We start from the raw sequence: 57,671 nt of genomic DNA, 5'->3' as shown, positions 1-57,671 counted from the left end.
TAATGTCAAAGTCAGTCCTAACCATATAAATGCTAAAAAGAAAAAATTCATATAATAATAGTTTATCAGGGTCAAAATAACCCAAACTACTATTGTCCATATAAGTCCTTTTTTTGTCACTGTGTCGGTTTCTCTAAAATTGGCTATAACGTGTCGCAGCTACACGCAGGCAGGGATTTTTACAACTGAACTTCCTGCGAAGAGCTGAACTTCAAATTTAGCATTTTCCTGTCCTACGAAGCACGAAACCCCTGCTTGTGTGTAGGTGCTGTTATGCGGTCGGCTTTCTTTCAGGATATTTGTTAAGTTCATCTTTTAGTCCTTTTTTAATTGTGATTAATTCGTCTCTATCAGCCGAAATGTCTACAAAATATTCTTTATCATCTGTCGCAGATTTTGGTCTGCATTCTAAATCAAATTTTATTCTAATTAATTTGTTCTTGTCTGTCGGCTCGTTTAAAAGTTCAAAAGATAGATTTGGTTCTGTAAATGTCATTAATCTATATTCTGGTTCTTTGTCTGTTGAAAGTTGGTCAAACCAATCTATGATTTCTTGAACTTCCCAAGTAGTCAAAGAAGGGTCTATTGTTTGCCATTTACCAACCTTACTGTCAACTTTCAAATATATGTTCAGCCAATTACCGTCCCAATCACCTTCTTGGTTGTCGGGAAATTGGTAGTTGGTTATTTTTAATTCAACTGTTTGACTGTCAACCCCTGAAAAAATCATTTTCTTGCTTGATTTTTATAGCGTTCTACAAACTCTTTGGCATCTCGAATATTGTCAGGATAAGGAACCAAATTTTCATATTTAGTAAATCCGTTTATTGTCTTGGTAACGGTTTCATAAATGTGTTGATAATAAAAGCCATTGTCTATTAAAAACTTAACAGTCTCCCATTTTTTCTCTTCCGACTTTTTTGGCGGTCTGAACCTATGAGGTAAAAGAGTCATTTGTTTTCCACAATCAGGACAATTAGCTTCCTTTCTGTCATTAAAGTCAGTTCCTTGGCTAAATGATTTTTTACAGTCTAAACAAACTACTTTATGTCCCATTTTCTGTGTTATTGTGTTTTCTAAGCTGCCGCATAACGTTTTGGCGCTTGGCGCAGTGGCGGATTTCGGAGCACAAAACTGTCAATACACCACAAAAGTTGATGCGAGGTAGAATGTTCAATTAACCACTTCACCCGCCATTGAGCCAAACGCCTGTTAGGTGCTGCCTTTCCTGTATTTGTCAGTTTGTTTTCTGTTGTCATTTCTTTTTTTGTTTGTTCTTTTCGGTAAGCAGGGTTAAAGTGTCAAGTCTGCTATTCGTGCTTTCTAATTGTTTTGAAAGTCTCTCAATGTTACTCTTCAAATCGTCAATTTCTTTTGATTGTAACCCGTCTTTTAATTGGAGTTCGATAATCGTTTTTTCTTGATTTTTTAGTGTTTGTTCAGTTGCATTTTCTTTGTCGTTTCCTAAAAAAATACTTGTGCAAAATAGCACTATTCCTAACAAAGCAGTTCTTGTCTGATAGTTGAAATATTTATTATACTGACTTTCGGCATTTTCGCTACTTAGTCCGATACCACCACATATAATGCTTAGAACAAAAGAAAAGAATGAAAAGCCTGTAATAATGTAATATAGAATACCGACTTCTCTTTTGTCAATGATAAATACAGCAAAAACTGAAACAACTGTTATCATTGTCAGTGATGCAGTAATTAATTGTGTGCTTATTAGCGAGTTGTTTTTTCCGTTCATTATCCCCAAGTTTTTTGTCCGGTTGTTCTAAGTTTTGACCATAATGTATCAATAGATTTCATTATTTGGTGACCACTTATTTCTTCAAATTCGTTATTGTCTTTTACTTCATTTATAATCATTTCGATGTCGGACTTTATATTTTCTTCAAGTTCAAAAACAAATTTTTCGTTTTGAAGATTCTTTAATTCGTTTCTTTCAATTAAAGGTCTTACAATTAGTTGGTGAAAGTTTACAATCAAAAAATATTTTGCATCTGGTCGCAATATATTGTCAACGTCTTTTTTGTCTATGGATTTTCTAATACTCCGAATAAAATAATATTCATTGTATGGAAAAGGTCTTCTTCTTTTGTATTCTATTTCATAGACATACTCTGCATAAAGCAGTTCAAAAATTCTGTTGTATTCGCTGTCCATTTGTTTATTTTTTGAGTGTTATTTTTTTTTGAGTGTCTGTCCTTTAAGGTTGCACCTAACGTTTTGCTTTCCTTTATAGAGGAAAGCATTCTTATTTAGGACGCTTTCCTCAATATAGTGGAAATAACCTTTTAAATATATTCAAAAATTAAATATCTAGGTTATCTAGAGGACTGATTATTTGCTCAAACCCCTTAGTTGTCACATGAGTGTAAATTTGTGTGGTTTTTGGACTTTCATGACCCAATAAACTTTGAATATATCTCAAATCTGTCCCCCGCTCCAACAAATGTGTTGCAAACGAATGACGCAAAGTATGAACAGTGGCTTTTTTAGAAATTTTTGAATTCTTTAAAGCAGTTTTGAGTATGGCAGAAATACTTGTTGAAGAATATTTAACTGGCTGATCCTCTGAGCTTCCCTGCCCTTCAAATAAATAGAAATGTGGTCTCTCTTTCTTTATGTAAACACGCAAAATTTCAAGCGTTTTTTTTGATAATAGTGTATATCTATCCTTTTTACCCTTTGCTTGTTCTACCCTTATTTGCATCCGTTGAGAATCTATATCATTTATCTTTAAATTTATCAATTCACTAATTCGCAAACCTGCAGAATAAATTGTTATTAAAATTGCCTTATGCTTGATGTTTTTGATTGACTTCATGATGGCTGAAATTTCTTCTTCACTTAATACCACCGGTAATATTTTTTCTCTAATCGGTCTATCAACATGGTAATATTTTCTTTCCCCTCCTCTAACTTTTTCAAAGTAAAATTTTATAGCATTGATGGCTTGGTTTTGGTACGAACTTGAGACTTTTCTCTCATTGACCAAATACCTCGAGAAATCCATTACTTCCTTTTCACCTAATTCTTCCAAAGGGATTTGAACAAAATAGTTCAAAAACTCTTCAAATAATGGAACGTATGCTTTGATAGTACCTTCACTATACCTCCGCTCCTCCAACTTATGAATATATTCCTCTGGACACTTACGGTAATTAGGTATCTCAGCACTTGACTTGCGCTGAACCTTGTCTGGTGCTGCTTCTTCTCTGAAAATCAAGAAAAAACCCAACTCTACTATTTTCTTTTTCAATTCCTCCAAAAACTGTTCTGAATAAGGAATACTCCAAAACTTGTGCTTGCTATCCCATTGATAGTACGGAAAGCTCTTAACTACTTTCATCAGCTCAGCATGAAATCCAAAATATAAGCGGAGCTGCGCCTTCGCTGTCTTGATTATCAATACTTGATTTTTATCCAATAAGACTGTCTCGTCTTTCTGCGGAACTTCTATTACCGGACGCTCTGAAATACTTGTCAACCGCTCTCCAAAATATCCCTTAATCTTTTCCAAATTCCCTGGATAATGGGGAATTTCCCAAAAAAAACCTTCCTTATTCCATCTCGAATATTGAATACCACGGATAAATTTGATGTCATCATCATTCTTGGGAATCTTTAGAATTAGCTTCTTCCCAATGATTTCTAAAGAAATGGGTCTTTGTTCCATATCAGTATACTTAAACTAAAAAAAAATCATTCTTAAAATTACCTAAAATAAAAACCCTGGTAAAGAGACTTATACAAATTAAACGTTTAAATCTGGAAAACTCCTTCTCAAAATAAAATACCTCAGGTTGACCCGAGGCTTTTCATCTTATATAAATAATCGATTGTCCAATGGGTAGAGACCTTCGGGGTTTTTGGAAACCCCAAAGGTCTTGTGTAGCTGGTGCCATTACGAAAAAATAGCCTCTAATCTCTCAGAGGCTATTTTAGTCTACAATCTTTGTGTCTTCGTGTCTTTGTGGCAAATTCACCTACCTATGAAAAAGGATACTTACCTTTCTCAATCATGTAATCTGCTATTTGCCTTCTCAAGGTTTTGGTATCTACCAAATCCATCTTGGTAAAGCGCTTCAAGCCCATCAGCATCACTTTCTGCTCATCTCCTTTGGTAAATGAGCCTATAGCTTCTTTGGCTGCGGCATTGATCTTATCTACGGCACCTGCTAGATAGACTTGTGCCATAGCAATCTGATGCTTGGCAGCTTCTTCTCCTTTGCTTTTGGCAAGCTTTTCTGCTCTGAGGATGGCAGACTCTACGGCGTAGATCTCTATCATCACATCCGCCAGATTCATCATGATCTCTTGCTCGGATTCTATTTTGTCTTGCAGGGCCATAGCCGCTTTGCCACCGACCATCAAGAAGACTTTCTTAAGCCTCTTCAGTACATCTTTCTCCGCGGCAAAAAGCTCCGAAGTATCAATGGTCTCAAAACTCGGCACTGAGGTCAATTCTTGTGATACAGCCATGGCTGGTTCGAAAAGGTTGATGTCGCCTTTCATGGCTCGCTTCAAGACCATTCCCACCATCAGCATGCGGTTGATCTCATTGGTACCCTCATAGATCCTCACAATCCTAGCATCTCTATAAGCTCGCTCCATCGGTGCATCTGCTGAGTAACCCATGCCTCCATATACTTGTACTCCTTGATCTGCAGCATAATCTAGCACTTCTGATCCATGCACCTTGGATATGGCACATTCTATCGCAAATTCCTCCACACCTTTGAGTTTTGCTTCGTTTTCGTCCATTCCAGCTGCTACCAGTGCATTGATCTTATCCTCAATGTCCTGACCCACGCGATAGGTCAGAGATTCTGATACAAATGTACGGATAGCCATCTCTGCAAGCTTGGACTTGATCGCTCCAAAGGTATTGATGCTGACACCAAACTGCTTTCTCTCTGTGGAATACTTGATACAATTGCTGATGATATACCTGCCACCATTGAGGATACCGGATCCAAGCTTTACCCTGCCTACATTGAGGATGTTTACGGCGATTTTGAATCCATTACCTCTTGAAGAGAGCATGTTTTCTACAGGTACTTTACAGTCATTGAAGAACACCTGTCTGGTAGAGGATCCTTTGATACCCATCTTTTTCTCCTCCTCATTCATCGTGATCCCTCCGAAGGATTTCTCTACAATAAATGCCGTGAGGTTCTTGTCATCTTCGATCTTGGCAAAGACAATGAAAACATCTGCAAATCCTGCATTGGAAATCCACATCTTCTGTCCATTGATCAAGTAGTGCTTCCCATCAGCTGTAAGTGTGGCCTTGGTCTTGCCACTGTTGGCATCCGAGCCGGCGTCTGGTTCGGTAAGGCAATAGCATGCCGCCCATTCTCCTGTAGCTAGCTTTGGAAGGTACTTGGATTTCTGTGCATCATCACCGTAGAAAAGGATAGGCAATGTACCAATTCCTGTGTGAGCACCATAAGTGGTTGAGAATGATCCCGCCGAACCAATGATATCCGCTATCAGCAATGAGGTATTGAAACTCATACCCATGCCACCATAATTTTCAGGAACAGAAATACCAAGTAGTCCAAGCTCTCCTGCCTTCTTGAAAATAGAAGGTACCAGGTCTGGATTCTTCATGCTGTCGATCTCTTCGATATTCGGAGTGATCTCCGTATCGATAAAATCCTGGCAAGCCTGTGCCATCATTCGCTGTTCTTCACTAAACTCTTCAAAGATGAAGATATCGTCGGCCTCAGTTTCCTTTATCAGAAACTCGCCGCCATTGATTGATTTTTTGGTTATTGTTGACATAATTAGAGACTTTAGACTCAAGACGTAAGACAAGCAATAGCCCTACAGATAAGTCATTATTTTTTTTAGATGTGAGATATGAGATGTGAGATATGAGATGTGAGCTAGTTTGAAATTTTATTTATAAGAGAATAGGTCATTTTTTGTATTTCATTAATTTCTACATTGAATTTTTCAAAATCACTTAGACTCAAAAACTCTAATTCCATTGAGATAATTAATTGAGTTTCTAATTCACATAAAGATCCGTATGCAATTCCAAGAAATTGAAGAAACTCCTTATTTCCTCTCCTTCCTGCTCCCTCAGCAATATTTGAAGGTACTGAAACCGAACATCTTCTAATTTGAGAAGTCAAACCAAACTTTTCCTCTGAAGGAAAAAGTTTGGTTGCTTTATATACACTTATAGCTAGTTTGATGGATCTCTTCCAGATTTCCAATTCTTTATGATTATTCATAATTCTATAGGTTAAAGTTTGAAAATTAATTATCCCTAATCCATAATTGAACATTATTATTAAATCTTATAAAGACCAAAACGGCGTCACTTCTCATATCTCCAATCTCATATCTCATTTCAGCAATTCAAACACTCCCGCTACTCCTTGGCCACCACCGACACAGGCTGTGACCATGCCGTACTTTTTGTTTTGACGTCTTAGCTCGTTGAAGAGGGTAACCGAAAGCTTGGCTCCAGTACAGCCTAGTGGGTGACCGAGGGCAATGGCTCCCCCATTCACATTAACGATGTCAGGATTCATATCCAAGGACTTCATCACTGCGAGGCCTTGAGCTGCAAATGCCTCATTGAGCTCTATCAAGTCGATCTTGTCCAAAGTCAAGCCAGCCTGTTTAAGTGCCTTAGGCACGGCTTCTTTTGGTCCGATGCCCATGATACGAGGCTCTACGCCTGCTACAGCATAGGACATCATCCTAGCTATTGGCTCTAAGTTGAGCTCCTTGACCATTCGCTCGGACATCACTACTACGAATGCTGCTCCATCAGATGTCTGTGAGGAGTTACCAGCTGTCACAATCCCACCTTGCTTGAAAGCTGGTCTCAAATTGGACAAAGCTTCCATCGAGGTTCCCTTACGTGGGCCTTCGTCTGTATCTACTGTGTATTTTCTTGTTTTTCTTTTGCCATTGTCCAAATACGTCTCTTCCACTTCCACGGGCACAATTTCATCTTTGAACCTGCCTTCTGCGATAGCGGCAAGTGCCCTATCGTGTGACCTTACTGAGAACTCATCTGACTGCTCTCTGGTGATATCATAGTCTTTGGCAAGCTCCTCTGCGGTCAAACCCATACTGAGATAATAATCTGGAGTCTGTGAGGCAATTTTCCAGTTCAAGGCAGTCTTGTATCCCATCATTGGTAGAAGTGACATGGATTCAGTACCCCCAGCAATGATACAGTCAGCCATACCAGCTTTAATTTTCCCCACAGCCAAAGCAATAGCTTCCAGTCCTGATCCACAGTATCTATTGATGATAAATCCAGGGTTCTCTACACCCAATGCCAAAAGGGAGATCATTCTTCCCATTTGCATGCCTTGCTCCCCTTCGGGAATGGCGTTACCGACGATCAGGTCATCGACCATCTTGGACTCTAGTCCAGGAGTATTGGCTACCAATTGTTTGATCACATCTGCTGCCAAATCATCCGGGCGATAAAATCTAAAACCACCCTTTTTGGCCTTTCCTACAGCCGATCTATATCCATTTATGATGTATGCTTCCATTTTATAGGTATTTTTTTGAATGTTATTGTTTAATTAGAATCAAGAAATAAGATTCAAGAATCAAGATAAGGTTGCGACAGGTTACTAGTAAGGATTAGAGTCTATCGTTTGTATAAAACCGTTGATCATTCTTTGGACTTCAGATATTTCGTTTTCAAGCAATTGAAAAGCTGAATCGTTCATGATACCAACTCGACGAGCTATTATTGCTTGTGTTTCTAGCTCAAAGCTTTCTCCAAGACTTATATCTAATGAATTTAAAAAGGATTTTGAAGAATTTTTAGCGCTACCTTCTGCTATGTTGGATGGAATTGAAACACTTGATCTTCTCATCTGAGAAGTAATTCCATATTTCTCTTCTGATGGAAATTCTGCTGTCAATTCATATACTTTAACTGCTAAATCAACAGATTTCTCCCATACTTTAAGATTTTTAAAATTATGCTTCTTTCTCATCTCTTTTTTCAGTTTATTTAAACACTTTAGTTAATTTTTCAACCTTGTTTCTTGTTTCTTGTTTCTTGTTTCTTGTTTCTTGTTTCTTGTTTCTTGTTTCTTGTTTCTTGTTTCTAATCTCTCGTCTCTAACTAACCTCTCGATTCTCGATTCTAACCTCTCGATTCTCGTCTCTCAACTCTAAATTCTCGCATCTCGTCTCTCGCTTCTCCCCCTAATTCCTCAACGGCTTGCCTTTGAACAGGATACTGTGGATTCTTTCTAGGGTTTTTTTCTCACCGGTGAGACTTAGGAATGCTTCGCGCTCTAGGTCGAGAAGATATTGTTCACTGACTAGGGTCGGTGAGGAAAGGTCTCCTCCAGACATTACCCAGGCAAGCTTTCTAGCAATCTTGGCATCATGATCTGAGATATAGCTTCCATACTGCATGCCTGTGATACCAGCTTCGAAGAGTGCGAGTGATGTTTTTCCTAGTACTTTGATATCTGTGCGCTGAGCTGCTTGAGAGTATCCAGCTTCTGCCAGTAGAAGCACCTTTGCTTTGGCTTCAGCGAGTTGGCGCTTTCTATTCAGTGTGATGCCATCCTTAGCCTGTAAGTAACCCAGTCCTCTCGCTTCTTCTGCTGAGGTAGAGACTTTGGCAGTGGCTATATTCATGAAGTATTCTTGTAGCCTATTCAACTCCACATCTCCATCTTTGATATCATTCGAGAACCTTAAGGTCATCTCCTTAGTACCCCCACCTGCTGGAATCAATCCCACGCCAAATTCTACCAGTCCCATGTACAATTCTGCGTGCGCCTGAACCACATCTGCATGAAGAGAGAGCTCACATCCACCTCCCAAAGCCATGTTGTGTGGAGCTACTACTACTGGTACAGAGGAATAGCGTGCCCTCATCATGGTGTTTTGGAAACCTGCTATCATCAAATTGATCTCATCATATTCCTGATCTCCAGCATACATGAATAGCATGGCAAGATTTGCTCCTGCGGAGAAATTGGGACCTTCATTGCCTATTACCAGACCTTTGTAAGATTTCTCTGCCATAGAAATTGCGGTATTGATGCCTTCTATTACTTCTTGGCCGAGGGAATTCATTTTGGTGTGGAATTCTAATCCGATGACATCATCACCCAAGTCATAAATTGAAGAACCTGCATTGCCCCAGATTTTCTTATCTGCTGACTTGAGGGTATCAAGGATGATGAAATCCTCAATTCCTGGTATGGCTTTGTAGGATTTGGTACTGATATCATAGTATTTTTTCTGACCTCCTTCTACCTTATAGAAAGTACTGTGACCAGCTTCTAGCATTTCATGTACCCATGGAGCTGCTTTTTCACCAGCTGCTTCCATTTTCTCTACTGTATCTTTTACACCGAGGACATCCCAAGTCTCAAATGGCCCAAGCTCCCAACCAAATCCTGCACATACAGCTTGGTCTATGCGATAAGTCTCATCAGAAATCTCTGGAATTCTGTGTGAACAGTATTTGAATAAATCATAGAATGAAGCCCTGTAGAATTCACCTGCTTTATCATCAAAGTTGACGAGAAATTTGATTCTCTTCTTGAGGTCTTCTATTTCCTTTGAGGCTTCAAGTGCCTTGAACTTGGGTTTTTCGGCATCCTTGTACTCAAAGGTTTTTAGATCTAGTTCCTTGAGCTCTTTGCTTCCGTCTTTGTGACGAATCATTTTAAAGTAACCTTGACCTGTTTTGTCACCCCACCATTTGTTTTCATAGAGAACTTTGACAATGTTGGGAAGTTGGAATTTATCCTTTGATTCATCATGATCTAAAGCTTTGTAGAGATTATTGGCCACATTCACTGTGGTATCGAGCCCCACTACATCCATGGTACGAAAAGTTGCAGACTTGGCTCTACCTATCACTGTCCCGGTCAATTTATCTACTTCAGATACACCTAAGCCCATTTTCTCTATCGTGTGCATCCCTGATATGATAGCATATACACCGATTCTGTTGGCTATGAATGCTGGAGTATCTTTACACAATACAGTCTCTTTGCCTAAGAATCTATCTCCATAATCCATCAAAAAGTCGATCAATGCAGGATCAGTCTTCGGTCCAGGGATAATTTCAAGAAGTCTAAGGTATCTTGGTGGGTTAAAAAAGTGTGTCCCTGCGAAATGCTTCTGAAAATCCTCAGATCTGCCTTCACACATCATTTGCATGGGGATACCTGAAGTATTTGAAGTGATGAGCGTACCAGGCTTGCGGTGTTTCTCTACCTTTTCGAAAAGAGACTGCTTGATATCAAGTCGCTCTACGACTACTTCCATGATCCAATCGTAATCTTTGATCTTGGCAAGATCATCATCAAAATTTCCCGTAGTGATCAAATCCACATTTTTGGAATCATACAATGATGCTGGCTTCGTTTTTAGCGTTTGCTGCAGTGCATTGTTTACAATTCTATTTCTTACTTCCTTACTTTCGATGGAAAGTCCTTTTTTGGCTTCCTCTTCTGAGAGTTCTTTGGGGACGATGTCTAGGAGAAGGACTTTCACGCCAATATTTGCAAAATGGCATGCTATCCTAGATCCCATCACACCTGAACCCAAAATCGCTACTTTCTGAATGCTTCTTTTCATCATTTTATGTTTGATTATTTTAATGGTTTTATATTTCCACAAATCAATAGAATACTAACTTAAGCATGAGAATAATTGTTGATTCACCGATATTGGTAATTCATTAGCTTTGTTTTCAATTATTTTGATGATTATAGTTCGTAAATATTTTCTTGTTGTGGTTTGGGGTTGATTGACTCAGATTGATTATACTCTATTATTAGATTTAACTTTTCAAAGACTTTAAAAAATGTCTGCAATTCTTCATCGCTGACTTGCTCTCTTACTTGCTGGTTGAATGCTTTTATAGTGCCAACGGAAATTTCCTTTTTACGTTTACCTTCTTCGGTCAAATATATTCTGACAGACCTTTTGTCCACAGCATCTGGCTTCCTGTAGATGAGATTTTTTTCTTCCATGGTCTTGAGCATGCGGGTGAGGCTTCGAGCTTCTAAGCCCATCATTGGTGCTATCTTCGTTGCTGGTGTGCCTTCTTTGGAGTTGATATTGATCAATACATAGCCAATAGCAGCTGTAAAATCTTCCTGAGCTGCTTTTTGGTTGTACATTCTAGATATGGCATGCCAAGAACTTTTGATATGAAAATCTACCGTTTCTTCACGTTTCATAGGCAATCACTTTATTTTTCATGCCTAATTTACAAAAATTTGTTATGCATACATACTATTTTTGAAAAAAGTTATGCATGCAGCGTAAAAGGATGAAGGATGAAGGTATGAAGGATGAAGGATGAAGGTTGAAGGGATGAAGGATGAAGGATGAAGGATGAAGAATGAAGGTATGAAGGATGAAGGGATGAAAGGATGAAGGGTGTGGTGAAATAAGGTTGAAATTTGCGTGCTGGGAAACATGCTTTCTTGCTTGCTAATGCTGAACATGTAAGGCCTAAGTTATTTGAAACAATTCGATCTTTCATTCCCATGAAAGCTATTAAGATAACGACGGAATTATTTCTTAATGGATAGATGGATCATCAGACCCATCCTTTCATATTTTCTCAATGCATTATATATATAACCTTTCAATTTCTTTGGCAAATTTGCTGTGGATGACTTTTCGTTTTAGCTTCATGGTGGGTGTAAGTTCGCCAGATTCAACCCCCCAAGGTGTGTCTAGTAATTCAAATCGCTTGATCTGTTCCCATTTTCCAAAATACTTGTTCAAAGTTTCAATTTCCCTTTGAAATTTTTCAATTATCTCTGTTTTAGCTACCATTTCATGATCCGAAGTGTATGGTATGTCTTTGTGCTTACAGTATTCCCGTAATCCATCAAAACTTGGTACTATCAAAGCTGCTGGATAGTTTTTTCCTTCACCTACTATGATGAGTTGCTCGATAAGTGTAGATTCTTTGAACTTGTTTTCCATAGGTTGAGGAGCTATGTATTTGCCTCCAGAAGTTTTGAACATCTCCTTTTTCCTATCGGTGATCTTCAGGTAATTCCCTTCACTTAATTCGCCAATATCTCCTGTATGAAACCAGCCATCTATGATCACTTCCTGTGTCAGTTCCGGCTGCATATAGTAACCTAGCATGACATTTGGTCCTTTTACTAGGATTTCTCCATCTTCAGCGATCTTCACTTGTACTTCCTTGACAAGCTTACCTACATATCCAATTTTGATTTCATTCAAGGTACAAATAGAAGTAGCTACCACTGGAGAAGTTTCTGTCAAGCCATATCCTTCACAGACGGGAATTCTTGCACTCCAAAATACCCTGGCTAGTCTTGGCTGAAGTGCTGATGCTCCTGAATTGATTTGCAAGACATTTCCTCCTAAAGCATCCCTCCATTTGCTAAAAATCAACTTATTGGCTATGCTTAGCTGTAGATCATACCAGAAACCTTGTGATTTACTAGGTTCAAATTTTAATCCTAGGTTCAAAGCCCAAAAGAACAACGATTTTTTTAAACCTTGGAGCTCATAGCCTTTGGCTACAATCTTATCATATACTTTTTCCAATAATCTAGGTACCGTATTGAAAACTTGCGGCTGAATTTCTTTTAAGTTGTCTCCAAGCTTCTCCATACTTTCTGCATAGTAGATAGATACGCCCATGTACATAAAGCAAAAAGAACCTGTACGCTCATAAATATGGCAAAGAGGTAAGAAACTCAATGCCTTAGAAGTTCCTCTTGGTACCATCATTCTATCTTCCACTGCGAGAAGGTTGTGAATCACATTACGATGAGTAAGCATGACTCCTTTTGGCCTTCCTGTGGTTCCAGAGGTATAGATAATGGTGAACATATCATCGATTTTCACATTATCTTTTAAGATTTCCAGATCTGCTAGATTTCCAGATATTCCTTGTTTCGATATTTCTTCCCAATATCTACATCCTTCAAGTAGGTCAAAAGAAAGAAGTTCTATGGAAGTTCCTACAGCTGCTTCTTTAGCTTTTTCAAAAATCTCTTCACTTCCTACAAATGCCATTTTCACAGAAGCGTGATCAAAAATATAGCGATAATCTTCCGAAGATATTGTAGGATACATAGGTACTGATATGGCTCCAATCTGTTGCAATGCAAGATCAACAAAATTCCACTGTGGTCTATTCTCAGATATAATAGCAACTTTATCGCCAGGTAAAATCCCTTCTGCTATCAATCCCAAACTCAAATTATCAACAATTTCTTTGAAATTTTTTGATGAATAGGTTTTCCATTTTTCATTGACTTTTTCTGCTAAAGCAACTTCGCTATCATAAGTAGCTATCTGAAAAGGAATGATATCAAAGAGTCTGTTGATTTGCATGATTATTTTGGTTTTTGATCTAGGATATCAAATTATCAAAAATGTATGAGTAATCCAATTAAAGATTTTGAACTCAATAGAATGCTTTTGAAAAATAGAGGACAAAAGAAAAGGAAGTGAAGAGTTATCCACTTCCTATTTTAATTAACAGGTTAATTTTTTAAAAGATCAAGTTAAGGTTATTATAGTGTGGATTTGTGGACAAATAGATCGAGATATTTTACGCACAGTGCTATTTGATAATATTAACTGTTTATCCACTTTTTATGCACAGTTGATTTGATCTTAAGTTACTGATTATGTATCTATTTGTTTTTACTTTTCAATTTGTTGTGTATAAACTTCTATGAGATAATTGTCTGTAACTTTCTGTGCTTAGAATTGTGGATTACTGTTTATGATTGATGACTTATCCTCATATTTGCTTCAAAACAGGATAGCAGTTTTTAAATTGTTGGATAAGTGTATAGATATGCTCAAGTTATCTACACCTATCCACATGTATTTGGTTACTTATCTACATACTTGATTCCTCTTCTTCTACGGATATTTCTGACTCTATTTGTTCATCTGTTTTTATGTCTATTTCTGTAGGAGTCGGTTCAGCAATGATTGGAAGTATAGATCTAGGTACTACCGTGATTTCATTTGTCCATCCTGCTTTCAAAGGTATATCATAAGATTTTGGGTCTTCTGGGTTGGTATAGTACCATACTTTCTCAGCTTGCCTATTTACTTTCATGTTTGAAGGATCCCATCTTTTATTGTTGTTCTGATCTACTATTATCCTGAGTTGATAAGTAGCAGGTTCTAAATCCCTGAATGAATGTATGTTTGTGTCTGTCAGGTAGGCTGTTTTGTATATTTTACCTGATTTATCTAATAATTCTACTATTAGTGGTTTTATATCCGTATCTATTGTTACCAATAGCTCAGTTACCAGTGTTTCAGGGTTTAATTTCTTATAGTTTGCCTCTATTTTTTTTTCGTTGAACTTATCTTCTATATCGAAGAAAGTGGAGTCAGATGCATAGATTTGGAAAGTGCTATTACTGATGGTATCTGGAATAGGAATATCAATTTTGATTTTAGTGAATAAGCTACTATCTGGGAGATAAACCCATTTTGGATCTATGGGTATTATGGATGCTGAGTCAAATTTTACGAATAGAGAATCATATTTTATTTCTTTGATTGGTTTGTTAAAGTTAAATTCAGCTTGGATCTGTTTTAAAAAATTTGTGCCGGTATTTGTAGTGGTTTCTAAAGCTTCTTTTCTTCTATCGCTCTCTTCAAAAGTGAGATATATGAGTGTATCTACTTCAAATCCTACAGAATCTCTTAGATTTAGAGCTATTTGAATGCTGTCATTTCTCAGTGATGTATGATAGAATCTAAGGGTTTTTTCATTTTTTCTGTAAAATAGTTCATTTCCAAAATCCTTGTGATCTACTTGTATGGATACGGGATTTTTACTCAATACAACATCATAATTCTCGCCTGTTGTTGAGGCTCTATTTATTTTTAAGTCACTAAGGTCTGCTTTTGATAATAAAAACTGAACATTGTTTATATCATCGCTTATGTTTAGTGTATCTCCTAAAAACGCATAAGCTTCTGATTTATCTTCTGCTTTCAATGTATTATTTGAGTCATGCCAAGCATAAGCTCTGTATTGCCCAGCCTTGATATTGGTAATCTCAAATCGTCCTGCTGTATCTGCTGCTGCTATATAGTAAGGTGGTGCGGTGAGTACATCAGTGGTATCATTTTTTTCATAGAGACCTATCAATACATCTTTTATAAATTTATCTTTTTGAGGAAATATGTAGGATACTCTCCCACTGAATTTGAGACTATCTATTTCATTTCCAGTTGAAAATACCAACTTCAAGTTCTCTGCTGGATTTCCTTCTGTAATGTCTTGTATGGATTTTTGAAAATTGAATACGTATGTTGTACTATCCTCTAGTTCTTGGTTTAGTTTGATGATTACTTTATTTTTTATGGCCGTTGCTACCATCTCATCTTTATTGATTCTAGGCGTCACGATGATTTGCTTATTGGCATTATCAAGTTTTATGTATTCATTGAACTCAAGCTCTATAGTTGAAGGCTTAATATTGATAGACTCATTGGAAGGTTTCATGTTAGTAAGCAATGGAGGATCTTCATCCTTTTCACCTCCCATAGGTGTACTTACTTTTGCACATGATTTTATGCTTATTATTATGATTATTGCTATTATATATTTTATGAGTTTCATTTTTTCTTCAAAATAAACAAAATGCTTGAGTTATTATTATTGCTTTTGGCTTTTGCATTAGATTTCCAGCCATTTAATAATGCATTTATTGGAGCTAGTAGTTTATGTTTTGCTTTGTATGATGAGGACAATAGTGATACATAATAGCTGTCAAATAGCATTGGCTTGTGTCCAATAATTTCTAATTGATGTAAGGAAGCGAAGTGTTGCATGCTTTCCTGATCAAAGTGATACAAATGCCTAGGAACATCCCATGCGGCCCAATCGTCTTGATATATTTTTGCATCATATGATTGATGGTTTGGAACTGCTATGAAAATTACTCCATTCTGTTTTAATTTTTTGCAAATATTTTCAATTGTAGCATTAAGATCGTGAATATGTTCTAAGACATGAAAAAGTGTGATGACATCGAAATTTTGATTGTCCGCTAAATTTTCAAGTGATTCATATACATTAATATCAAATTTTTGAGCAATAGTCCGTGCATCTTGATTGGGTTCTATGCCTGTTACGTGCCAAGTATTTTCTTTTGCTTCTCTTAAGAAGTAACCTGTTCCGCAACCATAGTCTAATAGAGTTCCTTTGGTTGAGGCATACTCCTTGATCCATGCTATCTTAGTCTTAAGTGTAATTTTTCTAACTTGTTTGTATAAAAGATTTATCAGATTATTGCCCTTGTCTTGATGTGAAACGTAATTATCAAATTGATAGTACTTTCCTATATCATTTTGCGTAGGTCTCGGATTGGTAAAAATAAGCTTACAATTATTGCATCTGCATAAAGTGAAATTTTCCTTAGATACAGCGTGATCTTTGATAGATTTAAAAGCATGAAAATGCCCACTCAAGCAAAGTGGGCATTTGGTTAATTCCTGATACATTTTATCTTCCTAAATAAACTGTCAATATGGATAGATCAGCTGGAGAAACACCAGAAATCCTTGATGCTTGACCGAGTGTTTCTGGTCTTATTTTATGGAGTTTTTGTCTTCCTTCTGCGGATAGTGCTGACACATTCAAATAATCAAAACTTATTGGAATTTTATAGTTTTCCATATTATTCAATTTTTCGACCATTTGTTGTTCTTTGTCGATATAGCTTTCATACTTGATTTGTATCTCAGCTTGGTCTATCACGTCTTCCTCATATTTGGCTATATATGATTGTAACTCTTGGTCTAGTGGTGCAATATCTCTGATACCGAGTTGTGGTCTTTTGATTAGTTTATCTACAGTCACTTTTTCTTTAATCGTGGCAGTATCTAGATTTTCCAAACCATTATTGATCAAATCTGGAGTTAATCTTTTTTGTTTGAGATCATTGATGAGTTTTGCTGTGTTTTGCTTTTTTGCAAGGACTTTTTCGAGTCTGATATCATCTGCAAGTCCTATATCATGTCCGATTTGAGTCAATCTCAGGTCTGCGTTATCTTGTCTTAGTAGAAGTCTAAATTCTGCTCTAGAGGTAAACATTCTGTAAGGTTCTTCAGTCCCTTTGTTGATCAGATCATCTATAAGTACCCCAATGTAGGCATCTGATCTTTTAAGAAGAAATGGATCTTTTTCTTGAACTTTCAGTGATGCGTTGATACCAGCTACTAAGCCTTGTGACGCAGCTTCTTCATATCCTGTGGTACCGTTGATTTGACCGGCAAAGTATAAGTTTTCTATCAATTGAGTTTCTAAGGTTAGTTTCAATTGTGTAGGTGGAAAGAAATCATACTCTATGGCATAACCTGGCCTGAACATTCTTGCATTTTCAAATCCGGGTATTTTCCTCATGGCTTTGTATTGCACATCCTCAGGAAGTGAAGTCGAAAATCCATTGATATACATTTCGACGGTATTCCAGCCCTCTGGTTCTACAAAGATTTGATGTCTTTCTCTTTCAGCAAATCTGTTGATTTTATCTTCAATGGAAGGGCAATATCTAGGCCCCAAACCTTGTATTCTTCCGTTGAACATTGGAGACCTATCGAATCCGGTTTCTAGTGTTTGATGTACATCTTTGTTGGTATAGGTTATCCAGCAAGTATGTTGATTTTTCAATGGTTGTGTTTCATCAGAGTATGAAAATTTTTCTGGTTTTTCATCACCATATTGAATCTCCATTTTTGAATAATCCAGTGATCTACCATCCACTCTTGGAGGTGTACCAGTCTTCATTCTTCCCGCTTCGAAGCCTATTTGTACGAGCTGTTCGGTTATGCCCTTTGCTGCTCCTTCTCCAGTTCTTCCTCCTCCAAATTGCTTTTCTCCTATATGTATCAGTCCGTTCAAAAATGTACCATTTGTAAGTACTACGGATTTACCAGAGATTTCAAGACCTATACTTGTCCTTACTCCTACTACTCTTTTGTCTTTGACGATTAATCCGGTGATCATTTCTTGCCAAAAATCGACGTTCGGAGTTTGCTCCAGTGCTAGTCTCCATTCTTCTGCAAATCTCATCCTGTCATTTTGTGTTCTAGGCGACCACATTGCAGGTCCTTTTGATCTATTTAGCATCCTAAATTGTATCATAGATTTATCAGATATTATACCTGACATACCACCTAGTGCATCAATTTCCCTTACAATTTGTCCTTTAGCAACTCCTCCCATTGCAGGATTACATGACATTTGTGCTATGGTATTCATGTTCATAGTACACAGTAATACCCTTGAACCCATCTTTGCAGCGGCATGTGCAGCTTCGCAGCCTGCATGTCCTGCTCCTACTACTATGACATCGTATTCTGGAAACATATTATATTTATTGAGGTGTTCCACGTGGAACACTGTATTTTGTTTTAATTTATTTTTAATGTTCCACGTGGAACACCTTACATAACTTGATAACTAGATATTGATTGATCTTCTTTCAATCTCATTTCTCTCGCTTCATTCTCTGTTTTGTCTTTGTATCCCATCAGGTGTAATAGTCCATGGCTTATGACTCTGAGTAATTCTGCATCGAAGGGATTTTTCTCCTCTTTTGCATTTTCCCGAACTCTTTCTAAACTGATAAAGATATCTCCTTCGATCATATCCTCTTCTTCTGAATTGTCAAATGTTATGATATCAGTGAATGTATCATGATCAAGGTACTCCACATTGATTTTGTGTAAATATTCATCTGAACAAAAGATATAATTCAAATCTATGATTTTGAATCCTTCGGATTCTGCTATTCCTTTTAGCCAGTTTTTATGCTTGAGCTTTTGGGGTAGGTTGAATTTTATATCTTCATTAAAAAAGGAAATAGCCATAGTTACATGTAGAATGTTAAAATGGTTTTTCTTCCTTCATCTTCAAAGGTAACATCATCACTCAAATGCTTCATGATGAAAATGCCTCTTCCCCCTGCTTTTTCCAGATTTTCTGGCTCAGTAGGATCTTGTAATTCGCTGTAATCAAATCCTTTACCTTCATCTGTGATAATGAATTTGATCTGATCATCTTCAAAATGAAGTTCTAAATCTACGGTTTTGCTCGAATTACTTTCATTGCCATGTAGTATAGCATTGCTGACACATTCTGTGACTGAAATCATAATATTTCCATAGATATCATCATCGATATGAAACCTATCGCGAGCGTTATCGATGAAGCTTTCTATAATTTTTATGTTCTCAATCAGAGATGGGATTGAAATTTTAATAGATTTCATTAAGCTTTTGTTGATGAATGAATATTTTTATTAATTATTTCATTGTTCTAATGCTATCATTATCGGACAATGATCCGAGTGCATTGCTTCTGGTAATATTAATGCATTTTTTACTTTTTCTCTCATGGGATCTGTAATCATGTGATAATCGATTCTCCATCCAAGATTTTTGGCTCTAGCTCCTGCACGATAGCTCCACCAGGTATATTGATGTGCTGATTCATTGTGTAGACGGAAGCTGTCATGGAATCCATTTTCTGTAAATTTATCCATCCAAGCCCTTTCTTCTGGTAAGAAACCAGATGAATTTTTGTTAGATACCGGATTATGGATATCGATGGGCTTGTGGCAGATATTATAATCCCCACTTATGATCAAGTTTGGATATTTGCTTTTTAGATCTTGAGTATATCCATAAATATCATCTAGGAATTTGTATTTGAAATCTTGTCTGATGTCTCCAGTGGTTCCTGATGGAAAATATGCACTTATGAAAGAGAAATTCTCATAATCAGCTCTGATTATTCTTCCTTCATCATCATAAGTCGGTATGGATATGCCATGCTCTACATGTATTGGTTTTATTTTACTTAATATGGCTGTACCGCTATATCCTTTCTTTATAGCAGGATTCCAATAAATATGATAACCCATGTCTTCGAAAATGCTTCTATCGATTTGATTTTCCAAAGCTTTTACTTCTTGTAAGCCAATGATGTCTGGATCAGTGGCTTTTAGCCATTCAGCAAATCCCTTATTCAGAGCCGCTCGGATACCATTCACATTATAGGATACGATTTTCATAGGTTTAAGATGTTTATTTTTATGCTAATAAAGAAGCATATTAGTTAATTTCGATTTCAAATTCTTGTTCGAAGTACTCTATAACTTGGATTTTTAGGAATTTCTCTTGGTCTATGGCATTTAGATGGGGTAACTTTTTGAGTAATTTCCAATGTGGCCAACCTTCTTGATCAATATAATCTAATTCATAAAAACCCGCAAGACTTAATACCTTACATATAGCTATATGCATGAGGTCTTGTTTTTGTTCTTTGGTAAAGGTTTTATTTCCCTGACCTAATTCTTGGACACCAATCAAGAAAAGTACTCCATTAAGATCTGCTGGTTTTTTACCTATCAGTTCGTGTATACCTTGGAGCAGCTTGTTCCATCTTTTTTCCAAATCCAGTTCTTTTTTAAACATTCTCGTTTTGGTTCTCTAATTCTTCCCAATATTCTACAGCTCTTCTCAAATGGGGAATCACAATAGATCCTCCAATGAGCGTGGCGATGGAAAACACTTCAAAAACCTGTTCTTTTTTCAATCCAGCTTCGAAGGATTTGCCTAAATGATATTTGATGCAATCATCACATCTCAAAACCATAGAGCATGCTAAGCCTATCATTTCTTTGGTTTTGACATCAATGGCACCTTCAGCGTAGGCATTGGTATCTAGGTTGAAAAAGCGTTTGATTACTTTATTATCCGCAGACATGATTTTTTCGTTCATGCGGCTTCTGTAATCATTGAATTCTTCTATTAAATTCATTATATTCCGTTGGGTTATATTTAACTAGCAAATATAGCAGGTATTTTGCTGTCATGATGTTCTAACAAGCCTTTTTGGATATGCGTTTCACATTTTGGGAAGATTTTTTAGCATTGGTTTTTCCAAAAACCTGTGCAGGATGCAATCAGAGTCTATTTGATTTTGAATATATGCTTTGTAAAGCTTGTATTGCGTCCTTACCAATGACAAATTATCATCTTCAACCTCAAAATAACGATTTGGTTGTCAAAGTGATGGGCCTGACTAAACCAAACCTGGTGATGTCTTTCCTTCGATTTACCAAAGGTGGAATGAGTCAAAGACTTTTGCATCAACTCAAGTACAAGAATAAACCTGAAATAGGTATCGAGCTTGGTCAACTATATGGCTATTTGCTAAAGGATGTGGGGCTTGATAAAAATTGGGACATGATTACAGCTGTACCTCTCCACCGAAATAAATTTAGAAGAAGGGGTTACAATCAGAGTGAGCAGTTTGGCTTGGGTATATCCAAATCACTTGGAATTCCCTATGTACCCTTGATTGTGAGGCATATTTATACAGAGACTCAAACTAGTAAATCCAGAATAGAAAGACTAGATAATGTAGCATCTGTTTTTGGAATAGATGGATCATTTGAAGTGCAAGGCCAAAGGATACTCCTGGTAGATGATGTGATGACCACAGGGGCCACTTTGACGTCTTGTGCCAATGTCTTGCTAAATGCCAATGCTAAGGTCGTAGATATGGCGGTAATAGCTGCGGGTAAGTTCTAGTTGAGAAATGCTTGGATTTATAACTCACATTTACCAACTTCCCCCAGCTCCACCACCACCAAAACTTCCACCGCCAAATCCACCAAATCCGCCGCCACCTCCGAATCCGCCACCACCACCGAATCCTCCTCTTCCAGAAGAGAAATCGCCAAATTTTCCTCTACTTCCTCCTTTGAGCATATTGGCCAATAATATTGTGGTGAAAAGATCAACGCCTCCACCTTTACCTCCCATGTGATTGTCATTATCTTTTCTGTTTCGGATCAATGGAAGGATCACAAATAGAAAGATAAAAAACAGAAACATGATCAATGCACCTCCAGAATTACCTGATGAAGCTACTTTATCAGCTTCATATTCTCCTGAAGCCAGTTTGAATATCATATCTGTAGCTTTATCTAAGCCAGTATAATATTCTTCCATTCTGAAATTGGGAATTATCAGCTGCTCTACAATTCGCTTGGCTAATGCATCAGGTATCGCTCCTTCCATTCCATAACCTGTAGCTATAAAAACTTTTCTATCTTTCATGGCAGCTAAGATCAGCACGCCATTGTCCTTATCTTTTCTACCTATTCCCCATTGATCTCCTAGTTGAAATGCATAATCACTAATATCATAAGGACCCACTGAATTGATCAATACGATACTGACTTGAGACGAGGTACTGTCATTGTAAGCCACTAGTTTATTTTCAAGTCGCTGTACCTCAGCATTGCTCAAAGTATTTGAAAAATCATTAACTAGTCTAGGAGGGTTGGGTATTTTAGGAAAATCATCCTGAGCGTAACTGTTGAAAGTTAAGCTAAATAGGGTTAATATGATTAAAATAAGGTTTTTATTCATGTTTTTATCCGAAGGATATTTCATCAGGGAGTTCATTGATGTCTCCCTTTTGTTCAAAAGGAAAATGTTTTTGTAGCTGTTTTCCAGCCATCTCTATTCCCATACAAAGGCCATCTGTATATCTAGATGCTTTGAAATGCAGGGTCATGTTCTCTTTGATGTTTTCCCAGAAATCATCAGGTACGACACTGTTGATACCAGCATCTCCAAGGATGGCAAATTTGTGATCTGCTACAGCGAGATAGAAAAGCACCGCATTGCGGTGCTCTGTCTGATGCATCTTTAGCGTTTCAAAAACTTCTGCTGCACGATCAAGGACATCTTTACAATGATTTTCTATGTGTACTTGAATTTCACCAGAAGTTTTTTGTTCTGCTTCTTTGATGGCTTCGATGATTTTGGATCGGTCTGCTTGACTGAATAGTTTTTCGGCCATGTCTGTATTTTCTTATTTAGAACTGTACCGTAGGTGCATTTTCTGCACCCGCAGAAGCTTCGAAATAACCTTTTCTCTCAAAACCATACCATCCAGCAAAGAGGTTGTTTGGAAATTGTCTCAGGTTCGAGTTGTAGCTCTGCACTGATTGGTTGAAGTTTCTTCTTGCTACTGCAATTCTATTCTCTGTCCCTTCCAATTGGGCTTGAAGTTCTAGGAAGTTTTGATTGGCTTTGAGTTCAGGGTATCGTTCTACTGCTACAAGTAGTCTGCTCAAAGAGCCACTTAATTGATCTTGTGCTTGTTGAAACTTGGCAATGTTTTCTGGTGTCAAGTCATCAGCTTGCAAATTGATGGAGGTAGCTTTGGCCCTTGCTTCTATGACCCCAGTAAGGGTCTGCTGTTCGAAATCCGCATAACCTTTTACCGTATTTACAAGATTAGGAATCAGATCAGCTCTTCTTTGATACTGAGTTTCTACTTCCGCCCATTGTCCATTGATGGTTTCTTCAGTTTGCACAAAAGTATTGTACACTCCTACGGATTTGGTGTACACAAATAGCCCAATTAGGGCAATGATAATAATAGGAATTAGTGCTTTTTTCATAGTTGTTTATATCAAACATTGGAGGATATTGACGTAAATTTAGCAAGGATGTTGCTTTTATTCTGCAAAATTGTCAATAAATAATACCTTCCTGATTGATAATGAGGTTTTTCAAGTAAATGTAGAAAGTGGTTCCTTTACCTACTTCGCTTTCTACGAAAAGATTACCGTCATGTGCTCTTATTTGTTCTCGAATCAAATATAGTCCAAGCCCTTTGCCTTCTACATGAGAATGAAATCTTTGGTATAATCCAAAAAGTCTGTCTCCATATCTTTTTAAATCAATGCCAATACCGTTGTCTTTGAATTCTATGACTGTGAACTCTTTGCTTTCGTAAGTTTTTATTTGAATATGAAGCGGTCTTTTTGGATCTCTATATTTGATGGCATTAGTGGTAAGGTTCGTCAGAAAGTTTTCCAAATGTGAGTAGATGTAGTTGATACTATTTACCCCAGAAAAGTCTTTGCTAATATTAGCACCTGATTCTTCGATTTGTTTACTTAGGCTTGTCTCGATATTATTGGTGAGAAGTTTGAAATCGATTCTATCAATCTTAGGGAGTTTATTTTTTTTGATCGCAACTACATCAATCAAATCTTGGAGTGTATTGTTGAGGATGTTGGTTGCCACTTTGAGGTTATCAATGATTTCTTTGTTCTCTGGATCTTCTGGTTTTTTGCCATTATATAAGTCCAGGAGAGCGGTAATATTTACAATTGGAGCTCGAAGATTGTGAGAGATGATGTATGCAAACCTTTGAAGTTCTTCATTTTGTGATTTGAGATCTTTGATGAGTTGACTGCGTTCCTCTTCAGATTTTTTGGTTTCTGTTATGTTTTGTGTCACAAGTAAAATTCTTTCTATTTCCCTTAGTTCGTTTCTTAATGGTACTGCATTTTTTAGGTAATGTTGATTTTCTATACTTATCTCAAATGTCACCGATGACCCTTGTAGTGTTGGTGATAATTGATCTTCTATTTTTTTTGCTATTTCTGTAGAATATCTGTCAAGAATAGATTTTCCCAACAATTCTGCTGGATCTATGCCTTGTTGCATATATTCTTTTCCATCTGTGTATACACATACAAAATTACAATCCAAAACTTCTATTGTACCATTTGGAAAATTTATGGCGATACTTCGGTACAATAGTTCTGAAGCGATTAGCTTTTTTTCATAACTCAATCTTCCCAACTCTGCCCCAATCCTATCTGCTAAAATTTTAAGTACTGATTCATAGACAGGACTATAATGCATAGGCTTAGTGTCCATTAGTACAAGCATACCTAGATTTTTGCCATTTATGTCTGAAATGGTAACACCCATATAGGTATTTATACCAAATTTTCTTAACTCCACATCATTGGGAAATTTTCCTGTCGCATTGTTAAGAATGATGAGTGGTTCTGAGGAATTGATACAAATTTCACAAGGACTATGTGTCAACTGATACGTAAAATTCTCTTGCTTGACTCCATCAGAATGAAAAGAAATAACGTTTGCTTGATCATTATTATTATCGATTTCTGCAATGAAGCAATGCTCAGCTCCTAGTTTTTGAGATAGAAAATTGGTCAGGATATCAAAGAAATCTTGCCCGCTGTATTTGGATGTTTTCTCAGTGAGCTCTGCTAAGATATTGTGTACATATTCCTGATCGGGTATATTTTCTACAATTGCTTGAAAACTATTGGAATCTAATGACTTGGCACTAAATCGAATTTGAAACACTTTCTGATTGTAATAACTAAAATAAATGCCTTCAAAATTCCCGTATCCTTTTGTAAAGCTATCTTCTAATGCTTTCTTTATTTTTTGCGGACCTACTAAGTCAAAGATATTTTTACCTATAAGTTTAGAATCATCCGTAAGACCTAAGCTAGATAAGAATGCCTTGTTGGCAGAAAGGATATCTCCTTGTTTATCATAGTGAAAGATAGATACAGGGTTTTCGTTGAAAAGAAGCTTATATTTAGCTTGCTGTTGAAAGGCTTCTTCCTCATTTAGTTTGCTTTGGGTGATATCAATGAATAGTCCAGCCCAGATCGACTCATTATGATATTTTTCTAATTTATTGGAAGCTCCATGTATCCATTTGATATCACCTTTTTTGGTTTTGATTCTAAATTGTGATTCAAATTTATGATTGTTGTGATAAGCTGTTCTGTCTGCTTGAATGACTTTGTTTAAGTCTTCTTTGATGATCAAATCTTCAAAGGCTTTTTCGTCCATAAGTATTTCGTGAGGCTCTATGCCTGCCAGATCCCTGCTTCCCTCGCTTACAAAAATATACTTGTGCTTTCCGTCTGGATAAGCCTTGAGTAAGTATACTATGCCTGGTACCACGGAAGTGAGCTCATCCAAAACTGTTTTATGATCCAACAGGTTTTTTTCTATTTCTTTGAGTTCAGAAATATCACCTAATACTCCAATGATAAATTCATCAGATGATTCTTGCTTCTGTATTTTTTCGATTTCATCCTGCAAAAAGATATAATGTCCGTCTGCATGTAAAAATTTGTAAACAATAAGGTTAGAATGTTCAAAGCTATGTTTGTAGGCTTTTCTATCGTCTGGATGAATGAGATTTTTCCAATCAGTTTGTTTGAATTTTTCGAATTTGGAAGTTTTGTATCCTAATATTTTTTCGATTGCCCCACTCATCCGCATTTCGCCAGTTGAAGTGTCCAATTCATAATAAATGAGATTATTTTCTTGGGGTTTTGGTAGCCGAGCTTGTCGAGCCGAGCTTGTATCATGATATTCTAATTGAAAAAGAGATACTTTCGGGGCAAGAGTTTCTTTGGTAAGGTACAGCCGGTCAGGAAAGATACAGATGCTATTGGATGTTTTATCATCTGAAATCAATTCTTGGAGGGAAACTTCATTGAAAAATGGGAATCTGTTGAGAATGAATTTTTTCCAGTCAGAATCTAAATTTTTATTCTTTGATAAGTGAAAAGCATTTTTATCCGTAATCAGCCAAGCATATGGAACATGATTTGGACTGGTCTGAGGAGAAATCAATGCAGTGATCAAGTATGATCCATCCTCTTGATTGATGATGTATCCTTCGATTTGTACAAATTGGAATTTGGTTTCTTTTATGATGATAGGACAGTAAATTTTTTCCCCTGTTCCCAAAGCTTCAAATAGAAATTCAAAAACTGTAAAAGGTAAGGTAGGGAATAAACTCCTGAAAAAGCTTTCATGATAAAATTTTGTGTCGCCGTTGATCAATTCCCTAACTTCCGAAGAAATATAAAGGAGTTCGTAGTCTCCTTCTTTATACCTTTTCAATGTAAAGAGTATATTGTCAAAGCTATTTTTAGTTGAGTTATTTTTCATTGCTACAACATAAAATAGGATAAATATGGATCAGATTAGGGTGAATGTAAAAATAAAGAAACTAATCTACAATATTTATTTTTTTGATCAATAATGAACAAGAGATTTAAATCATTCTTTTCAGTTTGAATGTGAAGTTTAGTTCTTTAGGAATATCACTTTCATGCGCATCAAATCTCAGGATCGTCAATTTGACTTCTTTACCTACTTCTGATTTAAGGTATTTTGTGATATCTGGTAATTTCCAAAATTCAATAGGTATGTTATTTATTTTAATGATTTCGTCCATTTCTTGTAATCCTGCTTGACTTGCTGGTGAGGCTTCCTTGAGTTTGGCTATGTAGATTCTCCCACTTTCATAGGAATATTGCTTTGGGGTGATCCCACTCATGTCAAACTCAAATGGATTGGAAAAGGAACTAGATTTCCTGTACAAAATACGTTCCCTTTGATAATCGAAGATGATCTCTAATCTGCTTAGAATTTCAGATCCTAGACTTCCTTGTCTTCCAGATTCTTTGATGACATAGCTAAAATCATTTTCCTCAGGAAATGAGGTGATCAAATTCGAAAATTTTAAACCATTGATATCGAGCTCTTTTGACCTCCCTACCAATCCATACAAATCGCCACCTAATGAACGACCTAATTCTGATTCTAATGTGATAGGAGGAAACTTTATGGCATTTGTAGTTTCTGGATTGAGAAGAAGACCATGATTTGCTCCTGTGTCTATAAGTAGCTTTGCATTTAATTTTCCTCCAAGAATCTGAGTTATATCTGCATGTATGTAGGGTTTACTATTTTCTAATTTTAAAGCGGTTTTTCTAAATCCAAATGGTCTCCATTTTAACCTATCTGATTTATAAAATGTAATTTGTCCTACATCGTAGTTTACTTTGATCGGATTATTCTTAAAGAATTCATAGCCGATTACTCCGTATATTGGAATACCTGTCAGCTTTTCTAACTCAAAAAAGTCCTCTTCTAAAACCAATAAAGTCTGATATTCTCCCATTATCTTTTCCATATCCAAGCGATTGCTTAAAGATACTGAGGCAGTGAGGACGGTTTTTCCATCAGCTCCTACTAGGTTTAATTTTCGACTGTATTGTAGATCAAGTTCGTCACCTAGACTTTTGCTAAACAAAATATTGCTTTTGATTCCAGTGTCAAAGATAAAGTTCAATGGCTCACTACCATTGATTGAAATAGGTATGATGATTAGGTTGTTGTTATTGAAAAATTTGATGTTGACTTTCTTTTTATCCTCTTTCATAAAAAAACCTGGCAATTGAGCATAAGCCGGAATACTTATCATAAAGTAGCATAATGTTACTATACGTCTTAAGTAATGGGTCATGGGTTTATGTATGGTTGAGTAAATCACTTTTAAGTTAAGAATAAAAATCTGACTAAATTGTTTACAACGTACAATTGATGATGTAATTAAAATTTTGCTCAATACAACTCGGCAAGATTATATTTCAGTTTAACTGCCTTCAGCGCAGAAAGTGATTTTATGAAATATGATTGACTGCTTATTTACTATCTATATTTTATCAAGGGTGTTTTTTGAAAATTCATTGAAGAATTGGTATGTATAAAATTGAAATCAATCTAAATTGTAATAGATAGAATCTATAAAGTTGAAAAAATCTAAAAAATCATGCATCTTAGTTTTCTAGATGGAAAATATGTATGGCTGAAAAGACGGTAGTAGAAAAAGCAAAGAAGATTTTTGAAAATTTCCTATTGAGACAAGGAAGTAGAAAGACTCCAGAAAGATATTCTGTGATGGATGAATTGTACGCTTTGCCTCAAGATGAACATATTGATGTAGAGGGACTTTTTCTATTGATGAGAAACAAAGGATACACCATCAGTCGAGCGACGATTTACAATACTTTAGATTTGCTAGTAGAATGTGGGCTTGCGGTAAAGCATCAATTCAAAGATAAGGTTGCTTTGTATGAACAAGCTCTTACCTACAAGCACCATGATCATCATGTATGCAATCAGTGCAGAAAGATCAGAGAGTTTTCGGATGAAAGATTGAACTTAATAAAAGAAGCAATGGGAAGGGAGTTTGAATCTGCTATTTCAAGCCATTCTTTGGTATTGTATGGGGATTGTCAGATTCAAGACTGCGATAATTTACAATTTTGATTTATCCTTGAAGATTTTCTTGTATATAGGTTTTCTATATATAAACTGTAAGTATAGAGCAGGATATAGCAGTAGTGTCATCCATGAAAATGGTGCTTGGTAGGCTATTTCATCTATTATAATGCTACTTTTGCCGTCATTGATTACCCTGTGCTTATGTTGCCATTTTTTTAAGAAAAAGGGTAGTTTTATTCCTTTATCTATAAAGTAAAACTCATTTGCATCTGTATGATCCTTTGTGATTATGGAAGTCCATGTTTGCTTGAAAAAAATAAAATTCAACTCCAAAGAGACCAAGTCACCTTCATTGGATCCATCGAATCTTAGGAGCTTGACAGGTGGAAATGGAGGACTTAATTTTTTAAAAAGATTTTGGTTGAACCCCTCTTTTACTTCTAAATATGATTGTTCTACTTTTGTGGAAATAGTGATATGCTTCATACTTAAGTAAATTTATTTTCAACTGAAATGTTTGAATTTTCCTAAGTTTTGCATTTTTCCCTAGTAGAGGGACATCTAGCCAAGTGGAATACTATCCCATCACGATCTTCAAAGAGATGTAGGATCTATTCAAAATAAGTGTTATTAAAATTGAGGAAGTAAAGTTTGAAAAAGCCTCAAAAGAAAATTGAAATGCCCCCAAAAAGTATGATGCTTATCGGGGGCATATTTATGCTATCAAATTATTTTTTATTTTTTACATATTTTTCCAACCATTGATGTTGCTCCCATAAGGTGTGGAGAATGGATTCTTCAGCAGCATAGCCATGGGATTCGTGTGGAAGAAATACCAACCTGGTAGTTGCACCATGTCCTTTGAGGGCATTGTAATATCTCTCTGACTGAATGGGGAAAGTCCCTGCATTGTTGTCAGCTTCACCATGAATCAGAAGTATAGGTGTTTTTACTTTATTGGCATGCATAAAAGGAGCCATGTTGAAATATACTTCAGGAGCTTCCCAGAATGTTCTTTGCTCATATTGAAAGCCAAAAGGCGTGAGTGTCCTATTATAAGCACCTGATCTCGCAATACCAGCGGCAAAAAGATTGCTATGAGATAGTAAGTTAGCAGTCATAAAGGCACCATAAGAATGACCACCTACACCAATCCTATTTCTATCTCCAATGCCAGATTCTGCAATAAAGTCTATAGCTGCTTCTGCATTTGCTACAAGCTGTTCCAAAAAGAAGTCATTAGGCTCGAGATCTCCTTCACCTACAATCGGCATTTCTGTCTGATCCATGATTGCATATCCTTGTGTCACCCAATAGATAGGCGATCCCCAACTTAATCTGGTGAATGCATATTGAGAGCCTCTTACCTGCGATGCTACTTCGGCAGATTTGTATTCCCTTGGATATGCCCACATCAGTACTGGAAGAGGACCATCAGTATCAGGATTGTATCCTTCAGGTGTGTAGACGATAGCAGATAAGTCTAGTCCATCATTCCTTTTGTATTTCACCAATTGTTTTTTGATTCCCTTGATGGATTCATAGGGGTGCTCGAAGTTTGTGATTTGAATAGGAGCTATTCTCTTTTTGGTGTTGACTAGCCAGTAGTTAGGCTGTATATCAGTGCTTTCTTTCAGGGTGATAAATTCGGAAGCATCTGCATTCAAGACTTTTGCTACTCTTTCATAATAAGGGGCTTGGGATCTCCAGAGAATCTTTTCTGTTTTGGTTTTTGCATTGAAAGTAGATAAATAAGGCATGCTTCCTTCTGGAGAACCACCCTCACTAGTCATGAAGATATCATCACCTTTTCTCATGATTACTGATCTACCAAAATCGTTGGTTATGAAAATTGGACTTCCGGGATCATTATAGATATCGTCAGATGATCTTTCGATGATTGTACGCTTTTCACCAGGCTTGGATGGATTGATTACATTGACGATTTGCTTTCTAGTAGCTGACCATCTTTCATTGAAAAGGGCAAAGTTGTCATCTGACCAGTATATACCTCCATATCTGTATGGTGTACTGATCAATTTGGTTTTAGAGCCATTGAATGGTGCATTGAGTGTGTATACGATATCACGCTCTTCCATAGCAATCCTACCATCTCCACCATCTTGTGTTTCTACCCAATAGAGAGTAGAAGGCTTGTCAGCTCTCCAGTTGATAGACCTAGGTCCAGTCACTGTAGCATCAAACCCCGTTGGTCGAACTTCATCTAAGGGCAACTCAGCTAAAGTTTTTACATTGTTTCCTGACATATCCCAAATCTCCACATTGTAAGGGAATCTGGAGGCTGGTACTAAGTATGAGAAAGGTTTTTTGATAATATCCACCATTACATATTTTCCATCAGGTGATATACTGACGGATTTGAAAAGGCCAGGCTGACCATAAGGTGTGGCTTGACCGTTGAGGTCAATAAGCATGAGCTGTGAATCAGCAAAGTATTCGAACAATCGCTCATCGTGAGCATTTGTGAGCAAATCTTGGTAAGTTCTAGAAGGTGCTGCATTTCCCGAAGTTTCTTGAACTGTCGGACCTACTGGTGCTAGTGGTGCTTTTGGCATCTCACCTCGCTTAGGGTTTACAGCTTTAAGGAGTATTTTATTGTCTGGAGTCCAGCTGAGGGTCCCTCCCATGATATCATTGACAATTTCATCAGTCAATTTTTTTGCTTCATAACTTGTTAGATCTATCAACCACAAGCTGATTCCTGTGTTTGTAGTGTTGGTTACGGCTGCAAATTTTTCATCCTTGCTAATCGCAAACCCACCAAGTCGAGCGTTTTTAGGAAGACCTTTGATAGCATGCTCTTCCCCAGACTTGGTGATTTTGACTTTCACATTCTCAATAGCTCCAGATCTACTGGGTCCATTTGTGGCTGGGTTGATTCTCATGCCTGCAATCCGAAGTTCAGGCTGCGCTAGGTCTTCTATGGATGGATTACCGGATCTTTCTAGCAAAAGCATAAAGTCACCTGTACGGCTGAAACTCAAAGAGGGAGTAGATGGAGCTTTTACCAGTGCTGCGATCTCCTCAGGAGGTGTTTGGTATGTTTGGGCATTTTGAGCCAATGATTGTGGAATATTGATCCAGAGACCAATACATACAATCAGAGATGTACAAATTGTTTTTCGTAATAAATAGAGCATATCATAGATTCTTTTATCCGAGAAAATTACCAAATAATAGACAGTTTTTCTATATTTTTTGATTTTCAGATCATAGTCCGCTATAGGCGGTCGTATGAATGGCTAAGAATAAAAAAAGGGGTTCAGAAATGAACCCCTTAGCAATTAATTTTGGATTTAAATTACTTTCCAGTAGCACCTACTGATATCATAGCGCATCTGAATCCGATATGATTTGTTGCAGAATCTTGATGCATGAATCTTCTTGTTCCTGGTGATAGCCAATAAGCCACATCTCTCCATGAGCCTCCTTTGTATACCCTATAGTTATCATCTATTAGAGTAGTTCCATAATCTTTAGCTTCATCATAGATTCCATCTTTTCTCAAAGGGTTGAGGTCATCAAAGTCAGTGAATGATAAAGGCCTGTAGACATCTTGTACCCACTCATTCATGTTACCTGCCATGTTGTATAGACCAAAATCATTTGGTGGATAATCATAAACATTGGCAGGGATAATATCTCCATCGTTGGACACTCCACCTGCTATACCAGCATAGTCACCTCGTCCTCTCTTGAAGTTTGCAAGCATTTCACCTTGTTTTCCTCTTCTTTTGATATTATAGGGATTTCTTACACCCCTGCCATCCCAAGGATAGATTCTTCCATACTCTTGGTTTTCATCCATGTATTGAGTTCCTATCATTGCTTTGGCTGCATATTCCCATTCTGCTTCATTTGGAAGCCTATATTCTGGCATTGCTACACCTCTTTCGATGAGTTGATTCTTATTCAGGGTACTATCGATACCTTGCTTTTGTCTCATCAATTCGTTGACATATTCAGTCCTCCATTTGGTATAAGCATTGGCTTGACTCCAAGTGACACCTGCTACAGGATAGAAATTGAACCCTGGAAACCTGTAATAATATGTATCATAAACATCATTGTAAGACATGGCACCTTCCCATACCCTATCAGAAGGCTCGAGCTTACTCACTGAGTCAGCACTTACTTTTTTTCTGATGTTGAAGATGAATTCTTTGTAATCATTGTTGGTGATCTCTGTTTCATCCATGTAAAAAGAAGCAATAGTGACCGTGCGCTCCACATTGTCTCTAAATGCCATAATATCTTGTTCTTGAGATCCGATTACTGCCCTACCACCTTGTATGTACTTCAAGTTTGGACCTACCACTTGCTTTGACATCCTAGTCACCACAAAATTTGTACTGTCATTGGCATCGAAGCTAAACTGTGCACCTGTTGTTGCACTAGTTTTACCAGGCTTGGCGGCAGTACGTCTACCATATCCAGGTGTTTTATTGCAAGAAGACAGGATGCATACTGCTACAAAAAGCAGAGAAGTAGCAATTAACCCGTATTTATTTTTTCCAAAAACCATATACTTGACTGTGTTTTTTGTGCACAAATAGAACGCTAATATATAATGTATAATATCTTAACACAATATTATTTTTTTTTCAAACGATTAAAATAGACCAAACAACCCCTATTTTGACCATATGATGCAAAAATTCATTTCAAAATAACAAAATTAGTTCTGTAAGAATGTTGTTATTTTTTTCCGACTTTCATTTCGCTGAGCCATTGTTTAGCTTTTTTGATGGTGGTGACACCACTGATACTGAGAATCAATCGGTTTTTGTGTTCTTTCATTTTGCAATACTTGGGTTGTGAGCTTACGTATCTTAACACATTGCCAAACACTTCCGATTTGAAATATTTTTCTTTGTGAGACGGTAAGAAGTAACATTTCATAACTCCATTTTTGAGGGTAAGCTTTTCAAAACCTAGCTCTTCTGCAAGCCAACGTAATCTGACAGTCTCAAATAGGTCATTGACCACCTCAGGGATAGGACCAAATCTGTCTTGAATGGACTGAATATGCTTCTCAAGCTCTGTCTCTTTTTTGATGTTGTCAAGTTTGGAGTATAAGCTTAGCCTTTCAGAAATATTGCTAACATATTCTTCTGGGATCAATATCTCCATATCAGTCTCTATCACGCAGTCTTGCACTAGGATTTCCACTTTTTCAGCTAAATCTACCTCAAAGAGAGCAGCAAATTCATTTTCTTTGAGCTCTTGAACTGCTTCATCGAGGATCTTGTGATACATATCAAATCCCAGATCTGTGATAAATCCACTTTGCTCGGCACCAAGTAAATTTCCCGCCCCACGAATGTCCAAATCTCTCATGGCCACCTTGAATCCATCGCCAAGGTCAGAGAATTCCTCTAATGTTTGAAGTCTTTTTCTCGCTTCGGAGGTAAGTCCTGAAGTAGCAGTGGTAAGTAGGTAGCAGAATGCCTTTTTATTGCTTCTTCCTACCCTACCTCGCATTTGATGAAGGTCACTCAGTCCGAACATGTGTGCGCGATTGATGATGATAGTGTTGGCATTGGGAATATCAAGACCTGATTCGATGATGTTGGTAGATACCAATACATCGTATTCTCCTTCGATGAATTTGACCATGATTTTCTCCAAAGCTTTGCCGTCCATTTGTCCATGGGCACCAGCTACTCTGGCATCTGGAACGAGCCTCAGGATCATATTAGCAATGGTATCTATCTCACCTACTCTGTTGTGTACAAAGAATACCTGGCCACCTCTTCTCAACTCAAAAGCTACAGCATCTCTGATCACTTCCTCTTCAAAGCTGTGGATCTCTGTGGTCACAGGTTGCCTGTTTGGTGGAGGAGTAGCGATCACGGAAAGGTCTCTGGCACCCATGAGTGAGAAGTGTAAGGTTCTTGGAATTGGTGTCGCTGTAAGTGTAAGCACATCTACATTAAGCTTCATTTCTTTGAGTTGATCCTTGACTTTTACGCCAAACTTCTGCTCTTCATCTATGATGAGTAGCCCGAGATTTTTGAATTTAATGTCCTTGTTCACAATTCTGTGCGTACCGACTAGGATATCAATTTCTCCAGAAGTGACTTGCTTGGTTATCTCCTTGATTTCTTTAGTAGTCCTGAATCGATTGATGTAATCGACTTTTACTGGAAATGCAGCCAATCTTTCCATAAATGTCTGATAATGTTGCATGGCTAAGATGGTCGTAGGTACCAATACTGCCACTTGCTTTCTATCATTCACTGCTTTGAATGCTGCTCGTATGGCAACTTCAGTCTTACCGAAGCCCACATCTCCACAGACTAACCGATCCATCGGGTAAGGTTTCTCCATATCCACTTTTACATCTGCTGTAGCTGATGCTTGGTCAGGAGTGTCTTCGAAGACAAAAGAACTTTCCAATTCTACTTGCAAGACAGAGTCAGGAGAAAACTGGAAACCGGGTGCATTTCTTCGCTTGGCATATAACGCTATAAGGTCTTTGGCGATGTCCTTGACCTTGCTTTTTACCTTTTTCTTCTTATTATCCCACTCTGGAGAACCTAGCTTTGACATGGATGGAGCAGTGCCTTCTTGTCCAGAGTATTTGGAAATCTTGTGTAGTGAGTGGATGTTCACATAAAGCAAATCATCATCTCGAAAGACCAGCCTCACGGCTTCTTGAGATTTGCCATTTACATTTACTTTTTCCAGTCCTGCAAATCTTCCCACGCCATAATCTATGTGTACGATGTAGTCACCGGGATGTAGGGTTTTGATTTCCTTTAAGGTCAGCGCTTTGGATTTGCTAGACCTAGGTTTGGTTTTGTACCTGTGAAATCGCTCAAAAAGCTGATGATCCGTGTAGCAAGCGAGTTGAAGCGACTTATCCACAAAGCCTTCTCGCAGACCGATCATCAGAGATTGGGTCTGTAATGTGGGGTCAAGTTCTTGAAAAATATTATTCAGCCTGTTGATCTGCTTTTCATTTTCAGAACAAATGATGTTGATCCAGCCTATTTTTTCATTTTCTACTAGGTTTTGGACCAGTAGGTCGAAGTTCTTGTTGAATGAAGGCTGTGGCTGTGCCTCAAAGGTGAATACTTCAGCGTCTTTATTGTAAAATTTATGTCCAAACTCTACTTGAACAAAGGACTGGCATACCTTCTCAAAGATGTCGGCGTGATCAAACAAATCATCAGGCTTGGGAAGAAGTCTGTCAGATTTTGCAGTTTCTTGTTCATACAGCCTGGTGGCTTTTTCAAAGTTTTCATTGATCAAGTCAAGTGTAAGCTGGGTATCTTTGAACCATACCGTGGTGTCATTTGGCAGAAATTCCAAAAAAGATTGCCTTACTTCTTGGAGAAGTCTAGTTTGTACATTTGGAATGATGCTGATAGCATCTATTGGGTCTATGGAAAGCTGTGATTCTGGATCAAAGGTCCTGATGCTCTCTATTTCTCTACCAAATAGTTCGATTCTATAGGGTAAGTCATTTGCATAGGAATAGACATCAAGAATACCTCCTCTGATTGAGAATTGCCCAGGTTCATAGACAAAATCAGTCTTTTCGAAATCATAAGTGGTCAAAAGCTCAGAGATAAATTCCATATCTACATTCTCACCTACGCTTGCAGTGAATGTATGCTCTTTGAGTGAGCGCTTGTTGATTACCTTTTCATACAATGCTTCCGCATAAGTGATTACTACCTCATCCTTTGTCTGTTTTTCAGAGATTTTATTTAGAATCTCTGCTCTCATGAGGATATTGGCATTTTCTACTTCTTCAAAATGATAAGGCCGCTTATAACTAGAAGGAAAAAGTAAGGTATTGTTTCTCCCAAGCAATTCTTGAAGGTCTGAATTTAGATAGGCCGCTTCTTCCTTGTCGTGTGCGATGATCAAATGAAATCCACCCAGTTGTTTGAATATAGTGGTAAACAAGATCATATCTAAGCTTCCTGCCAGCCCTTTGACTTGGAATCTTCGATTTCTTCGGTATTTTAATTTCTCAGAAAAGTGCTTTACAAAAGGATCATTGTTGTAAAGCGAAAGGAAAGCAGTTTTATCCAAAACGATTGGGGATTGTGATGTTCGATTCTTTGGCAAGTTAGGAAATTGAATTGTTTCTTGCCACAGGATATTTTTTTGATTTGATCAATTCATTATTAACTTTTAAAATACCTTCATAGATCTATCCTTCAAATGCGAGCAATTCTGCTCTCTCCCAATACTTGTCTCTGAGGTACTTGAAGAGTGTCCTGTATTTTTTTCGATTCGCATTGATCTTAGATTTCAAATATCTTGAACCTAAGTGGAATTAAAATGTTTAGAGAATAAGATCAATTTTGTCATGAAAGAAAATCAACAAACCTGGTTTCAGAAACTCGAAAATCTTCATCCTTATCAGACAATGGTGTATTTGGGAATGATAGGAAGTGGTTTGATTTTCTTATTTCTTACAGTAGCATTTCTAGCATCTGGATATGGGGGTTTTCCTTCCATGGGTATCAAATTACCAAAATCTTTTGTGATCAGTACTTTTGTAATCATGCTTTCAGGATATACAGTATCCAATGTTTCTTTGCATTTTAGAGAGGAGCGTTTGAGAAAATTGAAAAACAATCTGTTTACTACCTTTTTGCTGGGAGTGATATTCACTGTATTGCAGTTTTTGGGTTGGTTAGAGCTAAAGCAAATGGGAGTAGATTTCAAGGGACTTCCAAGTGGTAGTTTTTTGTATGTATTGAGTGGTATTCATGTTTTTCACTTGGTAGGAGCGATGATTTTTGGGCTGATTATGGTGCTACAGTATGGTCGGAGAGAAAAGGACCAAGTGGGACAATTAATCATGCTTACCAATCCTTTCGAAAAAATGCGCATTTCACTGTTTGCGACCTATTGGCATTTTATGGACCTGATTTGGTTGATGTTATTCTTGGTTTTTGTATTGTCATTTTGATCTTTTCAGTTTCTTTTTAGGTAATTTAGCCTTATTCTTAAGAAAATAAACCGATTTCTATCCGATAACGTACAGTTTCGATAGTAAAACACCGTGGAGTAAAAATTATGGAAAACAAAAATTATGAAATCAACATCAACCCAGACTGGATCAGAAAGTATCTCAAGAAGATCATTCTAGGTATCGCTTTGCTGGTGCTATTTGCCACAAGCCTTCGCACTGTAGGGCCAGAAGAGGAAGGAGTGGTGATACAGCTTGGAGAGTACAATAGGACAGTGCAGCCAGGGCTAAATTTTATCATACCTTTTGGCATAGAGCGAATGTACAAGATCCCTGTGCAGCGACAGCTTAAGCAAGAATTTGGATTTAGGACGACCAATTCGAGTCAGCGCTCTGACTATGCCAAATCTGCCTATGGGGATGAAAGCATGATGCTCACAGGAGATCTTAATCTGACGGATGTGGAATGGGTAGTGCAGTATAGGATCACAGATTCTTATAAGTTCTTGTTCAGGGTAAGAAATGCAGAAAAGACACTTAGAGATATGTCCGAATCTGCCATGAGAAAGATCGTAGGGGATAGAACGGTCAATGAAGTCTTGACAGTGGGAAGGCAAGAAGTAGCTTCCAGTGTAGAGGTATTGCTACAGCAGATGTGTGATGAGTATGAAAATGGCATACGCATAGACCAAGTGGTGCTACAAGATGTAAATCCACCAGAGCCTGTAAAGCCATCTTTCAACGCTGTCAATCAAGCCCAACAAGAAAGAGAGACACTAATCAACCAAGCAGAGGCAGAATACAATCGTGTAATCCCACGTGCCCGTGGTGAAGCAGAGGAGACAATACAACTGGCGGAAGCATTTGCCCTGAATCGGGTCAACCGAGCTATTGGTGAAGCAGAGAGGTTCAATGCACTATACGATGCATATGTCAAAGCGCCAGAAGTGACCAAGCAAAGAATCTACCTAGAAACCATGGAGCGTGTGCTTCCAAAGATTGGAAACAAGATCATCGTAGACGAAAAAGGTAATAATGTATTGCCACTATTGAACATTGACAAAGTAAAAGCCCCAACTAAATGAGAAAGAATAGAATTGGATATATAGTACTAGGAGCTATTGTGGCTTTGCTGCTTTTCAATAGCTATTTTATCCTTGATGAGACACAGCAGGCTATCGTGACACAATTTGGTAAGCCTGTGGGTGAACCAAGAACTAGCCCCGGAATCAACCTGAAGACACCGTTCCTTCACAAAGTACAATACTTCGACAAACGCTATCTTGAATGGGATGGAGACAAGAATCAGGTTCCAACCAAGGATAAAAAGTTCATCTTTGTTGATACTTATGCCAGATGGGAAATCACCAATCCACTTCAGTTTTTTATCAGGCTGAGAGACGAGAGGTCTGCCCAATCAAGACTAGATGATATCTTGGATGGTGAGACTAGGAATGCTATCGCTAGCCACGATCTTCTTGACATCGTACGTTCTTCGAATAGAGACCCGGAGATCACAGAGGATTTTATGGAGGAGATAGAAGTGCTAGAAGATATCTCTGTGGGAAGAGATAAGATTGAAAAGATCATCCTAGAAAAAGCCAACCAACGAACCACTGACCTAGGCGTGAGGATACTGGATTTCAGGTTCAAAAGAATGAACTATGTGGATGAAGTAAGAGATAGGGTTTATGATCGAATGATTTCAGAGAGAAATAGAATCGCAGATCAGTTCAAATCAGAAGGTCAAGGCCGTGCAAGAGTCATAGAAGGGAATAAGGAGAGAGATTTGGCACAAATACAATCAGAAGCATTCAAAGAGGCAGAAGAGATCAAGGGTCGCGCAGATGCAGAAGCTACCGAGATCTATGCTAGGGCTTATAACAAAAACAGACAATCAGTGGAGCTATATAAATTTGTCCGCTCGATGGAAAGTTTCGAAAAATCTATGGACGAAAACACCAGCTTAGTGCTTTCCACAGACTCTGAGTTCTTCAGGTATTTGAGGAGGTTAAATTAAGCGCGTGATAAATAAATGATTATCTGCAATTATGCTTCGGGCTGTCATAGCTTGAAGTACATTGCGGATAATCTTTATTTGATTCTTTTTTGTGGTTTTTTTGAAAATTATTCAAGATGCTACCTTCTTCTCTAAAACGGCTCGAATATGCGTAGTGCAGGATTTCTAAGCTCCAAACTATCAAATTGCACTGCCATTTATTAATTGTTATATCGCACACTTTTAGCACTTTAACCACATCACGTGTATTTATTGTTGTGGGTAGTAGTTCTTATATATTTCAAATAATCTTTTTTTAGCATCAAGTGCAAATCCATTCTTTGGTTCTACAGAAAGCCAAAAATTAACTTTACCAATAAGTGATTCAAGATAATTGGATTTCCTTATTTTTTTCTTTTTTATGTGAGACTCAAAGCTATATTTAAAAATAAAGTGAAGTTCTTGTCTCAAATTCCGTTTATATTCTCTAGGGATTTTTATTTCCTTTTCAAGTACTGAAATCCCTGTAACTATCCTTTTTCTGTTACTTTTATACAAACGGGTCTTGGCTTCATTTAAATCGAATCCTTCTTCCTCGATTATCACTTTAATGTACTCAATAAACTTGGCAGGAATATTTTTCCCAGAAAAGGTTAAATCGTCAGCGTACCTTGTAAACTTTAGATTATACTTTTTAGCTAAGTTTATCAACCTCTTATCCAATTGTTTTGCAATAATATTACTTAAAACTGGACTTGTTGGAGCTCCTTGTGGTAAGCTCTCCTCATAAGAACATATTGACGCTAAATAAAAAGCTATCTCATTCGGATACCCCAAAGATTTAAAGACATAAATAATTCTATTAATGTTTATTGATGGGAAAAAATCTTTTAAGTCAAGTTTTAACAGTTCATTTTGCCCTGCGTGTAATGTTGCATTAGTAATAATTGACTTTTTATGAGCGAAGCCGTGTGCACATGGATTAATCGAAACATTTTTTAAGATATTATTAAAAATCCAATATTGCATTTCTAACAATGCAGGAAATGGTGTTGTAATTTCACGAAAACCGCCACTACGCTTTTTTAATTTAAAGCTCCGGTAATGATTATTTGGTGCATTTACAACTGATGCAAGATAAAAAGGTTGTCTCCCTAATAATAATGCTAAATGATTAAATTCAAAAATAATAGGCGTTCTGTTTTCCAGAAGTTTAGTAATGTAGTTAATGTACTTATCAGAAATTTCTTCTGATAAACCTCTGTTTTTAAAAAACGTTTTCCACTTATTTATCTCTTTTTGTTTTGACATATTAGTTAATAAAAAAAGAAGGTGGTCAAACAACTTTCTATTCGCAGCTCTCACAATAAACAAAGTTTTATTGGAGTTCGCTCCAATAAAACTTTGTTTATTGTGAGCGAAACTAGGCTTTGCCTAGTGAGCTGTCAAAAATCGCGATTTTTGACCGAGGTTAAATATAGCCTTACCTCTCGGAAGCGACACCGCTTCCTTAATGCTTGTTTCTATTCCACCTTCTTTATTTTTAATATTTCAGCCGAAACATTAATGATGTTCGGCAAATATGGGGAATTAATTTCAATTTTCTCTTGAATAAACTCAGGAGGTATATTTGAAAATTTCCCTTTGTTTTCATTTTTATGGAAGAGTTGTTTCAGAATAATACTCCGTCCCTCTTCGGTTAAACTAAGTTTGTCATTTTCATACTTTAAGATTCCTTTGCTCTCATATTTCTCAATGAATAAGAACATATCTTCAGGCTCAATTGAATATCTAGAATAAAAAGTAAAAGCAAATAAACCCTTTATACTTTCATACAAATCTTTAAGCATTTTATTTTCAAATGTCTTCATTTAAAAGCCTATTTCAAATCTTGTTAAAACAGTTTTTCTTTCTTTTTCTTCTTTATCTTTCAACCACCAAAATATAGGGAACACAGAGTTTGGTGTATTCCCATTACAGCCTTCCATAGTATACAAGGCTTCTGCTCCTCCATACCCAAAAGAATAATCGTATAATTCTTTTTCATTAATAAATTGAGCCAATTTAAGTTCTAAATCAAGCATTAAATCTTCTACTTTACTTAATTCATTTCCTTTGTAATATTCAGATATTCCTCGTTCAAGTTGCAAAGGGCAAAATATATCAATTCCATCATTAATTAACTCATCAATAGATTCTTTTATTCCAGCAATAAAACAACATTTTAGCTTAAATGTCCCTTTTATATTTTTATTTAAATAGTGAACCCTATTTCTTAATGTTTTACCACTACCAATAAATTCATCAATAATTACAATTTCTGTTTTACCGCTATTATAGTTCTTAATACTCTTTCCAAATGTATTTACGGTTTTAATTGACCTCCAACCTTTTTTAAATATCGGATGCTTAATATTGTCAAGAATTTTCTGCCCGCTATCTGCTTCATCATCGTATGTCAAAGAAAGTAACTGAGTTGTATTCTCAGTAAAACCAGTATCATTAATTATGTAATCTGATAAATCATTTAATAGAAGATTAAGAGTCTCATTATCTAAATAGCTAAACCGCTCTAAAAGAGAAAAAATCAAATCTTTTGACTCTACATCATCACAAAAATCAATCAACTCCTTGAGTTCATCCTTTTTGGTAATTAACCATTTCTGTTTGATATATAAGTTAGTTAATTTATGATATTCGTCTTTCTTCTTTCGCATTCTCTAATATAGAATAATTTTTCGGTTTGGCACTTCGCCCATTACCCACAACTTTAGATATGAATCCCTTAAGCTTTCTGAAAACCATTTATCAATCACTTAAAATAACAAAAAAAACCTTAGACATTCTATAAACATCTAAGGCTTTATCAAGAAGAACTCACTTCTTTTTAAGTCAACAATCTTCAATAATCATTACACTACTATTCCATTCAAATTACCGCCTACCATATTCAGCCTTTGCTTCATCAAGGAAGTTGACGAAGTTTTGGATGTTGGTATCGTATGCTTTTGGTCTTACTAGAAGCTCCTCATTATGATCCAGGATCACATAGTATGGCTGGGCGTTGTTGTTGAAGCGGGTGATTTGGAAATCAGCATTTTGTTTGCCGATGGTCTTTTTTTCCTTACCGTCATATTCAGAAGTGTACCATTCAGACTCAGGTAGCTCAAAACGTTCGTCTATATATAGCGCTACCACTACGAAATCTTCATTTAATCTTTTCAAAACCTGTGGGTCAGACCATACACGGGCTTCCATTTCTCTACAGTTCACACAGCCGTGACCAGTAAAATCTATAAAAAGCGGCTTATCCGCTCGTCTTGCAGCTGCTAAGGCTTGCTCATAGTCAAAGTAACCTTGTATTCCATGAGGAAGGTGCAGAAGTTCTGCATATTTAGGTACCTCGTCCAAGGTGCCAGCTTCAGATACCGTTAGTCCTTTGGTCTCAGTGATGTTGAAGTCGTGAGTTGCCATAGGTGGAAGGTATCCGCTCAGTCCTTTCAGCGGAGCACCCCATAATCCTGGGATAAGGTACACCACAAATACAAATGTACTTATGGCGAGCATCAGCCTAGGTACACCGATGTGATCCATAGGTGAGTCATGTGGTAGTCTAATTTTTCCTAAAAGATAGAATCCAAGAAGTGCAAATATCACGATCCAGATGGCTAGGTAGATGTCTCTGTCCAAAAGTCCCCAATGATATACTTGATCTGCGACCGAAAGGAACTTGAAAGCAAGTGCTAGCTCTAAGAATCCCAATACCACTTTGACAGAATTCAACCAGCCCCCTGATTTTGGTAGGGAGTTCAGCCATTCTGGGAAGATGGCAAATAGCGTAAATGGAATGGCAAATGCCAAAGAAAATGCAAACATCCCCAAAATAGGCTTGAGCAAAGCTCCTCCAGCAGAGCTTATCAAAATCGAACCAACGATAGGCCCCGTACAGGAAAACGAAACAAGCACAAGTGTAAATGCCATAAAAAAGATACCCGAAAGTCCCCCTTTGTCTGCTTTGGCGTCTACTTTATTGACCAAGCTACTTGGTAGTGTAAGCTCGAACATCCCCAAGAATGCGAAGGCAAAGAAGATGAATACTAAAAAAAAGAAAATATTCGGCACCCAGTGTGTCGAAAGCCAATTGGCAAACTCAGGTCCTTGTATCGCTGCTACTGCAGTCCCAGCAATGGTATAAATCGCAATGATAGATAGTCCATACAAAAAGGCGTTTTTGATTCCTGCAGCTCTTGATTTAGATCTTCCTGTAAAGAAAGTCACTGTCATGGGGATCATTGGAAATACACAAGGTGTCAGTAATGCCGCTAGACCAGCAAGAAACGCCAAAATCATAAAGCCAATCAAACTTTCTTGGTCTTCATCGGCTGCTAGGTCTATAAAGCTTCTTTCCTCAACTTTATCTTCCTTCACTTCATTGCCAGCTGTGGAGGTGGTGTCTACGTGATTCTCATCTTCAGAAGTAAGGCTATCGGAAACAATCGAAACAGCTTCCTCTGATTCAGAATTAGAAGCGATTGAGCTAGCAGTAGCTTTGGAGCGTATGGTGAAATCTTCATCAAAAGGTACACACTGACCTGTGACATCTGTACACATCTGATAGCTAAGAGCTCCAATTATTATGATTTCTTCGCCTGTGATTTTGATGATTTGTTCGAAAGCACCATTGACTTCAAAGTAGGTGACATCACCTTCCCAGATTTCATCATACTTTTTCTTAGGATTGATTGCTTTGAGTTTATTGACCAAAGTAAAGCCCTTTGACTTTTTCTCATCGATCTCTAGCTCGGTGAGCATAGGACCCAAATCAGGATCAAAATCATTGGAATAAATGTACCAATCTCTTGGAATCTGGGCTTTGAATACGATTTTTACTTCATCTCCTACTTTGAGTTCTTTTTCATTCAACTGTATCGACCAGCTAGGTGGAGATACCATTTGCGCAAAAGATAAAGTGCTTAATATCAGAAGAAATGATAAGATCAGAGATGATTTAAAGCTTTTTGACATGATTGTAGATGAAATGCTAAACTGATTCTAAAAATAAGAAAATTGATAAGAAAGTTCAGTGTTTAATGATATAGGCGGTAAAATTCAAAAAACCCTCCATGATTTTCAAATTGTAGCATGGAGGATTTTGAGGTTTATTTATTTACTTGCTTCTTCTTTGAAATATTTGAAAAACAAAGCGATGGTTTCTATTCCCATGTAATAGTTTTTTACACCATAATGCTCGTTTGGTGAATGCAGTGCATCAGTATCCAGTCCAAACCCAAGAAGAATTGGGTCTAGCCCAAGTTCTTTTTGGAACAGTGAACAGATAGGTATGGATCCACCTTCTCTTGTGGGTATGGCTTTTTTACCAAATGCCTCTTTAATGGCCAAATCAGCTGCCCTGTATCCAGGGGTCTCCGTAGATACTACGGCAGCTTGGCCGCCGTGATGAGGAGTTACTTTTACTTTGACTGAAGCTGGTGCTATGGCTTTGAAATGTTCTTCAAATAGTCTCGAGATTTCTTTATGATCTTGATTAGGGACAAGTCTCATGGAGATTTTTGCATAGGCTTTGGAAGGAAGTACTGTTTTGGCACCTTCTCCAGTGTATCCGCCCCAGATACCATTGACATCGAGTGTAGGTCTGATACCTACCCTTTCGATAGTAGAATATCCCGCTTCACCATGCACATCATTGATATCTAGTTCTTTTTTGTAAGCTTCTAGGTCAAATGGGGCGTCATTTAGTGCTTTTCTGTAATCATCAGCGTAGGTCTCTACTTTATCATAGAAACCCGGGATGGTGATATGATTGTTTTCATCTTGTAGAGAAGCGATCATTTTGCACAAGATATTGATCGGATTAGCTACTGCTCCGCCGTATGTGCCAGAGTGGAGGTCCCTATTTGGGCCTGTGACTTCCACTTGCATATAAGCCAACCCTCTTAGACCTACGGTTACAGAAGGATTTTCCAAAGAAATCATGTGGGTGTCTGACACCAATACTACATCTGCTTTGAGTTTTTCTTTATTTTCTTTGACAAAAATATCCAAATGCTCAGAGCCTACCTCTTCTTCACCTTCTATCATAAACTTGATGTTGCAAGGAAGCTCATCATTTGACATCATGGCTTCGAATGCTTTCACGTGCATGTAGAATTGTCCTTTGTCGTCGGCAGATCCTCTGGCAAAAATAGCTCCTTCAGGATGTCTCTCAGTTTTTTTGATCACTGGCTCGAAAGGAGGAGAATCCCATAGCTCATAGGGATCAGCTGGCTGTACATCGTAGTGACCATAGACCAAGACAGTAGGTAGCTCGGGATTGATTATTTTTTCTCCATATACGATGGGATAACCTGCTGTTTGGCAAAGCTCCACATTGTCTGCACCAGCTTTTTCCAAACTAGATCTCACAAACTCCGCCGCTGCAAAGACATCGTCTTTGAACTTGGGATCTGCACTTACAGAAGGTATTTTCAATAAGTCTATGAGTTCATTTAAAAACTTCTCTTGATTGTCTTGGATGTACTTTTTTACTGACATACTTGGGTTTGTTTTAGTTTATTTCAAAATATCCTAAGACATATGGTCTCAAGATATTTGGTGTCAAAAAACATAAATCTCTTCATGGATCTATGATTCAATGATTGACTAATTGACCTCAAAATTACGTGATATATCAGGATTTGCCTATTTTAGTCAAAACTTTTATCATGAAAGCGATCATTTGTCAAGCCCATGGATTACCGAATACCCTAATCTATGATGATATTCCAGAACCTCAGATAGATGCTCACGAAGTATTGATACGTGTGGAGGCATGTGCTGTGAACTATCCAGATATCTTGATGATTCAAGACAAGTATCAAGTCAAGCCAGATTTGCCATTTTCTCCAGGTGGAGAAGTTTGCGGGATTGTGGAAAAGGTGGGTTCAGAAGTTACTCATCTTTACGTAGGACAACATGTATTGGCGCTGTGTGGATGGGGAGGATTTGCAGAAAAAGTGAAGGTAACTGCCGAAAGGGTTTTCGAAGTACCACAAGAGATCGATGCTGTGTCAGCAGCAGCTTCTTTGTACACTTTTGCTACAGCATATCATGCGTTGAAAGATAGAGCAATGTTAAAAAGTGGTGAGACAATGCTGGTTATGGGTGCTTCGGGTGGTGTTGGATTGGCGGCAGTGGTATTGGGCAAGTTGATGGGGGCGCATGTGATGGCAGCAGGGAGCTCTCTGGAAAAACTCGAAATATGCAAAACCTATGGTGCTGAGGTATTGATGGATTACAACAAGGATGATTTCAAAGAAAGGATAAAAGAAGCAACGAATGGAAAAGGTGTGGATGTGGTATTGGACGTGGTGGGAGGAAAATATGCTGACCCAGCCATGAGGGGAATGGCATGGAAGGGTCGGTATCTTATTGCAGGATTTACCTCTGGAGAGATTCCAAAAATTCCCTTCAACTTACCATTGCTCAAAGGCTGTGCAGTTCTTGGGGTGTTTTGGGGTAGGTTCTCCAAGGAAGAACCTGAAGCTCATCGACAAAATATCAAAGCCCTCACCAAGTTACTAGTAGAAGGTAAAATAAAACATCATGTCTTCAAAACCTATAAGCTAAACGAAGCTTCTAAAGCCTTGCAAGACATGATGGATAGAAAGATAATAGGAAAGGCAGTAGTTACAATTTCTTGAAGTTAGACTCAATAGAATATAACTGTTTTGTTTCCAAAAGCTAAAACCTTGTGTTCTAGGTGATACTTAATGGCTTTGGAAAGTACAACTTTTTCGATGTCTTGACCCATTTGGACCAAGTCCGAAATGGTGTTGTGGTGACGAACTCTAGCCACGTCCTGCTCGATGATAGGACCAGCATCCAACTCTTCAGTGACATAATGCGCTGTAGCACCGATGATTTTTACACCCCTAGCATAGGCCGCATGGTAAGGCTTAGCGCCTACAAATGCTGGCAAAAAGGAGTGGTGAATGTTGATAATTTTGTTTGGATAGGCTTTTATGAAGTCTTCGCTCAGGATTTGCATGTATCTGGCCAAGACCACAAAGTCTACCTCATGCCTTTTCAGGAGTTGTAATTGTTTTTCTTCAACATCCTTTTTGTTTGACTTATCCACAGGTAAGTGTACAAAAGGAATGTCAAAAGCTTGTACAATAGCCTGAAGATCATTGTGATTTGAGATTACCAAAGGAATCTCCACATCAAACTGTCCTGCATGGTACCTGCTTAGAATATCAAAGAGACAATGGGAAAGCTTGGAAACAAAGAGTGCCATTTTGGGTTTTCTGTCATTGAAGTAGAGCTGAAAGTCCATAGCAAATTTTGTGGCTATTTCTTTTTCAAAAGTATCGTAGATTAGTTCTTTTTTCAAAGCAAAAGTATCTAGCTCCCAAGATGCACGCATGAAAAACATGCCGAGCTCTTGGTCTACATGTTGATCTATTTCTAAGATGTTTCCTTTGTTTGCAAATAGAAATTCAGATACTGCTGCTACGATACCTTTCTGGTCGGAGCATTGAATGATTAGCGTGGCGCGATTCATAATAGATAGGTTTGGAACTCGAAAAGTAATGCAAAATAACATAAATCCCGAAAATGGGATTGAAATTTCTGAGCTAAACTGATTTTACAAAATATTAGATGGTACTTAAAGAGGTGTTTTGAATGTGATAAGCTGTCCATTGAAAACAAATGATTTGACAGTCGTTTCAATGGTCAGCCACAAACTATTTTTCAATAATTAAAGCAAGATGATCAATAGGATCAAAATCACAATCAAAGCTCCTGTGGAGATGTAGAGACCATTACCTCTGTTTTGAGCTTCTTTTTTCAATTCTCTCAATTCTGATCGTACTTCTTTTCTTTCTTCTTTAGTCAACCCTGTAAAATCCATTGCTTTAATTTCATTTACCCTAGATTCGATCTCCTCTAATCTGATTTTGTCTTCAGCGGATATTTCTTCTGTTTTGAGGGCAGATTTTTCTTTGGCTAAAGAGACGCTGGTGTTCAAACCCAAGAAAAGTAGCGTCACGAATGCAATTTTTAGTATTCTGTTCATATGTAAATAATTTGTTTTAAAGTTTATATAAAATAGCCATGCATATACGCTAAGCAAGTACAGAGGGAAATGACATGGCTATTTTATAAATACAAAATTTAGACTATCATTTCAAACTTCCAATCATATCTTCAGGTTTTACCCATTCGTCAAACTGCTCGTTGGTCAAGAGTCCAAGTGCGATGGCAGCTTCTCTCAAGCTAGTTCCTTCTTTATGGGCTTTTTTAGCGATAGCTGCGGCGTTTTCATAGCCAATGTGTGGGTTCAGAGCCGTTACGAGCATCAATGAGTTCTCTAAGTGTTGCTTGATAAAAGGAGTGTTTGGCTCGATTCCTACTGCACAGTTGTCATTGAATGATATGGCGGCATCTCCAATAAGTCTAGCAGACTGTAGGAAATTAGCAATCATCATTGGCTTGAATACATTGAGTTCAAAATGCCCATTGGATCCACCGACAGAGATAGCGACATCATTGCCCATTACTTGGGCGGCTACCATGGTCATGGCTTCCACTTGAGTTGGGTTTACTTTCCCAGGCATGATAGATGATCCAGGCTCATTCTCAGGTATTAGGATTTCGCCTATTCCAGATCTTGGACCAGAGGAAAGCATTCTGATATCATTGGCGATTTTCATGAGACTTACTGCGATTTGCTTCAATGCACCATGAGCTTCTACGATTGCATCATGAGCTGCTAGTGCTTCAAACTTGTTTGGAGCAGTGACAAGCGGTTGACCAGAGAATTCGGCTATTTTTTTGGCTACCAGCTCTGCATATCCCTTGGGAGTATTGAGTCCGGTACCTACTGCGGTACCTCCGAGAGCAAGCTCAGATAAGTGTGGTAGGGTATTTTTCAATGCTCTCAAGCCATGGTTTAGCTGTGCTACATATCCAGAGAACTCCTGACCAAGTGTAAGTGGAGTGGCATCCATGAAGTGTGTTCTACCGATTTTGACTACATTCATGAATTCTTCCGATTTGGCTTGCAAGGTATCTCTTAGCTTTTCGATACCTGGAATAGTGGTCTCTACGACCATCTTATAGCCTGCGATATGCATGGCTGTAGGAAAAGTATCATTTGATGATTGAGACTTGTTCACATCATCATTGGGATGGATTTTTTTCTTTTCGTCTTCTAGTGAGCCTCCCAAAAGCACATGAGCCCTGTAAGCGATCACTTCATTGGAATTCATGTTGGACTGAGTACCAGAGCCTGTTTGCCAAATTACCAATGGGAACTGATCATCCAGTTTTCCCTCTAAGATTTCATCACATACCTTGGCGATGATTTCGGCTTTGTCCTGAGCCAATACACCAAGTTCAGCATTGGTAAGAGCTGCTGATTTTTTCAATATGGCAAAAGCACGAATGATTTCGATCGGCATACGGTTTCGCTCACCTCCGATTTTGAAATTATTGATAGATCTCTGTGTTTGTGCTCCCCAGTACTTGTCAGCAGGGACCTCTACAGCACCCATGGTGTCTTTTTCTATCCTGATACTCATGATATTTATAAAGTTTTTAGTTTGTTTTCAATTATTCTGGTTCAACAATAGACGGTACATTAAAAGTTCTATGCTTTCTGTCTTGATCAGTAGATCCTTTAGTCCTTTCTCTTCAAGGGATGTGGAAAACATGGAGTTGCTAAATTACTATCTCGTTGGGATAATCCATAGCGTTTGTTTGGATTTCCTCAAGAGATAAGTTTAAATGATATCTATACTTTCCTATTGCAGCTACCCAGAAGAGAGAAGTTCTAGGCAAGTGCGCTTCCCTACCTATTCAAAAACTTTTAAAAGTGCTATTTGTTCCATACTATTGAATACTCTTGATTAACGCCCTCAGGCACTATAAAACTATAGCTGCTTTTGAAATTAGGGTCACATGGAAGAAGATTCCGTGTAAAAAACTTTTTCCAAGATTTTTTTGCCAACTAGATTCCCTTGTTTTTGCCCTTCTACTATGCCATCCATATAGTGAATTCCACCATAAAACCTTGAAATAGCAGCTTCTTCGGCCGCTTGAGTAAAGGAACTGAAGCTCCTAGCTGGAAGTCCATATTTCATTTCCACGGTATCTGTAAAGGCAAAACCATCTCCAAAATAGTTTGTCAGGATAACAGCAGAGGCGGTAGAAGCTACAGAGTGCCCACTGAGATACTCAGGAAAAGGAGGGGTCTGTAGCAATGGAACATATTTTGGATCAATGTGTTTACGGATGGCTGTCTCAGGCCTTATTCTATTGCTTCTGTATTTTTCATCCCAGCAGGCCATAAATGCATCTTGTAGCGTCATTGCTAAGATGGTGTTGATTTCCATCACTTTAGTGAACTCTAATTCGGCATCTTTGCAGGCAATATTGGCAATTCCCATCCAATGGGCTCCAGGTGAGATTTTTTTTAAACCTATCATCAGGTGCCCTCTATCTTCCAAAGCAAAGGGATTACAGTCCCAAAATGATGCGATTATCTTTTTTTCTTCTGTAAGATCCTGAGAGTAGACTTCTTCTGCCAACTTGAAGAATTCAGAATCTCTTTGATCTGAAAATGCAATAGGGGGTGTTGGGGCGAATTGGCTTGCTGAATCTAGAAAGAATGGTCGAATAGTGTGAAAATAGGGTTCTACGGGAGGGAAATATCCTGGAGGTGTTGGGTACCAGCTTCCCTCTGTTTTTATAGGGCTATAGCGTGGTAGGTTGCTGGTTTGGTTATATTTATCAGAAAGTGCAAATGTCAAAATCTCTTTGCTAATCGATATGGCATAATTTTCCGAATCAAGGATTGTCTGTGGAGAAAAGCCCAAATCGATGTGTTTGGCTTTGAAATTTTCTATATGTTCTGCATGTTGGAATCCAGATGGTTGAATAGAAGATGCAGTATGCAGCATTGCCAAAACAGCACTTATCTGTGGATGAATATGGGGATAGTTGGTGTTTTCCACAGATATTACAGGGTAATCATTGATTTTGGATAGAAGAATATTTGTAGTAGAATCATTCAATGCCACCAATCCAGAAAGACTGATATAGGCAAAAAACCTCGCCGCCAATGGAGGGTTGGTGACATCATGTACCATGACTTCAGTTACTTGGCCTATGACCTGAGAGATTTCATAAGGAGAAATACTTACGGGCTCATTAGAAGAAGATTGGCAAGATAACTGGGCAAGCAGTATCAATACTGCGAGGTAAATGTTGAATGCTGTTTTTAGTAATTTATAAAGCATACTTCGTTTTGGTTATTTCTGGTCCTTTTGATAGTAGCTCGTAGCTTCAAATATTTTTTTGTTGAGATCATTAATGTCTTGGCAGGCCAATTCCAACTTCTATTCTTTTGCATCCCAACTTTGGAAATCTATGACTCAATCTTTAAATTCATAGTGGACAATTCCTCTTCCAATTATATTGAACAAGAATGTATTTTCATTCTTTTTGACGATATTTCTCGTATCTCCTATCAATTGTAGCCCTGATATGTTTTGGGGAATGTATTTCAAATCCCCATTTTGATCTATTTGAAACAATAACCCATGATTAGCATCTATTTTTCCGATTCTCAATCTACCAGTTTCTGTATTTCCAGCCATCAATAGATATTTTATTCCAGTATCAGGGTTTTGAAAATGATGAATAGCATGCACTGGTGCAAACTGAGCCTCTATTGGGATTTCTTGAGGTCTAAATTTGCCATCAGTGCCCAATTTGAACACAGCAGTTTTTAGGTAATTTGCAATCAGATGCCCAGCTCCTTTCATTTCTTCTGCATCAAATATATCTTCAATCTTGGCAGAGGAAAAACTTTCATAACTGGGGAATTTAGCTCTTTTGTTCGTAAACTGTTCCAATAATTCATCTCTTGTCAAGAAGGGGTATGATTCTCCCTGTATATAAAATGTAAGTATGGGATCGACTGATCCATTTTGGTCAAAATCTTTGTAAAATAGCTCAACTGGCTCACTTGGGTTAGCTTTTACTTGACTGTTTGACCCATAATTTCCCACGATAATCTCTTGGTTTCCATTTTCATCTATATCCTGAATGGTCAATGTGTTCCACCAACCTTTATACTCTTGGTCAAAGTAGTCTTCTGTAGCAAATACAAGTTTGTTTCCTTTGTTCAAAAACACAGTGATAGGCATCCATTCTCCCACCAGCACCAAATCCTCTTTACCATCTCCATCCAAGTCTGTCCAAGCAGCATCTGTTACCAAGCCGATTTGCTTAAGTGCTGCATTGTATTGCTCAGTCTGATCTTGGAAATTTCCACTACCATCATTAATCAGGATATAGCTCCTGGGTAATTCAGGGTATTTTCCTGGGATGACCCGACCACCGACAAACAAATCGGGATGACCGTCACCATTGATATCAGAAACCCTAACGCAACTTGTGCTAGTCAGCATTTCTGGTAGGTGAGTTGGAGATGGTGATAGATGGCCGAGTCCATCATTGAGGTAAAGCATGTCTTGAAGATCGGGATCTTCTGGGGAAAAATTCCCGTAGCCGCCTCGTGCAACATACATATCCAGGTGTCCATTGCCATTGGCATCGAAAAACAATACATCAGTATCCTCAGCGTTTTTTTGCTGATCAAATATGTCTGTTTGAGGATGTAGCGTGTATCCTCCTGATTTTTTTTGTAGATATATCTTGGCGGAATATCCAGCCAATCCACCAATAAACACATCATCAAGCCCGTCACCATTGATATCAGCCATTCCCATGGCAGTTTTTGATGCTGAGAGTGGATTGACTAGCAATGCCTGTCTCTTAAAATCATTGGACACCCTTACTTGTTGGTTAGGGAATGGTGAATTGATCAAGTTGAAGAGTTTTTTGGGGTTGTTTTTTTTCGATAAAGTAGGCTTTTTATCTTCTTTTTCGTAGATGGTCAGCTTTTGGTTAGAATCTATAGCCTTTAGTGTTTGGGCATTGCCATTGAGCCACTCGATGACCAATGAATCTACTTTTTCTGAATCTCCAAGTCCAAAGTGAATGACAGGAGATACACTTGATTGGTAACCTCTGGTAGGCATCTGTTCGATGACCTGAAATTTACCGTCATGATAGACACTCACCTTGGAGCCTAGTCCAAACCTGTTTTTGCCTTCACCCTCTAAAACAACTTTTAAGTATCTGTTATCTGGGTGAATCTCGGATGTATTTTTGAATATCGAGGCTGGAAGATTGACATTATTGACTATGAGTTCAAGATCTCCATCATTGTCTAAATCAGCATAAGCAGCCCCATTGCTATTAGAGACATGATTTATCCCCCAATTTTTGGTTGTATTTTCGAAAGATATCCCAGATTGGTTTTTGAAAATATAATTGACAATATCAGAGGCAGGGATTTTATTGACGAGCTCCAATACATTTTGCCTTTTGAGGTTTCCCTCATGTGTTTGTACATAATCCCCCATGTATTTGAGGAAATCTAAATTTGTATAGTCCTTCAAATATCCATTGGTGATGAAGAGGTCTTTCCAACCATCGTTATCAAAATCGGCAAACAATGCCGCCCAGCTCCAATCCGTATTGGATATACCTGCTAGCTGTCCAATTTCACTGAAGTACCCATTTCCGTGGTTGAGATGCAGCATGTTTCTCATGTATTGGTGGTGAAAACCAGCACCGACCATGAAGTCAAATTTTTCATAATTATCAGGAGCCATCAGGAGTTTTTGCCTTTTATTACCTTCCGGAAGCATATCTATGGTAAAAATGTCCACAAGCCCATCATTATTGATATCTACCAATTCATTTCCCATAGAAAACTGACTGATGTGTCCCAAAGATTCCTTGATCATGTCTTTGAAAGTTCCATCTCGATTATTAATGTATAAGTAGTCAGGTGCCATGTAATCATTGCTGACATATATATCAGGCCATCCGTCTCCATTGAGGTCCGCAATACCTACTCCTAAACCATAGGAAAGTGCAGAGTTTTGGATTCCTGCTTTTTGGGTAACTTCTTTAAATTTCCCATTATCATTTCTGAACAATTGAGAACCTGCCGGATCTTGATGTTTTAATAATTCCGCTGTACTCGCTTCATCCAGGACGGGTAGTGATTTGGGATTGTGGTTTAATAAAAACATGTCCAAATCTCCATCTTTATCATAATCGAAAAACACAGCCTGAGTGGAATAAGAGTCAATGGCCAAACCATAATTTTCCGCTTCGTCTTTGAATATTGGAATGCCTGAATCATTTAATCCCTGATGGATAAACAGTTGGTTTTTTCTTTTTTCTGCTGCGACACTACCAGAGTAGCATACATAAATATCCAAAAGTCCGTCTCCATTGATGTCGACCATAGTGACTCCCGTGGTCCAAGGGCCTGGCCTGCCCGCTACCCCTGAGGATGTAGTAATGTCTTCAAACTTAAGTTTTCCTTTGTTGAGGTAAAGCCTGTTGGGAACCATATTTCCTGTGAAATATATATCATCGAGACCGTCGCCGTTGAGATCTCCTACAGCTACACCACCACCATTGTAAAAATATTCGTACATCAGTACGTTTGTATTCAGCCCTTCGGTCAGTTCATTGTTGAAATCTATGCCCGTGTACTCAGTACTTAGCAATTCAAACAAAGGTTGTGCAGGATCATCGGAATTATTGTTTTCAGCAGTGTCAATAGATTCAGAACATGCGTTTAATAAAAGCAAAGCACAGATTTGTAAAATAAAAGGGTGGAATTTTGGCATAAGGCAATTTATCAAAACATCACAAATAAAAAAGCAACTTAACCAAAAAACCTATGTTTCTTGTTTAAGTTGCTTACTTGAGGGTTAATAGGTTATTAGTATCCTGGATTTTGAATCAATTCTGAATTTCTGTTCATTTCATCAAAATGTATAGGCATCCAGTACATTTTGTCCAGCCATAATCTATTTTCTTTGCCAGGATCAATATCAAACACCTGATAATTATAGTCATAGATTTCTGGGTCGTACCTGTATAGCGTATTGGATTGGCCTGGCTTTAGCGTTCCACGGATTTGTATTCCATTGGCTTGACGTCCCAAAGTCTGTGGAGCAATCATCCATCTTCTGGTATCGTAATATCGTTGCTCTTCAAAGGCGAGCTCCACTCGTCTTTCATTGATGTATTTCTCTCTCAGTTCTTGTCCAGAAGCAGTAGTAGCAGGCATACCTGCCCTAAACCTGATCTTGTTCAACCATGCTCTTGCTTCATCCTCTTGACCAAGTTCAATACATGCTTCGATATAATTCATGACGACTTCCGTTACCCGAATCGCCGGCCAGGGGATTTCTTGCCAGGTATTTTGATCAACATGTGCAGGGTCTGGTTCTATGAATTTTCTGACATAATAGCCAGTATAACTTCCGTTCCAATCTTCTATAGGGCTACTTCTGGTATCTAGACCCCAGTGGGTAACTTTGGCACCTGAAGCGTTGGTCACTTCATAGCTACCAGTCTGGATTTGCCCGAGGGGATCTCGGGACTGATTGGCAGGTGATCTTGGCTTCCACTGTGCACCATCATAGAGGAATGTGGCATAGAACCTTGGGTCTCTGTTGTCATATGGAGCACTGGCATGTTCAGGATTGCTCCAATCGAAATCACTGCCATCCATCATTTCATAATCATCGATCATCAATTGTACTGGCGTATTACCAGCCCAGTTGTTGTAGCCATTTGGGCCATTGAAAAGACCTTGTCTTCCTCCCCACTCTGGTTTGGAGTTGAGATAATACCTGCCAAAGATCATTTCATTTTCTCCACCATTTCTTGATAAGGAGTTGTTGTTGTATACAGTAGCGGCTTGTTCTGCGCTGAGAGGGGTGGTCAATTGTAGCTGGTTTCCTGGCATAAGATCCATGGCTGCTTTTGCTGCGTCCTTTGCACGTTGCCATCTTTCTATTCTATTTCCACTAATGTAGCCTAATAATTCTTTGTTGGAGTAACTGGAAATAATAGGGGAATTGGCAGATGCGGTAGGGATGTCGTGGAGGTCACTTGCTGCATATAGCAAGACTCTTGCTTTGAGTGCCAGGGCGGCGACTCTGTTTGCTCTTCCCCTTATCAGGTTATGTCCATCAAGGAGTTGAGCAGCTTTATCAAGATCTGCAATGATGAAATTGACGCATTCTTCGAAAGTATTTCTAGGAATCTCATAAGTTTCTTCACCTAGCTTATAAGTTCTGTCGGCAATGGGAAATGCAGCATAATTTCTCAGCAATTGATGAGAGAAATATGCTCGCATAAATGTTGCCTCACCCAACAGCCGGTCTACAATACCTCCAGTATTTTCAAATTGCGGATCAGATAATTTTTCGATGGCAATATTGGTGGAGCGCAGTCTTGCGTACATGTTTGACCATGCTCTAGAGTCATCGATCCATCCGGGGTTTTCGGGATTGGATCGGGCTTCTGTCACCACAGTGATACCTCTTCCAGGATGGGTAAATATGGCTTCATCAGTCAAGGACGCAAGAGCTTGTTCATTGAATCCACCCCAAACTAATCCACCATAAATATCCGTCACAAAAGCTTCTGCCAAACCGGCATCGCTCCAAACTGCAGATTCTGCTACTTCCCCAAGAGGAGAGGTGTCAAGAAAATCATCATTACAGCTTACCAACCATCCTGTTAGTAAGAAAGTGAGTA

The 57,671-nt window shown here is 37.9% G+C and carries 47 protein-coding genes (2 of these 47 running past the window's edge); 6 read left to right on the top strand and 41 right to left on the bottom strand.

The features are described from left to right. From MM214_RS07505 to MM214_RS07405, 21 genes are all read right to left on the bottom strand, one after another. Nucleotides 1–51 carry the 5' portion of a hypothetical protein gene (locus tag MM214_RS07505; RefSeq protein WP_241293961.1) on the bottom strand. The gene continues 489 nt to the left of window position 1, outside the view, so only the first 51 of its 540 coding nucleotides appear in the window; it begins with the start codon at nt 49–51; the stop codon falls past the left edge of the window. Nucleotides 52–271: 220 nt separating this feature from the next. Then, nucleotides 272–730 carry a WapI family immunity protein gene (locus tag MM214_RS07500; RefSeq protein ID WP_241293959.1) on the bottom strand — a complete coding sequence of 153 codons (459 nt, stop codon included), beginning with the start codon at nt 728–730 and terminating at the stop codon, nt 272–274. Further along, nucleotides 727–1,056 carry a hypothetical protein gene (locus tag MM214_RS07495; protein ID WP_241293957.1) on the bottom strand — a complete coding sequence of 110 codons (330 nt, stop codon included), beginning with the start codon at nt 1,054–1,056 and terminating at the stop codon, nt 727–729. Before MM214_RS07495 ends, MM214_RS07500 begins: the two co-directional genes overlap by 4 nt. 199 nt (nt 1,057–1,255) lie before the next feature. Beyond that, the gene (locus MM214_RS07490) at nt 1,256–1,753 is read right to left on the bottom strand and encodes a hypothetical protein (RefSeq protein WP_241293955.1); all 498 of its coding nucleotides are present in this window, start codon (nt 1,751–1,753) and stop codon (nt 1,256–1,258) included. Then, the gene (locus MM214_RS07485; RefSeq protein ID WP_241293953.1) at nt 1,753–2,172 is read right to left on the bottom strand and encodes a hypothetical protein; all 420 of its coding nucleotides are present in this window, start codon (nt 2,170–2,172) and stop codon (nt 1,753–1,755) included. Before MM214_RS07485 ends, MM214_RS07490 begins: the two co-directional genes overlap by 1 nt. A gap of 148 nt (nt 2,173–2,320) precedes the next feature. Further along, on the bottom strand, nt 2,321–3,688 hold the full coding sequence (locus tag MM214_RS07480) for a tyrosine-type recombinase/integrase (protein WP_241293951.1): 1,368 nt from the start codon (nt 3,686–3,688) through the stop codon (nt 2,321–2,323). A 314-nt stretch (nt 3,689–4,002) separates the two neighbouring features. After that, a complete protein-coding gene (locus MM214_RS07475) occupies nt 4,003–5,802 on the bottom strand; it encodes an acyl-CoA dehydrogenase family protein (protein WP_241293949.1) in 1,800 nt (599 codons plus the stop codon). A gap of 104 nt (nt 5,803–5,906) precedes the next feature. Further along, nucleotides 5,907–6,260: a four helix bundle protein gene (locus MM214_RS07470; protein WP_241293947.1), complete on the bottom strand. Its 354-nt coding sequence runs from the start codon at nt 6,258–6,260 to the stop codon at nt 5,907–5,909. 114 nt (nt 6,261–6,374) lie between these two features. Beyond that, nucleotides 6,375–7,547 (bottom strand): thiolase family protein, encoded by a 1,173-nt coding sequence (locus tag MM214_RS07465; protein WP_241293945.1) that lies wholly within the window; start codon nt 7,545–7,547, stop codon nt 6,375–6,377. An 84-nt stretch (nt 7,548–7,631) separates the two neighbouring features. After that, complete coding sequence (locus tag MM214_RS07460; RefSeq protein ID WP_241293943.1) at nt 7,632–8,003, bottom strand: four helix bundle protein; 372 nt, start codon at nt 8,001–8,003, stop codon at nt 7,632–7,634. A 214-nt stretch (nt 8,004–8,217) separates the two neighbouring features. Continuing rightward, nucleotides 8,218–10,623 carry a 3-hydroxyacyl-CoA dehydrogenase/enoyl-CoA hydratase family protein gene (locus tag MM214_RS07455; protein ID WP_241293977.1) on the bottom strand — a complete coding sequence of 802 codons (2,406 nt, stop codon included), beginning with the start codon at nt 10,621–10,623 and terminating at the stop codon, nt 8,218–8,220. 131 nt (nt 10,624–10,754) lie between these two features. Beyond that, entirely contained in the window at nt 10,755–11,231 is a 477-nt protein-coding gene (locus tag MM214_RS07450) for a MarR family winged helix-turn-helix transcriptional regulator (protein ID WP_241293941.1), read from the bottom strand. Nucleotides 11,232–11,628: 397 nt separating this feature from the next. Continuing rightward, entirely contained in the window at nt 11,629–13,383 is a 1,755-nt protein-coding gene (locus tag MM214_RS07445) for an AMP-dependent synthetase/ligase (RefSeq protein WP_241293939.1), read from the bottom strand. A gap of 517 nt (nt 13,384–13,900) precedes the next feature. Next, nucleotides 13,901–15,649, bottom strand: a complete 1,749-nt coding sequence (locus MM214_RS07440) for an Ig-like domain-containing domain (RefSeq protein ID WP_241293937.1) — start codon at nt 15,647–15,649, stop codon at nt 13,901–13,903. Further along, on the bottom strand, nt 15,646–16,533 hold the full coding sequence (locus MM214_RS07435) for a class I SAM-dependent methyltransferase (RefSeq protein WP_241293935.1): 888 nt from the start codon (nt 16,531–16,533) through the stop codon (nt 15,646–15,648). The genes MM214_RS07440 and MM214_RS07435 overlap by 4 nt, the downstream gene beginning before the upstream one ends. A gap of 1 nt (nt 16,534) precedes the next feature. Then, nucleotides 16,535–18,400 (bottom strand): tRNA uridine-5-carboxymethylaminomethyl(34) synthesis enzyme MnmG, encoded by a 1,866-nt coding sequence (gene mnmG, locus MM214_RS07430; protein ID WP_241293932.1) that lies wholly within the window; start codon nt 18,398–18,400, stop codon nt 16,535–16,537. Nucleotides 18,401–18,477: 77 nt separating this feature from the next. Then, nucleotides 18,478–18,903: an rRNA maturation RNase YbeY gene (gene ybeY, locus MM214_RS07425; protein ID WP_241293929.1), complete on the bottom strand. Its 426-nt coding sequence runs from the start codon at nt 18,901–18,903 to the stop codon at nt 18,478–18,480. A gap of 2 nt (nt 18,904–18,905) precedes the next feature. Beyond that, on the bottom strand, nt 18,906–19,304 hold the full coding sequence (locus MM214_RS07420) for an ATP-binding protein (protein ID WP_241293926.1): 399 nt from the start codon (nt 19,302–19,304) through the stop codon (nt 18,906–18,908). 39 nt (nt 19,305–19,343) lie between these two features. Beyond that, on the bottom strand, nt 19,344–20,108 hold the full coding sequence (locus MM214_RS07415; RefSeq protein WP_241293922.1) for an exodeoxyribonuclease III: 765 nt from the start codon (nt 20,106–20,108) through the stop codon (nt 19,344–19,346). 40 nt (nt 20,109–20,148) lie between these two features. Then, entirely contained in the window at nt 20,149–20,511 is a 363-nt protein-coding gene (locus MM214_RS07410) for a hypothetical protein (RefSeq protein WP_241293919.1), read from the bottom strand. After that, nucleotides 20,504–20,857 carry a carboxymuconolactone decarboxylase family protein gene (locus MM214_RS07405; RefSeq protein WP_241293916.1) on the bottom strand — a complete coding sequence of 118 codons (354 nt, stop codon included), beginning with the start codon at nt 20,855–20,857 and terminating at the stop codon, nt 20,504–20,506. The genes MM214_RS07410 and MM214_RS07405 overlap by 8 nt, the downstream gene beginning before the upstream one ends. A gap of 80 nt (nt 20,858–20,937) precedes the next feature. Between MM214_RS07405 and MM214_RS07400 the strand changes: the two genes are divergently transcribed. Beyond that, on the top strand, nt 20,938–21,633 hold the full coding sequence (locus MM214_RS07400) for a ComF family protein (protein ID WP_241293913.1): 696 nt from the start codon (nt 20,938–20,940) through the stop codon (nt 21,631–21,633). Between the two features lie 30 nt (nt 21,634–21,663). Here MM214_RS07400 and MM214_RS07395 read toward each other — a convergent pair whose 3' ends face one another. The 5 genes from MM214_RS07395 to MM214_RS07375 form a co-directional block, all read right to left on the bottom strand. Continuing rightward, nucleotides 21,664–22,479 (bottom strand): TPM domain-containing protein, encoded by an 816-nt coding sequence (locus tag MM214_RS07395; RefSeq protein ID WP_241293910.1) that lies wholly within the window; start codon nt 22,477–22,479, stop codon nt 21,664–21,666. Nucleotides 22,480–22,483: 4 nt separating this feature from the next. Beyond that, the gene (locus tag MM214_RS07390; RefSeq protein WP_241293908.1) at nt 22,484–22,915 is read right to left on the bottom strand and encodes a TPM domain-containing protein; all 432 of its coding nucleotides are present in this window, start codon (nt 22,913–22,915) and stop codon (nt 22,484–22,486) included. Nucleotides 22,916–22,931: 16 nt separating this feature from the next. Beyond that, nucleotides 22,932–23,522, bottom strand: a complete 591-nt coding sequence (locus tag MM214_RS07385) for a LemA family protein (protein ID WP_241293905.1) — start codon at nt 23,520–23,522, stop codon at nt 22,932–22,934. A gap of 73 nt (nt 23,523–23,595) precedes the next feature. Continuing rightward, the gene (locus MM214_RS07380) at nt 23,596–26,871 is read right to left on the bottom strand and encodes a PAS domain S-box protein (RefSeq protein WP_241293902.1); all 3,276 of its coding nucleotides are present in this window, start codon (nt 26,869–26,871) and stop codon (nt 23,596–23,598) included. A 106-nt stretch (nt 26,872–26,977) separates the two neighbouring features. Further along, a complete protein-coding gene (locus tag MM214_RS07375; protein ID WP_241293899.1) occupies nt 26,978–28,234 on the bottom strand; it encodes an aspartyl protease family protein in 1,257 nt (418 codons plus the stop codon). A 338-nt stretch (nt 28,235–28,572) separates the two neighbouring features. Here MM214_RS07375 and MM214_RS07370 point away from each other — a divergent pair, with 338 nt between their 5' ends. After that, nucleotides 28,573–29,040 carry a Fur family transcriptional regulator gene (locus tag MM214_RS07370; RefSeq protein ID WP_241293896.1) on the top strand — a complete coding sequence of 156 codons (468 nt, stop codon included), beginning with the start codon at nt 28,573–28,575 and terminating at the stop codon, nt 29,038–29,040. Here MM214_RS07370 and MM214_RS07365 read toward each other — a convergent pair. The 4 genes from MM214_RS07365 to mfd all read right to left on the bottom strand — a co-directional run bounded on the left by MM214_RS07365 (nt 29,029) and on the right by mfd (nt 37,068). Then, entirely contained in the window at nt 29,029–29,481 is a 453-nt protein-coding gene (locus MM214_RS07365; protein ID WP_241293893.1) for an SRPBCC family protein, read from the bottom strand. The two genes, MM214_RS07370 and MM214_RS07365, sit on opposite strands and share 12 nt — an antisense overlap. Before the next feature lie 242 nt (nt 29,482–29,723). Beyond that, nucleotides 29,724–32,156, bottom strand: a complete 2,433-nt coding sequence (locus tag MM214_RS07360; protein WP_241293891.1) for an alpha/beta hydrolase family protein — start codon at nt 32,154–32,156, stop codon at nt 29,724–29,726. 161 nt (nt 32,157–32,317) lie between these two features. Next, nucleotides 32,318–33,541, bottom strand: coding sequence for a gliding motility lipoprotein GldJ (gldJ, locus tag MM214_RS07355; RefSeq protein ID WP_241293887.1), 1,224 nt, complete (start codon nt 33,539–33,541; stop codon nt 32,318–32,320). A gap of 173 nt (nt 33,542–33,714) precedes the next feature. Beyond that, nucleotides 33,715–37,068 carry a transcription-repair coupling factor gene (mfd, locus tag MM214_RS07350; protein ID WP_241293884.1) on the bottom strand — a complete coding sequence of 1,118 codons (3,354 nt, stop codon included), beginning with the start codon at nt 37,066–37,068 and terminating at the stop codon, nt 33,715–33,717. Nucleotides 37,069–37,348: 280 nt separating this feature from the next. Between mfd and MM214_RS07345 the strand changes: the two genes are divergently transcribed. The 3 genes from MM214_RS07345 (at nt 37,349) to hflC (ending at nt 39,977) form a co-directional block, all read left to right on the top strand. Further along, the gene (locus MM214_RS07345; RefSeq protein WP_241293880.1) at nt 37,349–37,957 is read left to right on the top strand and encodes a cytochrome c oxidase subunit 3; all 609 of its coding nucleotides are present in this window, start codon (nt 37,349–37,351) and stop codon (nt 37,955–37,957) included. A gap of 107 nt (nt 37,958–38,064) precedes the next feature. Beyond that, entirely contained in the window at nt 38,065–39,042 is a 978-nt protein-coding gene (hflK, locus tag MM214_RS07340; RefSeq protein WP_241293877.1) for an FtsH protease activity modulator HflK, read from the top strand. After that, nucleotides 39,039–39,977 carry a protease modulator HflC gene (gene hflC / locus MM214_RS07335; RefSeq protein WP_241293874.1) on the top strand — a complete coding sequence of 313 codons (939 nt, stop codon included), beginning with the start codon at nt 39,039–39,041 and terminating at the stop codon, nt 39,975–39,977. The genes hflK and hflC overlap by 4 nt, the downstream gene beginning before the upstream one ends. Before the next feature lie 249 nt (nt 39,978–40,226). Here the strand turns inward: hflC and MM214_RS07330 are convergent, their stop codons facing one another. From MM214_RS07330 to MM214_RS07310, 5 genes are all read right to left on the bottom strand, one after another. After that, nucleotides 40,227–41,321 carry a retron St85 family RNA-directed DNA polymerase gene (locus MM214_RS07330; protein ID WP_241293871.1) on the bottom strand — a complete coding sequence of 365 codons (1,095 nt, stop codon included), beginning with the start codon at nt 41,319–41,321 and terminating at the stop codon, nt 40,227–40,229. A 158-nt stretch (nt 41,322–41,479) separates the two neighbouring features. Then, nucleotides 41,480–41,827: a hypothetical protein gene (locus MM214_RS07325; protein WP_241293868.1), complete on the bottom strand. Its 348-nt coding sequence runs from the start codon at nt 41,825–41,827 to the stop codon at nt 41,480–41,482. Next, the gene (locus MM214_RS07320; protein WP_241293865.1) at nt 41,828–42,673 is read right to left on the bottom strand and encodes a phosphoribosyltransferase-like protein; all 846 of its coding nucleotides are present in this window, start codon (nt 42,671–42,673) and stop codon (nt 41,828–41,830) included. A gap of 217 nt (nt 42,674–42,890) precedes the next feature. Continuing rightward, complete coding sequence (locus tag MM214_RS07315; protein WP_241293863.1) at nt 42,891–44,981, bottom strand: protein-disulfide reductase DsbD family protein; 2,091 nt, start codon at nt 44,979–44,981, stop codon at nt 42,891–42,893. Nucleotides 44,982–45,119: 138 nt separating this feature from the next. Further along, nucleotides 45,120–46,508, bottom strand: a complete 1,389-nt coding sequence (locus tag MM214_RS07310) for a dipeptidase (RefSeq protein ID WP_241293860.1) — start codon at nt 46,506–46,508, stop codon at nt 45,120–45,122. Nucleotides 46,509–46,678: 170 nt separating this feature from the next. Between MM214_RS07310 and MM214_RS07305 the strand changes: the two genes are divergently transcribed. Continuing rightward, nucleotides 46,679–47,656, top strand: coding sequence for an NADPH:quinone oxidoreductase family protein (locus MM214_RS07305; protein ID WP_241293857.1), 978 nt, complete (start codon nt 46,679–46,681; stop codon nt 47,654–47,656). A gap of 8 nt (nt 47,657–47,664) precedes the next feature. On the opposite strand, the gene purU is transcribed toward MM214_RS07305, so the two are convergent. From purU to MM214_RS07275, 6 genes are all read right to left on the bottom strand, one after another. Then, nucleotides 47,665–48,519: a formyltetrahydrofolate deformylase gene (purU, locus tag MM214_RS07300; RefSeq protein ID WP_241293854.1), complete on the bottom strand. Its 855-nt coding sequence runs from the start codon at nt 48,517–48,519 to the stop codon at nt 47,665–47,667. 198 nt (nt 48,520–48,717) lie between these two features. Continuing rightward, entirely contained in the window at nt 48,718–49,035 is a 318-nt protein-coding gene (locus MM214_RS07295) for a hypothetical protein (RefSeq protein WP_241293851.1), read from the bottom strand. Between the two features lie 106 nt (nt 49,036–49,141). Then, nucleotides 49,142–50,542, bottom strand: a complete 1,401-nt coding sequence (fumC, locus tag MM214_RS07290) for a class II fumarate hydratase (RefSeq protein WP_241293849.1) — start codon at nt 50,540–50,542, stop codon at nt 49,142–49,144. 375 nt (nt 50,543–50,917) lie between these two features. Then, nucleotides 50,918–52,261, bottom strand: a complete 1,344-nt coding sequence (locus MM214_RS07285) for a vanadium-dependent haloperoxidase (protein ID WP_241293847.1) — start codon at nt 52,259–52,261, stop codon at nt 50,918–50,920. Nucleotides 52,262–52,396: 135 nt separating this feature from the next. Continuing rightward, nucleotides 52,397–55,549, bottom strand: a complete 3,153-nt coding sequence (locus MM214_RS07280) for a VCBS repeat-containing protein (RefSeq protein ID WP_435374029.1) — start codon at nt 55,547–55,549, stop codon at nt 52,397–52,399. A gap of 290 nt (nt 55,550–55,839) precedes the next feature. Continuing rightward, nucleotides 55,840–57,671: the 3' portion of a RagB/SusD family nutrient uptake outer membrane protein gene (locus tag MM214_RS07275; RefSeq protein WP_241293842.1), read on the bottom strand. It continues 25 nt past the right edge of the window; 1,832 of the gene's 1,857 nt are visible here — the last part of the coding sequence; its start codon lies beyond the right edge, outside the window; it ends in the stop codon at nt 55,840–55,842.

Origin of the sequence: Belliella kenyensis (genome assembly GCF_022549675.1) — a bacterium.
Lineage (GTDB): Bacteria > Bacteroidota > Bacteroidia > Cytophagales > Cyclobacteriaceae > Belliella > Belliella kenyensis.
This window is presented reverse-complemented; position numbering and strand designations above follow the sequence as displayed.

Coding starts and splice junctions, on each gene's coding strand:
- MM214_RS07315 (WP_241293863.1), bottom strand. CDS start 44,981: ATGTCAAAAAGCTTTAAATCATCTCTGATCTTATCATTTCTTCTGATA.
- MM214_RS07405 (WP_241293916.1), bottom strand. CDS start 20,857: ATGAATTTAATAGAAGAATTCAATGATTACAGAAGCCGCATGAACGAA.
- MM214_RS07440 (WP_241293937.1), bottom strand. CDS start 15,649: ATGAAACTCATAAAATATATAATAGCAATAATCATAATAATAAGCATA.
- MM214_RS07375 (WP_241293899.1), bottom strand. CDS start 28,234: ATGACCCATTACTTAAGACGTATAGTAACATTATGCTACTTTATGATA.
- MM214_RS07470 (WP_241293947.1), bottom strand. CDS start 6,260: ATGAATAATCATAAAGAATTGGAAATCTGGAAGAGATCCATCAAACTA.
- MM214_RS07495 (WP_241293957.1), bottom strand. CDS start 1,056: ATGGGACATAAAGTAGTTTGTTTAGACTGTAAAAAATCATTTAGCCAA.
- gldJ (WP_241293887.1), bottom strand. CDS start 33,541: ATGGTTTTTGGAAAAAATAAATACGGGTTAATTGCTACTTCTCTGCTT.
- hflK (WP_241293877.1), top strand. CDS start 38,065: ATGGAAAACAAAAATTATGAAATCAACATCAACCCAGACTGGATCAGA.
- MM214_RS07285 (WP_241293847.1), bottom strand. CDS start 52,261: ATGCTTTATAAATTACTAAAAACAGCATTCAACATTTACCTCGCAGTA.
- MM214_RS07400 (WP_241293913.1), top strand. CDS start 20,938: ATGCGTTTCACATTTTGGGAAGATTTTTTAGCATTGGTTTTTCCAAAA.
- MM214_RS07360 (WP_241293891.1), bottom strand. CDS start 32,156: ATGCTCTATTTATTACGAAAAACAATTTGTACATCTCTGATTGTATGT.
- MM214_RS07385 (WP_241293905.1), bottom strand. CDS start 23,522: ATGAAAAAAGCACTAATTCCTATTATTATCATTGCCCTAATTGGGCTA.
- MM214_RS07485 (WP_241293953.1), bottom strand. CDS start 2,172: ATGGACAGCGAATACAACAGAATTTTTGAACTGCTTTATGCAGAGTAT.
- MM214_RS07370 (WP_241293896.1), top strand. CDS start 28,573: ATGGCTGAAAAGACGGTAGTAGAAAAAGCAAAGAAGATTTTTGAAAAT.
- MM214_RS07445 (WP_241293939.1), bottom strand. CDS start 13,383: ATGCAAATCAACAGACTCTTTGATATCATTCCTTTTCAGATAGCTACT.
- MM214_RS07395 (WP_241293910.1), bottom strand. CDS start 22,479: ATGAATAAAAACCTTATTTTAATCATATTAACCCTATTTAGCTTAACT.
- purU (WP_241293854.1), bottom strand. CDS start 48,519: ATGAATCGCGCCACGCTAATCATTCAATGCTCCGACCAGAAAGGTATC.
- MM214_RS07280 (WP_435374029.1), bottom strand. CDS start 55,549: ATGTACGAATATTTTTACAATGGTGGTGGTGTAGCTGTAGGAGATCTC.
- MM214_RS07345 (WP_241293880.1), top strand. CDS start 37,349: ATGAAAGAAAATCAACAAACCTGGTTTCAGAAACTCGAAAATCTTCAT.
- MM214_RS07380 (WP_241293902.1), bottom strand. CDS start 26,871: ATGAAAAATAACTCAACTAAAAATAGCTTTGACAATATACTCTTTACA.
- ybeY (WP_241293929.1), bottom strand. CDS start 18,903: ATGGCTATTTCCTTTTTTAATGAAGATATAAAATTCAACCTACCCCAA.
- MM214_RS07320 (WP_241293865.1), bottom strand. CDS start 42,673: ATGCGAAAGAAGAAAGACGAATATCATAAATTAACTAACTTATATATC.
- MM214_RS07465 (WP_241293945.1), bottom strand. CDS start 7,547: ATGGAAGCATACATCATAAATGGATATAGATCGGCTGTAGGAAAGGCC.
- MM214_RS07490 (WP_241293955.1), bottom strand. CDS start 1,753: ATGAACGGAAAAAACAACTCGCTAATAAGCACACAATTAATTACTGCA.
- MM214_RS07455 (WP_241293977.1), bottom strand. CDS start 10,623: ATGAAAAGAAGCATTCAGAAAGTAGCGATTTTGGGTTCAGGTGTGATG.
- hflC (WP_241293874.1), top strand. CDS start 39,039: ATGAGAAAGAATAGAATTGGATATATAGTACTAGGAGCTATTGTGGCT.
- MM214_RS07475 (WP_241293949.1), bottom strand. CDS start 5,802: ATGTCAACAATAACCAAAAAATCAATCAATGGCGGCGAGTTTCTGATA.
- MM214_RS07325 (WP_241293868.1), bottom strand. CDS start 41,827: ATGAAGACATTTGAAAATAAAATGCTTAAAGATTTGTATGAAAGTATA.
- MM214_RS07420 (WP_241293926.1), bottom strand. CDS start 19,304: ATGAAATCTATTAAAATTTCAATCCCATCTCTGATTGAGAACATAAAA.
- MM214_RS07415 (WP_241293922.1), bottom strand. CDS start 20,108: ATGAAAATCGTATCCTATAATGTGAATGGTATCCGAGCGGCTCTGAAT.
- MM214_RS07390 (WP_241293908.1), bottom strand. CDS start 22,915: ATGGCCGAAAAACTATTCAGTCAAGCAGACCGATCCAAAATCATCGAA.
- MM214_RS07305 (WP_241293857.1), top strand. CDS start 46,679: ATGAAAGCGATCATTTGTCAAGCCCATGGATTACCGAATACCCTAATC.
- mnmG (WP_241293932.1), bottom strand. CDS start 18,400: ATGTTTCCAGAATACGATGTCATAGTAGTAGGAGCAGGACATGCAGGC.
- MM214_RS07435 (WP_241293935.1), bottom strand. CDS start 16,533: ATGTATCAGGAATTAACCAAATGCCCACTTTGCTTGAGTGGGCATTTT.
- MM214_RS07410 (WP_241293919.1), bottom strand. CDS start 20,511: ATGTTTAAAAAAGAACTGGATTTGGAAAAAAGATGGAACAAGCTGCTC.
- fumC (WP_241293849.1), bottom strand. CDS start 50,542: ATGAGTATCAGGATAGAAAAAGACACCATGGGTGCTGTAGAGGTCCCT.
- MM214_RS07310 (WP_241293860.1), bottom strand. CDS start 46,508: ATGTCAGTAAAAAAGTACATCCAAGACAATCAAGAGAAGTTTTTAAAT.
- MM214_RS07295 (WP_241293851.1), bottom strand. CDS start 49,035: ATGAACAGAATACTAAAAATTGCATTCGTGACGCTACTTTTCTTGGGT.
- MM214_RS07460 (WP_241293943.1), bottom strand. CDS start 8,003: ATGAGAAAGAAGCATAATTTTAAAAATCTTAAAGTATGGGAGAAATCT.
- MM214_RS07365 (WP_241293893.1), bottom strand. CDS start 29,481: ATGAAGCATATCACTATTTCCACAAAAGTAGAACAATCATATTTAGAA.
- MM214_RS07450 (WP_241293941.1), bottom strand. CDS start 11,231: ATGAAACGTGAAGAAACGGTAGATTTTCATATCAAAAGTTCTTGGCAT.
- MM214_RS07480 (WP_241293951.1), bottom strand. CDS start 3,688: ATGGAACAAAGACCCATTTCTTTAGAAATCATTGGGAAGAAGCTAATT.
- MM214_RS07500 (WP_241293959.1), bottom strand. CDS start 730: ATGATTTTTTCAGGGGTTGACAGTCAAACAGTTGAATTAAAAATAACC.